Here is a 56,452-nt window from a genome sequence, read left to right on the forward strand (position 1 = left end):
GGCTTCTCGGCCATGGTCGGGGCCGTGGGCGGCGGGGGCCTCGGCGATCTCGGGATCCGCTACGGCTACCAGCGCTTCATGCCTGAGATGATGGCCGCGGTCGTGGTGGTGCTGATCGTCCTCGTGCAGGCCGTCCAGACCCTCGGCGACGTCCTCGCGCGGCGCCTCAACAAGCGCCTGCGCCAAGCCTGAGACCGGCCGGCCGACTTCCCGTTCCAACCCGGAGACCCCTGATGTTGCGGATCCTCACCGTGGTGGCGGCACTCGCCGCCACCCTGCCGGCCGCTGCCGCCGAGCGCGTGCGCATCGGCGCCACGCCCGGCCCCCACGCGCAGATCCTGGAGGCGGTGAAGCCGATCGCGGCCAAGCACGGCATCGACCTGCAGGTGATCGAGTTCTCGGACTACGTGATCCCCAACGAGGCCCTGGCGGCGGGCGAGCTGGAGGCCAATTCCTTCCAGAACCAGCCCTATCTCGACAACCAGAAGGCCGATCGCGGCTACAAGATCGACAGCGTCGCGCGGACGGTGAACTTCCCGATGGGGATCTACTCGAAGCGGCACAAATCCTGGGACGCGCTGCCGGACGGGGCGACGATCGCGATCCAGAACGACCCGACCAATGGCGGGCGCACGCTGCTGCTCCTGCAGGACAAGGGTGTCATCACCCTGAAGGAGGGCGTCGGCTTCAAGCCGAGCGTCGCCGACATCGTGAAGAACCCGAAGAAGCTGCGCTTCATCGAAGTGGACGCCGCACAGACCCCGCGCTCGCTCGACGACGTCGATGCGGCGGCGGTGAACACCAACTACGCCGAGCCGGCGGGCCTCAAGCCGACGGACGCGATCCTGCGCGAGGAGCCGAAGGGGCCCTACGTGAACGTCCTGGCGGTGCGCAGCACCGACAAGGACAAGCCCTGGGTCAAGGCGCTGGTCGAGTCCTACCGCTCGCCGGAGACCAAGGCGTTCATCGAGACGACCTTCAAGGGCGCGGTGCTGACGAGCTGGTAGGCCGGACGCAACGAACAGGCGCCCAGAGCGGACGCTGACGGTCGGAGTGAAAGCGCCGCGCGGGATCTCTCCTCCCGTGCGGCGCTTCCAGCTTCACACGGTGCTGGATGAAGCGCGGGGTCCCCTCTCCCCGCTTGCGGGAAGACCGCGTGCACACATTTTGCAGCCGGCTCATCAAATGACCGCTTCTGGGAAACACAACACTCCTCAGCATGAGGACGTGGATCTGTTGCCATGAGTCGGGTTTGAAGCTGTGGCTCACCATCGCCTGACTGGATGAAATCCACCGGTCTTCAGCTCCATAGGCGTCGATCGAACCTTGCGATGTCCCGTGGGTGCGGCTGAGCGATGACGCATCCGCCGGCCTTCGCGGCGGGATCCCGGGCGCCCCTCCCCGCTTCGCCTTCAGCCCCGCGCAAGCCTGCCGGCCTATCCCGATGCCATCGCGGCTCGGACGGAGCGGGACACGTGGGCGTTCTCATCGGCTTGGTCATCGCGCTCGGAGCGATGATCGGGGGCTTCCTGGCGGAGGGCGGTCACCTCGCGGTGATCTGGCAGCCCTGGGAATTCCTCATCATCTGCGGCATGGCGGCCGGCACCTTCGTGATCGCCAACCCCATGAAGACGGTGGTGGATTCCGGTAAGGGCCTGCTCGAGGCCATCACCGACAAGGTGCCCAAGCGCAAGGACTACCTGTCCCTGCTCGGCCTGATGCACGCCCTGATGCGCGAGCTCAAGGCCAAGCCGCGCAACGAGGTCGAGCCCCACCTGGACGACCCGGCCAACTCCGAGATCTTCAAGTCCTATCCGGACATTTTGAAGAATCTCGAACTCACGATGTTCATCTGCGATTACGCACGCTTGATCCTGATCGGGAACGCCCGGCCCCACGAGATCGAGGCGCTGATGGACGAGGAGATCGGCACCCACAAGCGCGACGCGCTCAAGCCCTACCAGTCGATCACGACGGTCGCCGAGGCGCTCCCGGCGCTCGGCATCGTGGCGGCGGTGCTCGGCATCGTGAACGCGATGGGCGCCCTCGACCAGCCGCCCCACGTGCTCGGCCACCTGATCGGCGCGGCGCTGATCGGCACGCTCGGCGGCATCACGCTCTCCTACGGCATCCTGGCGCCGCTCGCCAACAAGGTGAAGACCGTGCGCGACAAGCAGACCCGGGTCTACGTCATCGTGAAGCAGAGCCTGATCGCCTACATGAACGGCGCCCTGCCCCAGATCGCCGTGGAGCACGGCCGCAAGGGCATCTCGCTCGCCGACCGCCCGACCATCGACGAGGTCGAGACCGCCACCGTCGGCGGCGGCGCCCAGCGCGAGGCGGCCTGACCATGACCGACGTCCGCGACCGCCTCCTCGACGCCTCCGGCCTGTCCCCCGACAGGCTGCCGATGCTCAACGTCATCTTCGACCGCCTGGCCACCGCCTGCGCCGACAACCTCAAGCACCTCGCCGTCTCGCCGATCTTCTACTCGCTGATGAGCGTCGAGAGCGGGATGTTCGGGGACATGCTGGAGCCCTACGAGGCGAACGCGGTCGTCGGGATCTTCTACTCGCCGCAATGGGACGGGCACGTCCTGGTCGGGCTCGACCGCGACTTCGTCTTCACCATGGTCGAGGTGCTGCTCGGAGCCGACGGCTCGGAGCCGCCGGTCGAGGAGGCGCGCAACTTCTCCAGCATCGAGCTGCGCATCGCCCAGATGACGATGGAGCAGATCGGCAAGGCGCTCGAATCCGCCTTCTCGCTCGTCTCCGTGGCGACCCTGAAGCTGGAGCGGACGGAGACCCGCATGGACTTCGCGATCATCGGGCGGCGCTCCAACAAGGCGGTGGCGGCCAAGTTCCTGCTGCAGGCGCTCAACCGGGGCGGCGAGATGTTCCTGATCATTCCCCAATCGGTCCTCAACCCGATGCGCCAAGCCCTCTCGAAGGTGCTCACGGGCGAATCCACCTCGCGGGATCCGCGCTGGGAGCGTCAGATCTCGACCGAGGTCAAGAAGACCGAGGTCACGCTGCACGCCGTCCTGGAGGAGCGCACGCTCACCCTGGGCGAGATCGCGAACCTGAAGGTCGGGCAGGTGCTCACCCTCGACGCCACGCCCAAGAGCCGCGTGAAGCTGGAGAGCAAGGACGAGCCGCTGTTCTGGTGCCAGGTCGGGCAGGCCAACGGCACCTACGTGCTGCGGATCGAAGACGAGATCGACCAGGATAAGGAATTCATGGATGGCGTCCTCTCTCGTTGACGGGATCCTCCTCGGGGCCCTGGTGCTGACCTGCCTGTGCGTGGTGCCGATGTACCTCAAGCTCAAGCGCCTCGACCGCGTCCAGGCCGAGTACGGGCACGCCTTCGCGCAGACGAGCCACGCCCTCGCCCAGGCGGGCGAGGCGGTCCGCGGCTTCTCGGGCGAGGGCCGCGAGATCCTGGAGGCGCTCTCCGCCAAGATCGAGGAGGGCCGCCGGGTGATCGGCGAGCTCGACGCCCGGCAGCGCCGCCTCGCCGCCGGCCCGACCGGCGGTCGCCCCCAACCCTGACCCTCTGACCCCACCCCGCCCGCGCCGCGAGACCCGTTCCGATGAGCCAGAACCCGTTCGACGACGTCACCGACGTGCCCGCGAGCCACGCCGACGCCCTCTTCGCCTCCATCACCCCGGAGGCGCCGCAGCGATCCGCCGAGTCGATCGGCGCCGGCCGCAACCTCGACGCGGTGCTGCGCATCCCGGTGCTGATCCAGGTCGTGCTCGGCTCGGCCACGATGCCGGTCGCCAACCTGATGAAGCTCGGGCGCGGCGCCATCGTCCCCCTCGACCACCGGGTCGGGGAACCGGTCGACGTGATGGTGAACGGCCGCGTGATCGCCCGGGGCGAGGTGGTGGTGGTCGAGGAGGACAATTCCCGCTTCGGCGTCTCGCTGACGGAGATCGTCGGCCCGACCTCCGACAACGCGTCCTAGGACCGGAGAGGTCGGCATGACGGCGGCTCCCCTGGCGATCCGCGGCGGCCCTCCGCGGCGCCTGCGCGCGGTGGACGAGGTCGCGACCCTGCTGCTCGCCATGGGCAAGCCGGCGGCGGGACGTCTCCTCAAGTACTTCGACGAGGACGAGATCAAGCTGATCACGCGGGCGGCGGTCAGCCTCGGCCCGATCAACGCGGAGATCCTCGAAACCCTGGTGGACGCCTTCCTGGGCGAGTTCTCCAAGGGCGCCAACCTGTTCGGCACGGTGAACGAGGTCGAGAAGCTCCTCACCGGGCTGCTTCCCCCCGAGCAGATCGCCGACATCCTGGCCGAGGTGCGCGGCAACAACTCGAAGCGGTCGGTCTGGGAGCGCCTGTCGGGCGTGTCCGAGACGGTGCTGGCGAGCTACCTCGTCAAGGAGCACCCGCAGACCGCGGCGCTGATCCTGTCGAAGATCAAGCCCACCGCCGCCGCCAAGGTCATGAGCCACCTGCCCCAGCCGCTCCGGAACGGGCTGATGCGGCGGATGCTCGCCTTCAAGCCGATCGTCGACGACACGCTGCGCCAGATCGAGAAGATCATCAACGACGACCTCATGGTCAACTTCGCGCGCAACGCCGGCGCCGACACGCACGCCAAGATCGCCGACATCATCAACAAGATGGAGCGCGAGCACATGGACGATGTGCTGTCGAGCCTGTCGGAGTCGCGGCCGAAATCCGCCGAGATCCTCAAGGGCCTGCTGTTCACCTTCGAGGACATCGTCAAGCTCACGCCCCGCGCCCGCACCACCCTGTTCGACGCGGTGCCGAACGACCGCCTCGTCCTCGCCCTCAAGGGCACTCCCGCGGAGTTCCGCGAGACGGTGCTCGGCGCGCTCTCGGCCCGCGTGCGCCGCATGATCGAGCACGAGCTCAACGGCGGCGAGCCGGCGGCCCAGCGCGACGTGCTCGACGCCCGCCGCGAGATCACGGACCTCGCCCTCGACATGGCCGGGCGGGGCGAGATCGAGATCAACAGCGAGAGCGAGGACGATGCCCTCATCCGCTGATCCCGAGCACGTCGTCTTCCCGAGCGGCCGAGGACGGTGACGCCGCATGGCCGAGGATCACGACCCCGAGAGCAAAACGGAGAGCGCGACCGAGCGGCGCGTCCAGGACGCGATCGCCAAGGGCGACGTCCCGGTCTCGCGGGAAGCCTCCGTGCTGGCCTCGGTGCTCGGGCTGCTGATCGGGCTGACGCTGTTCGTCCGCGGTCAGGCCGCGACGCTCGCGAGGGACTTCGTCCCGCTGTTCGACCAGCCGCGCGGCTTCACGCTGGAGAACGGGCGGGACGCGACGCTGCTGATCCAGGCCGTGATCATGGCGGCCGGCCGGTTCCTGCTGCCCTTCGTGGCGATCTTCATCGTGTGCGGCCTCGCCGCCTCGATGTCCCAGAACCTGCCCCGCTTCGTGGGCGACCGCATCCAGCCGAAATGGTCGCGGGTCTCGCCCATGGCCGGCTGGAGCCGGATCTTCGGCCGCTCCGGCTTCGTCGAGTTCCTGAAATCGCTCTTTAAGTTCCTGACGATCAGTGTGGTCTCCCTGCTGCTGCTGCGCTCCGAGCGGCACAAAGTCGTGAACGCCATGAGTGTCGATCCCAGCCAGGTCCCCGAACTGATCCTGTCGATGGCGATCCGCCTCGTCTCGGCGGTCAGCATCGCAACGATCGTCCTCGTCGCCGCCGACCTGCTCTGGGCGCGCCTGCGCTGGCAGCGCTCGCTGCGGATGTCCCGCCAGGAGATCAAGGACGAGCACAAGCAGACCGAGGGCGATCCGATGGTCAAGGCGCGCCTGCGCTCGCTGGCGCAGGACCGCTCGCGCAAGCGCATGCTCGCCTCCGTTCCCCGGGCGACCGTGGTGATCGCCAACCCGACCCACTTCGCGGTGGCCCTGCGTTACGAGCGCGACGAAAACGCCGCGCCGCTCGTCGTCGCCAAGGGCCAGGACCTCATCGCTCTGAAGATCCGCGAAATCGCCGAGGCGAACGGGATCCCGGTCATCGAAGACAAGCCTCTGGCAAGGTCGCTGTACGATAGTGTCCAGGTCGATCAAATGATTCCGGCCGAGTTCTACCGGGCCGTGGCTCAGATCCTGTTCTATGTGTTCGCGAGGTCGCGATGATGGCCCCTGCCTCTGACATGCACCCCGGGATGCCGGCCACGACCCGCCTCCTCGAAGCCGCCGAGTGCGTCTTCGCGCACGAGATCCGCGACTTCATCGCGGAGTTCTGTCTCCTCGACGGCAGCGTGCTGATCGGGTGGGTGCGCGACGACCGCCACGGGAACATCGCCGACCTCGTCGCCTCCTCGGCCGAGCCCTTCTACAAGGAGGCGACCCTGACCTACGCCGACGCGGCCGACGTCAACTTCTCCTGGGGCCGCTCGCCGACCGTGGTCCTCGACATGGAGTTCGGCGCCGGGTCGGTGACGGTGTTCTTCAAGCTGGTGCTCGACGGCACCTACGTGGGCGTCGCCATCGACCGCATCCTGGCGGCCTCCGCGCCCGACCTCGACATCGACCGCTTCGCCCGGACGCTCGCGGACGCGCGGGTCGGGACGGCGTGACCGGGATCGCCCCGTGGCAGCGATGCCGCGGGGTGTTGCATCGCCGCCATTGACCGAATCACGTGACCCGGACATCATCGTAACGAATTGGTTGCGGTCTCCCATCGCCTCCTCGATCCCCCGTCAACGCCAGTCCTTCGCGTCTCCCCGGCCTCGGGCCGCAGGGGAAGCGTCGCGCGTGGACATCGGATGGACGGAGATGGTCCGCCGCCGAGGATGACTCATCGGGTTTCCCATCCATGTACATCTTCGTCGATGATCGGCCGACGGTAACGAGCGGCTACGCGGCGGGCTTCGAGCGCGAGGGCGTGTCGTCCCTCGGACTGGTGGGCGACGAGTTCCGGAACTGGTTCAGCGCCGCCTCGTCGGGCGACATCGAGGCGATCCAGGGTTTCCTGCTCGGCGACTTCGAGGACCGCGTCGCCTGCGCCGGGCTGATCCGCCGCCAGTCGCGCGCGCCGATCATCGCGCTGAGCGAGGTCCGTTCCCTCGAGACCACCCTGGCGCTATTCACGGCAGGCATCGACGACGTCCTCGGCAAGCCGGTCCACGTGCGCGAGATCCTGGCCCGCTCCGAGGCGATCTGGCGCCGCGTCAACGGGGAGACCAGCCCCGCCGGCGACCAGCCCGAGCGGCTGAAGGTGCATTTCGACGGCCGCGACCCGGAGGTCGACGGCGCGGTCCTGGCCCTGCCCCGGCGCGAGCGGACGATCCTCGAGTACCTCGTGCGCAACCGGGGCCGCCGGCTGACCAAGGCCCAGATCTTCAACGCGATCTACGGCGTCTACAGCAACGACGTCGAGGAGAGCGTGGTCGAGGGCCACGTGAGCAAGCTGCGCAAGAAGCTGCGGGACCGCCTGGGCTACGACCCGATCGAGGCGAAGCGCTACATCGGCTACACCTATGTCGGGTGACGCGGCCCGGACGGGCTCCGGGAGCCGTCACCCGCGATGATGGACGGCGTCGGCCTCCCGGAGGGGTCGAGGGGAGGCCGGGTTCACCCCTCCGGCAACGCCCGCGCATCCGCGTGGTAGGAGCGGTTCGGACGCAGGTCGACCGCGGAGGCCATCCGGTTCGTCATGTTGAAGAAGCTCGCCACCGCGGCGATGTCCCAGATGTCCCGGTCGGTGAAGCCCGCGTCGCGCAGGGCCTCCCGGTCCTCCTCCTCGATCGTCCAGGGCGCCTCGGTCAGCGCCGCCGCGAAGTCGAGCATCGCCCGGTGGCGCCCCGAGAGGTCGGCGGCGCGGTAGTTCATGACCAGCATCTCGCCGAGCACCGGATCGCCCGAGAGCGTCCGCACCGCCGCGCCATGCGCGGTGAGGCAGTAGTAGCAGCGGTTCACGCTCGACACCGCCACGGCGATCATCTCGCGCTCCAGCTTCGACAGGCCCGACGGCGCGAGCATCAGGTCGTTGTAGAAGGTGACGAAGGCGTCGAGCTTGGCGGCGTCGTGCGCGTAGGCGAGGAGCACGTTCGGCACGAAGCCGATCTTCTCCCGGCACTTGTCGAAATAGGCCGCGAGGTGCTCCGGCAGGTCGGGCGCCGGATCGAGGTCGAGGGCCGTAACGCCGCCATCGGTCTCCTGGGCGCGGGGGCGCTCCCCGACCTCGTCCTTCGCGCCGCGGCTCTTGTGTCTCGGCGCGCCGGCCCCGTCCCGCCTGTCCATGACTGGTCTCTCCCTGTCGCAGTCGTCGAGCTATAAACCGGCGGCAGGATGCGGACGAGACGCAAGGGTTGCGGACCATACAGGTTCGTGCGAACCCCTCGGCCGCTGACACCTCGGCGGGAGGGACGTGCCGTGGATCTGTCGACCGCGACTCCGGAAGCGCGAGCGAGCCGGACCGATCTCATCGCAGCCGCCGCCTCGGCGGCGGAGCGCCGGGGAGAGCCCGGCGACTTCGTCCGGGACCTGTTCGGCCGGGTGCCCCCCGAGGATCTCAACGCCTACGCGCCCGAGACCCTGGCCGACCTAGCGCTGGCGGCCCGCCAACACCTCGCGGCCGCCCGGCCGCCGGAGGCCGGGGCCGCGATCCGGCTCAACGACGTGGTGGTCGAGCGCGACGGGCGCCGCCGCGACGTCACCGTGCTAGAGGCGATCAACCCGAACCGGCCCTTCCTGCTCGACTCCACCCTCGCGGAACTGGTGGCGCGGGGCTACACGCCCCGCCTCGTCGCCCACCCGATCCTGGCGGTCGAGCGCGGTCCGGACGGCGCCCTCCTGCGCCTCGCGGGCGAGACCACCGCCGGCCAGGGCGGCGCGCTCAGCCGCGAGAGCTTCATTCACGTCCACCTCGACCGGATCGACGACGAGGGCGAGCGCCAAGGCCTCGTCGACGCGCTGGCTCAGGTCTACGCCGACGTCGCCGTCGCCACCGAGGACCACCCGGCCATGCTGGCGCGGCTCGACGAGGCCGCCGCGGCCTACGGTTCGGCCCCCGCGACCCTGCCGCCCGACGAGGTCGCGGAGGCGCGCGCCTTCCTGGCCTATATCCGCGCCGACGAGTTCACCTTCCTCGGCATGCGCGAGTACCGCCTGGGCGAGGGCGCCGAGTATCGCGGCGTGCGCGGGACCGGGCTCGGGATCCTGCGCGACGGCGCCGTCGAGGTGCTGCGGCGCGGCCGCACCATGGTGGCGGCGACGCCCGAGATCCGCGCCTTCCTGGAGCGCCCCGAGGCGCTGATCATCACCAAGGCGAGCCTGATCTCGCGGGTGCACCGGCGCACCCACCTGGACATGATCGGCATCAAGCTGTTCTCGGAGACCGGCCAGGTCGCGGGCGAATTGCGGGTGGTCGGCCTCTTCGCGAGCACGACCTACACCAGCCGCGCCGAGGAGGTGCCCTACCTGCGCCGGAAGGTGGCGCGGGTGGTGGCGGAGGCCGGGCTCGACCCGACCAGCCACGCGGCCCGCTCGCTGCTCCACGTGCTCGAGACCTATCCGCGCGACGACCTCTTCCAGATCGAGCCGGACCTGCTGCGCCGCTTCGCGCTCGCGATCGTGTCCCTCGCCGAGCGGCCGCGGGTGCGGGTGCTGGCGCGGCCCGACAAGTTCGGGCGCTTCGTCTCGCTCCTGGTCTACGTGCCGAAGGAGCGCACCGACGCCGCCCTCCAGAAGCGGATCAGCGCGCACCTCGCCGCCCGTCTCGGCGGCCACATCTCGGCGGTCTACCCGGATTATCCCGAGGGGCCCCTCGCCCGGTTCCACATCGTGATCGGGCGGCGCGAGGAGACCCCGCCGGAGATCGATCCGGCGGAGCTGGAAGCCGAGGTGACGGCGCTCTCGCGCACCTGGGCCGACAGCCTGCGCGAGGCGCTCGCCGACACCATGGACGGGACGCGGGCCCGGGCGCTCGGCAGCTACTACGCGGAGGCCTTTCCGCCCGGATACCGGGACGCCTATGCGAGCCGGGACGCGATCCCCGACATCGCCATCCTGGAGCGGATCTCCCCGGAGCGGCCCCGCGCGGTGGCGCTGCTGCGGCGGGCGGGCGACCCCGAGACCCGCGTCGCCCTCAAGGTGTTCTCGCAGGCGACCGCCCTGCCCCTGTCGGACCGGGTGCCGGTTCTCGAGAATCTCGGCTTTCGCGTCATCGACGAGCGCACCTTCCTGATCGGCCGGCCGGGCGCGCCGGAGGCGGACGGCATCTGGCTGCACGACATGCTGCTGGAGCGGGCCGGCGGCGGCCCGGTCGACCTCGCGCGGTTGGAGCGGCCGGTCGAGGCGACGCTGCTCGCCATCGCGCGCGACCTCGCCGAGTCCGACGCCTACAACCGCCTCGTGCTGGAGGCGGGCCTCGGATGGCGGGACGTGGCGCTGCTGCGCGCCTTCGGGCGCTACCTGCGCCAGCTGCGCATCCGCTACGGGCAGGACTACCTCGCGGCGACGCTGAGCCGCCATCCCGGCATCGCCGAGAAGCTCGTCGCCCTGTTCTACGCCCGGTTCGATCCGCGCGCCCAGGGTGACCGCGGGGCGGCGCAGGAGACCATCCGGGCCGAGATCGAGGCGGCGCTCGCCGCCGTCACCAGCCTCGACGAGGACCGTATCCTGCGGCGCTTCGTGAACCTCGTCGAGGCGGCCCAGCGCACGAACTTCTTCCAGGTCGCCGCGCACGGATTGCCGCCCGAGACCATCGCGTTCAAGTTCCGCTGCGCGCGGGTCGACGGGATGCCGCTGCCGCGGCCGCTCTTCGAGATCTTCGTCTACGCGCCGCGGGTCGAGGGCCTGCACCTGCGCTTCGGCTACATCGCCCGCGGCGGCCTGCGCTGGTCGGACCGGCCGGAGGATTTCCGCACCGAGATCCTGGGCCTCGTGAAGGCGCAGCAGGTCAAGAACGCCGTGATCGTCCCGGTGGGCGCCAAGGGCGGCTTCTTCCCCAAGCGCCTGCCGCCGGCCTCGGACCGGCAGGCGTGGCTCGCCGAGGGGACCGAGAGCTACCGGATCTTCATCCGCACGCTCCTGGCGGTCACCGACAACATCGTCGACGGCGCCATCGTGCCGCCGGCCGACACCGTCCGACACGACGGCGACGACGCCTACCTGGTGGTGGCGGCCGACAAGGGCACGGCGACCTTCTCGGACATCGCCAACGCGATCTCGATCGAGCGCGGGCACTGGCTCGGCGACGCCTTCGCGTCGGGCGGCAGCCAGGGCTACGACCATAAGGCGATGGGCATCACCGCCCGGGGCGCCTGGGAGGCCGTCAAGCGCCACTTCCGGGAGATCGACGTCGACATCCAGAGCGAGCCCGTGACGGTGGCGGGCGTCGGCGACATGTCGGGCGACGTGTTCGGGAACGGCATGCTGCTGTCGCGCTCGCTCAAGCTCGTGGCGGCCTTCGACCACCGCGACATCTTCCTCGATCCCGATCCGGACCCGGCCACCTCCTTCGCCGAGCGCCGCCGGCTGTTCGACCTGCCACGCTCCTCCTGGGCGGATTACGACCGCGCGACAATCTCGGCCGGCGGCGGCGTCTTCCCGCGCTCGGCCAAGACGGTGCCGCTCTCGCCCCAGATCCGCGCGCGTCTCGGGTTCGACCGCCCGGAGGCCACCCCCGCCGAGGTGATGCAGGCGATCCTGCGGGCACCGGTCGACCTGCTCTGGTTCGGGGGCATCGGCACCTACGTGCGGGCCTCGTCCGAGGGCGACGACGAGGCCGGCGACCGCGCCAACGACGCGATCCGGATCACCGGCGCGGAGCTCCGCGCGCGGGTCATCGGCGAGGGCGCCAATCTCGGCCTGACCCAGCGCGGGCGCATCGAGGCGGCGCGCCGGGGGGTCCGGCTCAACACCGACGCCATCGACAACTCGGCCGGGGTGAACACCTCGGACGTCGAGGTGAACATCAAGATCGCGCTCACCACGCCGGAGCGGGACGGCCGCCTCGGTCCGGAGGCGCGCAACGCGCTCCTCGCCGGCATGACCGGGCAGGTGGCCGACCTCGTGCTGCGCAACAACCAGCTCCAGACGCTCGCCCTCTCGCTCGCCCAGCGCCAGGGCGCGGGCGAGAACGGCTTCGCCACGCGACTGATGCAGATGCTGGAGGCGGAGCACCGCCTGGACCGCTCGGTGGAGTTCCTGCCCTCCGACGCGGCCCTGGCCGAGCGCGCCCAGGGCGACGAGGGGCTCACCCGCCCCGAACTCGCGGTGCTCCTCGCCTACGCCAAGCTGTCCCTGAAGGACGCGCTCCTCGACAGCCCGGTGCCGGACGACCCCTACCTGTCGCGGGAACTCGAGCGCTACTTCCCGCCAGTCCTGCTCGCCCGCTACCCCGACGCGGTGGCCCAGCACCGCCTGCGGCGCGAGATCATCGCGACGGGGCTCGCCAACGCGATCATCAACCGCGGCGGTCCGACCCTGGTCAGCCGCCTCGCGGACGAGACCGGCGCCGAGGCCCCCACCATCGCGGCGGCCTACGCGGTGACCCGCGACGCGTTTGGGCTCCTCGACCTCAACCGGGCGGTGGACGGCCTCGACGGCATCCTGTCGGGCGCCCAGCAGCTCGCCCTCTTCGCGGACCTGCAGGACCTGCTGCGCCAGCGCATGGTCTGGTTCATCCGCAACGAGGCGCTGGCGGAGGGCGAGGGCGGGATCGAGGCCGTGGTGGCGCGCTACCGCGACGGGATCGCGGCGGTGGGCGCCGCCCTGGCGGAGGTGCTGCCCGCGGGCGCCCGCGAGGCGCTGGCCAAGCGCAGCCGCGCCCTGGCGGACCAGGGCGTGCCCGAGGATCTCGCCGCCCGCCTCGCGGCGCTCGCCGAACTCGGCGCCGCCCCCGACATCGTGCGGGTCGCGGAATCCACGGGCCGGCCGCCCGCGGCGATCGCCGCGACGCATTTCGCCCTGGAGGAGCTCTTCCGGCTGAGCCCGCTCATCCGCGCGGCCCGCTCCGTGCCGGTGGCCGACACCTTCGACCGCATCGCCCTCGAGCGGGCCGTCGCCGGCATCGCGGCGGCCCACCGGGCGCTCACCGCCGAAGCCGCCGCGACCGGCGAACAGGGCCAAGCCGCGGTCGAGGCCTGGAGCGCGGCCCGGGGCGCCTCCCTGGCGCGGATCCGCACCGCCATCGCGGCCATCGGGGCTTCCGGTCTGACCGTGTCGAAGGTCTCCGTGGCGGCGAGCCTGCTCGCGGACCTGACCCGCGCGTGACCGGGCCCGGGCGCCCGGATTTCGACGCCGCCTTCCGCGACCGCCTCGCGGACCTCGTCGCGTGGCGGCGGGACGTGCGGCGCTTCCGGCCCGACCCGGTGGTCGAGGCGGACCTGCGCGCCTGCCTCGCGCTCGCCCGCCTCAGCCCCTCGGTGGGCAACAGCCAGCCCTGGCGCTTCGTCCGTGTGGGCGATCCCGCCCGGCGGGAGGCCGTCCTCGCCAATTTCTCCCGCTGCAACGAGGCCGCCGCGCGCGCCTATCCGGACGCACGGGCCGGAGCCTATCGCCGCCTGAAGCTGGAGGGCCTGCGCGAGGCGCCGGTCCACCTCGCGGTCTATTGCGACGAGGCGACGGCGGACGGCCACGGGCTCGGCCGGGCGACCATGCCGGAGATGCTGCGCTACTCGGTGGTGCTGGCGATCCACACCTTCTGGCTCGCGGCCCGCGCCCGCGGGCTCGGCGTCGGCTGGGTCTCGATCCTCGACCCCGCGCCGCTCACCCCCCTCCTCGCCGTCCCGGAGGCGTGGCGCCTCGTCGCCTACCTGTGCGTCGGCTGGCCGCAGGAGGAGCATGCCGATCCCGAACTGGCGCGGCACGGCTGGCAATCGCGGCTGCCGGACGAGGGGCTGCTGATCGAACGCTGAGCGCCCCCGCCGCCCGGAGCGCCCTCAAAAAAGAGACCGCACTCCGGAGAGGCGGTCCCAAGGAAGGGTCTCGAAACCTCTGGAGGAGGCCGGAACCGACCGGCACCGGGTGTCCGGGACGGGCGAATCCGGCCGAGAGGTCCCATCCGACATAGCCCTGCTTCGCGGCCGGCCGAAGGCTCGAATCGGGCGAAACGATGGCCGCGCGCGGGATCTGGGTCGCGTTGAGCAATTGTGTTGAAAGCCGGCAACGTGATCCGTCTCGCCGCCCTTGCGGCCGCGTGAGGCGCATCCCATCATGCCGGGGAGGGACCCGCCCGGGTGGCCCGCGGAGGCGTGGAGGAGCGATGACAGAGGGAGAGAGCGCGGATAGCCGCGCGGCGGGCGCGGAGGCCCGGATCGTCCCCTTCCCCCGGTCCACCCCGTCGCCCGTGTCCTTCCATCGCAGCGAGTTGCGCGAGATCCTCAACCTCTACGGCCGCATGGTCGCGGCGGGGGAGTGGCGCGACTACACGATGGACTTCACCCGCGAGAAGGCGGTCTTCGCGATCCACCGCCGCACCTCGGAACGCCCGCTCTACCGCATCGAGAAGGACCCGCGCCTCGCCCGCCGCCAAGGCGCCTACGCGGTGATCGCCGAGACGGGCCGCATCCTCAAGCGCGGCCACGACCTCGCGCAGGTGCTGCGGGTGCTGGAGAAGCCGCTGCGCGTCGTGTCCTGAGGCCGCCGGGCGGCAGCCGCGCGCGGCCAGCCACCCGCCAGCCCCAGGCAAGGTAGGCTGCCTAGATCTCGGAGCCATGATGGTTCCGAGGGCCCGGCAGTGAGCGGCGTCTACCTCTTCAACCTCGCGTCCCGGCAAGCGCAGTACCTCTCGGTGCGGCAGGCGACCGTCGCGGGGAACATCGCGAACGCGGATACGCCCGGCTACAAGGCGCGCGATCTCGCCCCCTTCGCGAGCGTGCTGGCGCGCACCAGCCTCGATCTCGCGGCGACGAACGGCGCCCACCTGCAGGCCGGCGGCGTCGCCGCCGCCGCCAAGAGCAAGAACGCGGACAGCTGGGATCCGATCGAGGGCGGCCACACGGTCAGCCTCGAGCAGGAGATGCTGAAGTCCAACGACATCGCCCGGGACTTCAACCTCAACACCTCGGTGGTGAAGGCCTTTCACCGGATGCTGATGTCGAGCGTGAGGAGCGGCTCGTGATCGATCCGCTCCAGGCGGCGACCCGCCTCTCCAGTTCCGGGATGGAAGTGCAGTCCATGCGGCTGCGCGTCGTGGCCGAGAACATCGCCAACGCCCAGTCGACCGGCAACGAGCCCGGCTCCGACCCCTACCAGCGCAAGACGATCTCTTTCCGCACCGAACTCGATCGCGCGGTCGGCGCGGCCAACGTCAAGGTGCGGGAGATCGGAGTCGACCGCTCGGCCTACCGCGTCGAGCACGACCCCGGCAACCCGGCGGCCGACGCGAACGGGGACGTCAAGTACCCCAACGTCAACGTGCTCGTCGAGATGACGGACATGCGCGAGGCCAACCGCTCCTACGAGGCCAACCTGCAGATGATCAAGCAGGCCCGCTCCCTCGTGGCGAGCGTCATCGATCTCCTGAAGACCTGAGGCTGCCGCCATGATCGAGGCCGTCGCATCCCTGAATGCGCTCATCGACCGGGCGGGGCCGGTCTCCGGATCGTCGTCCACCGGGCTCCTCCAGGGCGTCCTCGGGCCGGCGCCGGCCGCCGTGCCGGCGGGCCCGTCCTTCGGGGACGTCATGGCCCAGTTCGCCTCCGGCGTGCGCGACAACCTGCGCGCCGGCGAGGCCGCCTCCATTTCCGGCCTCCAGGGCAAGGCCTCGGCGCAGCAGGTCGTCGAGGCGGTGATGTCCGCCGAGCAGAGCCTGCAGACCGCGATCGCCATCCGCGACAAGGTCGTCTCCGCCTATCTCGAAATCAGTCGCATGACGATCTGAGGACAACGGCCACATGAGAGCGCTCGCGATCGCCGCCACGGGCATGAATGCCCAGCAGCTCAACCTCGAAGTCATCGCCAACAACGTTGCCAACCTGAACACGACGGGGTTCAAGGGCTCGCGCGCCGAGTTCACCGACCTGCTCTACCAGGCGGAGCGCCAGCTCGGCGTGCCGAACCAGACCGGGCAGGAAGCGGTGCCGGAGGGGGCGATGCTCGGCCTCGGCGTGCGCGCGGCCGCGATCCGCAGCCTGACCAAGCAGGGACCGCTCGCCCAGACCTCCAACAACCTCGACCTCGCGATCAACGGGCGCGGCTACTTCCAGATCACCAACCCGAACGGCGAGGTGAACTACACGCGGGCCGGCTCCTTCAACAAGAGCGCCACCGGTCAGCTCGTCACGCTCGACGGCCACCTCGTCGAGCCGGCGATCCTGTTCCCGGCCAACACCGTCGACGTCGTGGTCAACCAGTCCGGTCAGGTCTACGCCAAGGTCGACGGGCAGACCAACCCGGTGCTCCTCGGCCAGCTCTCGATCGCGAACTTCGCCAACGAGTCGGGGCTGGAGCCCCTCGGCAACGGCCTCTACCGGGAGACCGCCGCCTCCGGCGCGCCCGTGACCGGCGTCGCGGGCGACATCAGCTTCGGCAAGATCCAGCAGGGCTACCTTGAGAGTTCGAACGTGGATCCGGTCAAGGAGATCACGAACCTCATCACGGCCCAGCGCGCCTTCGAGATGAACTCGAAGGTGATCCAGGCCGCCGACGAGATGGCCGGCACGGTGTCGAAGGGGATCCGCTAGGCCGGCGCGTCGGCCCCAGCCGGAGGCGGCGGCGCGGCCCCGCCGGGGCCCTGCCGGGCCGCGGATCCTCCGCGCACCGGCCTCCTGGTCGGCCGGCGCAGCCGCCCGGACGTGTGCAGTCGAGGACGCGATCACGATGGTCATGAGCAGTCGAATCCGGCGCGCCCGCGCACTCGTCCTCGCCGCCGCGGCGTGCGTCGCGATCACGGCCGCGGCGCATGCGCAGGGCGCGCCGCCCGATCCCGCGCCCGAGCGGATGCCCGACCTCCTGCTGCCGGTGCCGAGCGTGACGATCTACCCCGGCGACGCGATCAAGGAGACGATGCTGCGCATGCAGGCCTTCCCGCCGACCTTCCAGGCCCGCACCGCGGTGATCGACGCGCCGCTCGCGATCGTCGGCCGCGTCGCCCGCCGCACGCTGCTGCCCGGCGAGCCGGTGCCGGTGAACGCCGTGGACGATCCCCGCCTGGTGAGCCGGGGCACGCCGACCACCATCGTCTTCGAGGAGCATGGGCTGGTGATCACCACGCTCGGCACGCCGCTGCAGAATGGCGGCCTCGGCGAGGTCATCCGGGTGCGCAACACCGATACCGGGCGGATCGTCGTCGGCACCGTCCTCGGCGATGGCCGCGTCCGGATCGGGGACCTGCGCTGATGGCCCGGATCCGCGCGCTCGCCGCCGCCCTGCTCCTCGCGCTCGTCGCCGCGCCGGCCCTTGCGGGCACGCGCATCAAGGACATCGCCACCCTGCAGGGCGTGCGCGACAACCAGCTCGTCGGCTACGGCCTCGTCACCGGCCTCCAGGGCAGCGGCGACACGCTCCGCAACGCCCAGTTCACCGAGCAATCCCTGCAATCCATGCTCGACCGCATGGGCGTGAACGTCCGCGACCGCAACCTGCGCACGCGCAACGTCGCGGCCGTGATGGTGACGGCCGACCTGCCGCCCTATGCGACGGTGGGCTCGCGCATCGACGTCACGGTGACCTCGCTCGGCGATGCGACCTCCCTGAAGGGCGGCACGCTGCTGATGACGGCGCTCTCGGGCGGCGACGGGCAGGTCTACGCCGCCGCGCAGGGCCCGATGGCGGTGTCGGGCTTCACGGTGCAGGGGCAGGCCGAGGCGCTCACCCAGGGCGTGCCGACCGCGGGGCGGATCCCGAACGGCGCCATGATCGAGCGACAGGTGCCGGGCGCGTTCCAGGACCTGCCGCAGCTCGTCCTCGAACTGAAGAACCCGGACTTCAAGACCGCGACGGTGGTGGCCGACGCCATCAACGCCTACGCGCTCCGGCGCTTCCGCCGCCGCGTCGCCCTGCCGCGGGACCAGCGCTCGATCGCGCTCACCCGGCCCGTGCAGATCGCCCAGACCCGCTTCATCGCGGAGATCGGCGACCTGCTGGTCGAGCCCGATACCCCCGCCCGCGTGGTCGTCGACCAGCGCACCGGCACCGTGGTCATCGGGCGCAACGTGCAGATCTCCACCGTGGCGGTCACGCACGGCAACCTGACGGTCCGCGTCACCGAGACGCCGGAGGTCTCCCAGCCGAATCCCTTCTCGCGCAACGGGGAGACCGTGGTGGTGCCCCGCACCGAGGTCGCCGCGCAGGAGCAGGAGCGCAAGGTCGCCATCATGAGCGGCTCGGATCTCCAGACCCTCGTGAAGGGCCTCAACCAGGTCGGACTGAAGCCCACCGACATCATCGCCATCCTGCAGGCGGTGAAGACCGCCGGCGCCCTCCAGGCGGAGCTCGTGGTGCAATGAGACCCGCCCACCTCCTCGCCCTCGCCGCCTGCCTCGCGGCGGCCCCGGCCGCCGCGCAGGAGGCCGGCACAGCCGCCAAGCCGTCGCCCTACTGCGCCGGGATCATCGATGCGGCGGCCGACGCCCGCTTCGCGTGGCAGAAGCAGAGCCTGGAGACGCTCCAGAAGCAGGTCGACGAGCGCATCGCGAAACTCGAAGCCAAGCGCGCCGAGTACGAGGAGTGGCTGCGCCGCCGCGACGCGTTCCTGGCCAAGGCCGACGAGACCGTGGTGGGCATCTACATGAAGATGCGCCCGGACGCCGCGGCTTTGCAGCTCGCCAACATGCCCGCCGAGGCGGCCGCCGCCATCCTCACCAAGCTCAATGCCCGCGCGGCGAGCACGATCCTGGCCGAGATGGAGGCGTCCCGCGCCGCCCAGCTCGCCCGGCTGATGACGGACGCCAGTAAGAAGCCGAAGGACGACGAGAAATCGTGATGAAGCGCCTCCTGACCTGCGTGGCCGTGGCGGCGCTCGGCGCCTGCGCGCAGCCCCTCGACCCGCTCGGCCGCCCCCCGCTCCTGACCCCGGTGGGCACCGGCCTCGCCGCCCCGCGCGAGCCGCTGCCGACGACCTTCGCGGCGAACCAGCGCCACAGCTACAACTCGACCTGGTCGACGGGCGCCGCCGACCTGTTCCAGGACCCGCGCGCCCGCACCGTCGGGGACGTGATCACGGTCGCGATCTCGATCAACGACAAGGCGCAGTTCGACAACGCCACCGACCGCTCCCGCACCCAGGCTTCGGGCGTCGGCTTCGACTTCGGCTACGGGGTCTCGGGCGTGAAGGATTCGGCGACGGCCGACGCCAAGATCCGCTCGAACACAGAGACCAAGGGCAACGGCACCATCGACCGCAAGGAGAACCTCAGCCTGTCGGTGGCGGCGGTGGTGACCGAGTGCCTGCCGAACGGCAATCTGATGATCAGCGGCTCGCAGGAGGTGCGCGTGAACAGCGAGGTGCGCGTGCTCACCGTCGCGGGCATCGTGCGGCCGCGCGACATCAGCCGCACCAACACCATCGCGTACGACAAGATCGCCGAGGCGCGGATCTCCTACGGCGGCCGCGGCCGCATCACCGACGTGCAGGATCCGGCGATCGGCGCGCGCATCTTCGAGATGGTCTCGCCGTTCTGACGCAGCGGCACGCCGGGACACCTGCCTCGCGCAAGCTCCGGCCGTCACAACGCCCGGGTCGGAGACCCCGGGCCGGAAGCCCGTCCCGGGCTCCCGGACCCGGAACCGTGCCGATGGCCGAGACACCCACCGATCCCAAGGCCGCCAAGAAGGGCAAGGGCGGCCTCGCCGCCGTCGCCCTGCTGACGCTCATCGCCGGCGGGACCGGCGGCGGCTTGGGCTACTACCTCCTCACCACCGTCGAGAAGGCGGTCGACAAGAAGCAGGCCGAGCAGCGCGACCGCGCCGAGAAGGTCCTGACCTATACGGGGGATCTCGGCACGCGCAGCGTCGGCCCGCTCGTGGTGAACCTCGCGGATTCCGGGGATTCCTGGGTCCGCTTCGAGGGCTCGATCATCTACAAGACCGGGTCGGTGCCGAACCCCGACGTGGCGGTGGCGGAGATCCGTCAGGACATCCTGGCCTATCTGCGCACCGTCTCCCTCGCCCAGATCCAGGGGGCGAGCGGCCTCCTCCACCTGCGCGAGGATCTCAACGAGCGCGTGCTCGCGCGGACGAAGGGCGCCGTGCGCGAACTCGTCGTCGAGACCCTGATCGTCCAGTGACCCGGATCCCTTCCATGCGACGCTTCCTCCCGGCCCTCCTCGGGCTCGCGCTGCCGCTCCTCTTCGCCGGCGCCGCGCTCGCCCAGCAGCAGCAGGGCGCCACCGGGCTCCCGTCCCTCGACGCGCTGCTGCCGGCCGGCAACGGGACCGCGAGCGGCCGCATCATCCAGGTCGTCGCGCTCCTCACGGTCCTCTCCGTGGCGCCGGGCCTCCTCGTGATGGTGACGAGCTTCACGCGCTTCGCCGTGGCCCTGTCCTTCCTGCGCTCCGGGCTCGGGCTGCAGAGCACGCCGGCCAACCTGTTCATGGTCAGCCTCGCGCTGTTCATGACCTTCTACGTGATGGCGCCGGTCTTCGACCGCGCGTGGCAGGACGGCGTGCGGCCGCTCACCGAGAACCGCATCAGCGAGGAGGAGGCCTTCGGCAAGGTGGCCGACCCGTTCCGCGAGTTCATGCAGTCCCATGTCCGCGAGAAGGACCTGCAGACCTTCGCCGACCTCGCCAGCCGGAACTTCCCGAAGGCGGAGGCCGGCGCGAAGGTCGATCTGCGGATCCTGATCCCGGCCTTCATGATCTCGGAACTGCGCCGCGGCTTCGAGATGGGCTTCCTGATCGCCCTGCCCTTCCTCGTCATCGACATGATCGTGGCGACCGTGGTGATGTCGATGGGCATGATGATGCTGCCGCCGACCGTGATCTCGCTTCCCTTCAAGGTGCTGTTCTTCGTGCTGATCGACGGGTGGAACCTGCTGGTGAGCGGGCTGGTGCGCTCGTATTTCTAAATCGAACGGTCTCGTAAGGCATTGTCATGGCTGCGAGATGGGAGGTGTCCCGGCCCAGATGTCATGGCGCGCGGAACCCCTCTCCCGAGTGGGCTCCCGTGCGCACACATCGTCGTGCCCGACTCATCAACTGAACGTTTCTGGAAAACACAACACTCCTCATGCTGAGGTGCTGCGCAGCAGCCTCGAAGCACCACCAACCGTCAATCCAAGAGAAGAGTACCTTGGATACGCTGTTCTGGGGTGCTTCGAGGCTTCCTTCGGTCGCACCTCAGCATGAGGAGATGGGTTTGTTGCCATGAGCCGGGTTTGATGCTGTGGTTCACCATCACCCGAGAGGATAAAATCGACCGGCCTTCAGCTCGATTGGCGTCGGTCGAGCCTTGTGATGCCCTGCGAGCGATCCGGAGCGAGGCCGACCCGTCGGATCGCCGCCGAAGCGTTGTCACGATCCAGCAATCAAGCCACGCAACATTCAAGACATATTTGAGACGAGCCCGACTTCCGGCGACATCGGACCACATCAATTCGGATTGTCAGAGCACAGCGTCCGGTCTACACGTCGTATCGATTACGAATCACGTGCGAAACTCTCAGGCCGAACGGACGCCATGCCTCAGCGTGAAACGGCTCCGCCGCTCGCGGTGCCCCTGCCCGACATCCGCCGGCATGCGTCCCTGAGAAGCGCGGTGGCGCTGACCATGCTGGCCCTCGCCCCCCCGCTGGCGACGGCCTGGATGGCCGGCTGCGCGTGGGGCGCCTACAGGCTCGTTCTCATTCTGCTGGCTTAATGCTTGAGATCCGGCGGATCAGGGATGGTGCGGCAGTTCGGGCGCCCGCTCGAACTGGTGCAGAAACCACAGGATGCCAGCCAGATAGGCGATGCCGACCCACATCATGACGTTGTCGGCCTTCACGTGATCGCGAGAACGGCCGCCTCCCTGGGTTGAATCTTAACAATAGCTGGGGGCGAAGGCGAGATCCGGAGTGAGGCTAGTTCGAGCGGCCTAACCGCACCGCCATTCGCCCTTCGTTGTCGATACCCGGCCGCACGGTTGCACCGCTCGGCGCACGCGGCCGGAGGCGTCGGCATCCCACGCGCCACGCGCGAGCCTCCACCGCCGATCCTTGGCTCACGTCACGTCCCCCCACGCGCATCGCCCCTGGCGGCCGACGGAGGCCGCGCCTCCCGGCCGCGGTCATGAGGCTCCCTTCCGCCCCGGCAGCCTCCGCAACCTCCGCGCAAGGCTGACCCGCAACATGGGCCCGGATCCGCCATCCCGCGCCACCGCTGGAGACCCGTTCACCGATGCCAGGTCGCGAGCACGCCGAGAGGCTCTGGAACAACATCGTCGAGTTGGGCGCCCGCCGCCTCGCGGCGCTCGGTGTCATCGGCCTGACCGTCTTCCTCGCGGTCGGGCTCGGCGCCTATTACCTCAGCCGGCCGGCCCAGGAGACGCTCTACACGGGGCTCAGCCGCGACGATGTCGGCCGCATCGGGTCCGTGCTCAAGGACGCCAACATCCCGTTCGACGTCAGTTCGGACGGCGCCGCCGTGCTGGTCCCCTACGGGCAGACCGCGCAGGCCCGCATGCTCCTCGCCGAGAAGGGGCTGCCGCAGAGTTCGAAATCGGGCTACGAGCTCTTCAACGACCTCGGCTCGCTCGGCCTCACCTCGTTCATGCAGGAGGTCACCCGGGTCCGCGCCCTGGAGGGCGAGATCGCCCGCACGATCCAGACCATGAAGGGCGTCAAGGCCGCCCGCGTCCACATCGTGCTCCCCGATCGGGGCTCCTTCCGCCGCGAGCAGCAGCCCGCCTCCGCCTCGGTGGTGGTGCGCACCGAGCCGGCCGACGATGCCAGCGGCGCGCAGGCCATCCGGCACCTCGTCGCTTCGGCGATCCCCGGCATGCAGCCCGACCGCGTGACCGTGATCGGCACCGACGGCACGCTGCTCCTCTCGGGCGACGACGTCACGAACGCCTCGACCGGCAAGATGGCGAGCCTGGAAAAGGTCGTGAACCGCGAGATCCAGGACAACATCCGCCGCACCCTCACGCCCTATCTCGGGGTCGGCAACTTCGAGGTCAGCGTCGCGGCCCGGCTCAACACCGACAAGACCAGCACGAACGAAACGATCTACAATCCCGATCAGCGGGTCGAGCGCTCGGTGCGGGCGACCCGCGAATCCGAGAACGCCCAGAACCGCAGCGCCCAGCCGCCGACCACCGCGCAGCAGAACATCCCCGGCCAGCAGCGCACCAGCTCGAACGGCAACGACACGTCGAGCACGGAATCGCAGAAGCGCGAGGACCTGACGAACTACGAGATCTCCCAGAAGACCATCCAGACCGTGAGCGACGGCTACGGCATCAAGTCGATGTCGGTGGCGGTGCTGGTGAACAAGTCGCGGCTGGAGACCCTCGCCGGCCCGAATGCCGGGACCAAGGGCGTCGACCAGCAGGTCACGGAGATCGAGCAGCTCGTCGCCTCGGCGGCGGGGTTCAACAAGGACCGGGGCGATCACGTGAAGGTCGCGGCCGTCGGCTTCGTGAACGACGGCGCGGCCCTCGAGCCGGTGCCGCCGCTCAGCATCAGCGAGGTGCTGATGCGCCAGTCCGCCACCCTGATCAACGCGGCCACGATCCTGGTCGTCGCCGGTCTCCTGATCTGGTTCGGCCTGCGGCCGGCCCTGCGCGCCATCCTGGAGGTGCCGGGAGCGGCGCAGGAGGAGACCGCCGCGCTCGCCGGCGAGGGCGGCGTCCCGGCGCTCCCGGGCGCCGAGGGCATGACCGGCGCCATCGGGGCGGCCGCCGCGGCCGGCCTCATCGAGGCGGGCGGGAACGCGGCCGCGCTCGCGGAGGGCGGCGCGCTGCCCGGGCAGCTCGCCCCGCCGGTGATGGCCAGCCTGATCGACGACCTCACCAACCGGATGCACGCCTCGCCGCAGAAGAAGCTGGAGCAGATGATCGAGTTCGACGAGGAGCAGGCCGCCAACATCCTCAAGCGCTGGCTGATGCGTGAGGAGGCGGCCTGATGAGCGCGGTCTTCGCCCGACACCTGCCGGATTTCTCCGCCGAGGCTTCGGCGGTGGAGGCGGAGGCCCCCCTCGCGGTGCTGCTGCGCTCCGCGCGCCGCTCGGCCGAGCCGGCGCCGCCCGCCCCGCCCCCGGAGGACCGGGAGGCCCTTCTGCGCGAGGCCGAGGAGCGCGGCCGCCGTCTCGGCCGCGCCCAGGCCGCCGCCGAGACCGCCGCCGCCCTCGAAGCGGCCCTCGCCGAGTCGCAGGCGATCGCCGACGAGCAGATGCGAGAATCCCGCCGGGACTGGGCCGAGCGCGAGGGCCGGGTCCTGGCCGAGGCGCTGGCGCGGGCCATGGACGGGCTGGAGAGCCGCCTGACCGAGCGCGTCGCCCACCTGCTCCTCCCGGTGCTGGACGAAGCCCTGCGCGCCCGCGCCGTGTCCGAGCTGCGCGAGGCGATCGCGCGCCTCCTCGCCGACTCCGCCAAGCCGGCGCTGCGCGTGAGCGGGCCGCCGGACCTTCTCGCGGCGCTCGCCGCCGCCCTCGGCCCGCTTGCCGAGGGATTGGCGCTGGCGCCGGGCGAGGGGCCGGACCTGACCGTCACGGCGGAGGACGCGGTGATCGAGACGCAGCTCGCCGCCTGGAGCGCCCTGCTCGCCACCGCCGTCCGGGAGGGCTGAGATGGCCGACGAGCACCACGAGATCATCATCGTCCACCGCCACGGCGACCACGAGGACGGACATCACGGCGGCGCCTGGAAGATCGCGCTCGCCGACTTCATGACCGCCATGATGGCGCTGTTCCTGGTGCTCTGGCTCGTCAACGCGACCAGCAAGGAGACGAAGAGCGCCATCGCCGATTACTTCAACCCGGTCCGGCTCGCCGACATGACGCCGGAGCGGAAGGGTCTGCGCGACCCGACCGGCCAGGCGAGCGACAGCGGCGAGCCGATGAAGCGCCAGGAGGGCAAGGACGAGGGCAAGAGCGGCGGCAAGGACGGCGGCAAGGACGCGCAGGCCGGCAGCAGCGGCTCGGCGAGCCGCACCAAGGAGGCCGCCCTGTTCCAGGACCCCTACGCGGTGCTGGCGAAGCTCGCCGCCGAAGCCGACGCGGAGCGCCCGGGCGACGCCTCCTCGCCGGACGCGGCCGTGGCGGTGGACGGTCAGCCCGGCGTGGCCGGCGGCGAGGCCGCGCGCGACCCCTTCGACCCGCTCTACTGGCAGGTCTCGCCCCTCGCCCAGACGCGGACCGACGCGCCCGGCCCGATCAACACCGTGACGAAGGCGCCGCGGGACGGGCGCGTCGACGCCAAGGCGCCGCGGGCCCTGCCGCGGGAGGGCAAGCCCGGCACCGAGCTGGTGCCGAAGGAGATCGCCGACCTGATCAAGCCGCCGGACCTCAAGCGCCCGGACGCCAAACCCGCCGAGACCAAGCTCGCGGAGGCCAAGCCGACCGACGCCAAGCCCGCCGATGCCAAACCCGCCGACACCAAGGCGGCGGACGCGGCCGACACCGCCGCGGCGGAGATGAAGGCCGAGATCATGAAGGCGGTCCAGCCCCTCGCCACCGGGGCACCGGCGCCCGCGATCGAGGTCCGGAAGACCGGCGAGGGCATCCTCATCAGCATCACGGACGAGCTCAACTTCAGCATGTTCGGCATCGGCTCCGCCGAGCCGCAGGCCAAGGTGGTCAAGGCGCTGGAGAAGATCGCCAAGGTGGTGGCGGGCCGGCCCGGACAGATCGTGCTGCGCGGCCACACGGATGCCCGGCCCTTCAAGTCGGAGACCTACGACAATTGGCGCCTGTCGAGCGCGCGCGCCCAGATGGCCGCCTACATGCTGATCCGCGGCGGCGTGCCGGAGGCCCGCATCGTGCGGATCGAGGGCCATGCCGACCGCCGGCCGCGCAACGCCGCCGATCCCCTGGCCGCCGAGAACCGGCGGATCGAGATCCTGCTGCGGGAGCGCCCGGAGTGACCGGGGCGCCGGCGATGCGACCGCTCCTGCTCGCCCTCCTCTGCGCGGTCTCGCTCGCTGGCCCGGCCCTCGCGGCCGAGCACGGGGCGGCCGAGCACGGCGCAGCGGAGCACGGCGCAGGCGAGCACGGGGCCGGCGGACACGAGACGGCCCCCGCCGCACCGAGCGGCGGACACGGGGCCGCGTCGGCAGCGGAGGGAGCTGAGGGCGGGCACGGCGGCGGCGGTGGAGGCCACGGCGAGAGCAAGGGGCCGCCGATCGAGCCGCTCCCGGTCGCCCCTCGCAGTGCTCCGGTCGAGCTGCTGCGCACGCTCCAGCTCCTGCAGGACCGCATCGCCCGCGGCGGGACCCAGGCCCATCTCGCCCAGCGGCAGCTCATCGCGCATATCGAGGGGCGCCTCCTCGCCCTCGGTCCCGAGACCTGGGCCGATCCGGCGAATGTGCGGGCCGCCGTGACCTTCGCCCTCGCGGGTGGCGGTCCGGCGGTGCTGCGCCGGGTGATCGAGGCCGGGACGATGCCGAACGCGGAGGCGGCGCTGCTTCAGGGCTCGCTCGCCTACCTGGAGGGCCGGGAGCGGGACGCCCGCCCCGTCCTGATGCGGATCGACGCGCAGACGATGCCGGCGAGCCTCGCCGGTCAGCTCGCGCTCGTCCAGTCGGCCCTGGTGGTTCGCGACAATCCCGAGCAGTCGCTCGTGCTCCTCGACCTCGCGCGCCTGCTCGGCACCGGCACCCTCGTGGAGGAGGGCGCCCTGCGCCGCCAGGTCTTCGTCCTGGCCCAGACCGGCGACATCGCCCGATTCGAGACGCTCTCGACGCAGTACCTGCGGCGCTTCCGGCACTCGGTCTATGCCGGCAATTTCCGCCAGCGCTTCGCGGCCGCCCTGACGCGGCTGAAATACGGCGAGGATCCCGCCCGCATCGCGCGGCTCGAAGGCATGCTGGCCGAGATCGAGCCGGAGGGCCGGCGCGACCTCTTCCTGCTCGTCGCCCGGTCGGCGATCGACCAGGGCGAGATCCGGGCGGCGATCTTCGCGGCCAAGCACGCGGCGCAGCTCGCCGAGCCCGGGAGCCTCGAGGCGATGCAGGCGCGGCTCTACGGGGCGGCCGCAACCATCGTGATCGCGCCGGAATCGTTCGACGGGGCGCTCATGGTGCTGCGCGGCATCGATCGCGCGGCGCTCCCGGCCCGGGACGTTCCCCTGCTCGACGAGGCGCTCTCGACCGCGGCCCAGATCCGCAGCGACCTGCCGCCCGCTCCCCCGGCATCCCCCGAGCCATCGACCGACAGCAAGCGGTCGGTGCCCACCCTCTCGACGATCGCGCGCGCCCAGGAGGCGATCGGGCAGATCGACGACCTGATGCGGAGACCACGCCGATGATCGGCCTCGACAGCCTGCTCGCCCGCCCGCGCACCGCCGATGCGCCGAGCGGCCGGAGTGGGGGCGATACGGTCGATCCGGCCCCCGCCGCCGGGACCGGCTTTGGGGCAGTCCTCCACCGGCTCGACGAGCGCGGCGACCCGCCCGCCAAGCCCGACCCGCGGCAAGAGCTCGGGATTGCGGAGCGCGGCCCGGCGTCGTCCCGGGCGCAAGGTTCCGAGGCGGAGGTCGTGGTGGACGACGCCGCCCCGCACGGGGCCGGCGGCACCGGCACCTCGGTGATGGCGCGCTTCGCCGCCGCGCTCACCGCGCCGCCATCGGGCGACACCGCCCCGGCCGTACCCTCCGCCACGCTGCTCCAGCAGGCCCTGGTCGCCCTCGCCGGGCAGGCCGTGCCGCCCGCGCCGGGCCCGGCCCTCGCGCAGCAGGCCGGCACGGGCGGCGGTCCCGCGGCCGGGACCGATCCGACCCCGACGCCGACCCTCCCGAGCCCGGCCCTCGGGCCGGCACCCGGCGCCACCGTGCTCGCGCAAGAAACGCATTTCGATCCGGTGCTGCCCGTCGTGCAGACGATCACCGACCAGGCCCAAGGGTTCCCCGGGATCGGGCTCCTTCCCCACCCGCCCGCGCCGTCGGAGGGGAGCGCGGCGAAGACCACCGGTCGCGCGACGACACCCCCGGGCCCCGCCGCGCCCGGCAGCGGGGCGAAACGAGCCGTGCAGGCCGATGCCGCGATCGCGGTTGCCATCGGATCTCCCATCCTCGGAGCCCCCCCTGCCGCCTCGCCAGCTCCCGGCGACGCCGTGTCGGCGCCTCCGGCGGGACCGGCTCCGCAGATCGCGCCGCAGCTGGAGTCCGCCGCGCGATCGCCGGCCGGAGCCGTTCCTCAGCCGGCAGGCTGGCAGGCGACCGCGTTCGCCGCAAGCTCCGCTCCGAGCGGAGCGCCGGCGACGAGTGACCCGGCCCCCGGGGTCGCGAGCGCGCCGAGTACCGGCGCGGCGCCCGTGAGCCCGCTCCCGGCGGCGGCGGCGCCGGTCTCGGCGTCGGTGGCGCCGGTCTCCGCGTCGGTGGCGCCGGTCTCCGCGTCGGCGGCCCCGGTCCCGGCGTCGGTGACGCCGCTCTCCGCGGCGGCCGCACAGCAGGCGGCTCCGGCAAATCCGGCGTCCGGCGGACAGGGCGCGCAAGCGGCGGCTCCCGCAGCTGCGCGACCGGCCGACCGCTCGGCCGAGACCGACGCTCCCGATCCCGCGCCGCCCGCCGTCGCGGAGTTGAACACGGCCGTCGCCCCGGCCCACGCCTCCGGGGAGCGGCGTGAGGGCGGCACCTCGGGACAGGACCAGCCGGGCTGGCGGGCCGTCACCCGCGAGGTCGGGACCGGCGCCTCCCCGTCGGCCGCAGCGCCCGCCTCGGGATTCGCCGCACCTCTTCCGAGTGCCGCCGCCCCCTTCGCCGGCCCGCCCGCTGCGGCGAGTGCCGCGCCCGCCGGGACGGTGCCGCAGCTCGCGAGCGCGCTCGCGGCGCAGCTGGGACCGCCCGACACCGCCGCGGCCGGCGGACCGCTGCGGATCCTCACGCTGCAGCTCAAGCCCGCCGAACTGGGCAGCGTGGTCGTGACCATGCGCCTGCGCGACGGGCAGCTGGAGATGAATCTCAAGACCAGCCGCGCGGAGTCCGCCGACCTGCTCCGCAAGGACGCGGACGTGCTCACCGGCCTCTTGCGCGAGGCCGGGTACCGCCCCGACGCGCTGACGATCCAATCCGCCGACGGCCAGGGGGGCGCCGCGTCCGGCTTCTCCCTCGCGGGAGGGGGCGGATCGGGGGCTGCGGGCGGGCAGGCCGCTTTCGGCGGCGCGCAGGACCAGCCGGCCCGGCGGCAATCGGAAGCGGGCGGTGACCCGCGCGGCAGCACGCGAAGGACGACGCAGGATGAGACGGTTACGCAGCCCAGCCCTGGCCGCAGCGGCGTTTATCTCTAGCGCCGGCCTCCCTGCCGCGGCGAATGTCTGCGAGCGCGAGATGGCGCAGGCCGCCTCGCGGCACGGGGTGCCGCTCGGGATGCTCTACGCGGTCGGGCTGACCGAGAGCGGCAAGCGCGGCTCGCTGCAGCCCTTCGCCATGAACATCGAGGGCAAGCCGTATTTCGGGAGCAGCGTCGCCGATGTGCGCGCCAAGTTCGACGAGGCGAAACGGCAGGGCGCCCGCCTGATCGACCTCGGCTGCATGCAGATCAACCATCACTTCCACGGCGGGAAGTTCGCGTCGCTGGAAGCGATGCTCGATCCGAAGGCCAATGTCGAGTACGCGACCCAGTTCCTCAAGGAACTCAAGGCGCGCGAAGGCAGCTGGACGCTCGCGGTGGCGCGCTACCACGCGGGGCCGAACAACAACCCGGCGCAGAAGCAGTATGTCTGCCAGGTGATCACCAACATGGTGGCGACCGGCTTCGGCACCTGGACGCCGCAGGCGCGCGCCTTCTGCCAGTGAGCCCGTCCGGGCCGCGGCGGGCCCCGGCCGACCCCAGCGCCCTCAGCCGCGCGCCGCGCCGATCGCGATGCCCGTGAAGGTGTGGTTGAGGTGGATCGCCCGGTACTGCTCGCCGACCGTCTCGAAGCCGACCACGTTGTAGCGGCTGTAGAGGTCGGACAGGCGGTGGCGCACCTGATGCGTCTCGGCATCGAGCCGACGCAGCACGCAGTCGAAGCCGATGACGAGGTCGAGCCCGCCGAGGGACGCGTCGAGGCGCGCGAGTTCGTCGTGGGTGGTCGCCACGAGGTCTCGGCGGCCCGCCAGCGTCAGCACCACGCCCTCGTCGAGGGCGCACAGGAAGGTCAGTGAACCGTCCGCGTTGAGCCGGTGGATCGAGCGGCAGAAATAATCGCCACCGACGCGCACCGCGAGGGGATTGGCCGCGAAGACGGTGGGCGTGAGCATCTCGGGCTGCAGGCCGAGCGCCCGGGCGTACTCCGCCGCCGCCGGCTCGGCGTTCAGTTCCCGCACCGTTCGATTCTCGGGATCGGTCTGCGTGACCACGAACTTCATCGCCCGCGGCTCGAGGTTGTCGGTCTTGAAGACCTCGACCGGGTGGTTGGTGGCGACGATCAGCACGATCGCCGCGCCGCGATGCACCACCCCGTCGTGGATCAGCGCGGTGTGCGCGGAGGTGAGCGCGTCGCCCGCCGAGCCGCCGACCAGCGGGATCGCGTCGAGCCCGAAGGCCAGGGCCGAGGTGACGCGCTCCTCCGCCAGGGTGAGGCCGTCGATCAACGAGATGGCGAAGCGCTGGCCGTAGGCGGCGCCGCGCTCCAGGTCGAGGCGCAGGGCGCGCACCGTGGCGACGGCGGCCTCCACGTCGAGGCGCTCCACCTCCTCCAGCACCGTCGAGACGACCCGGAAGCCCTCGCGCGGGAAGGCGACCGCGACGAGGCCGCGGTCGAAACCGCCCGCCGGGCTGATCTCGCCCGAGGAGGTGCAGCCCGCGACCGCGATCCCGGCGCAGTGGCGAGCGAGCGCCGCCGCGACGGCCTCGGCGCCGTAGGTGGGCGAGAAGAAGACGAGCAGCTGGGACACGCGGTCGAGGTCGATGGCCGCGGCCAATTCCGCCACGGCCTCCTCGGCCTCCGCCCGCTCCGACCACGCGGTCTGTACGCCGCAGAGATGCGCGCGCCCTCCCGGACCCACGGACGCCTCCCTCAACCCCGGCCCCGGATCCGGGCCGATGGAGCCCGCCGCCTCTTCGGCGCCGGACCTGTTGTCCCGCAAGCTGCGTCAGTTCGGACGGAACGGCAAGCGCGACGGCGCCGCTCCGGCCGCATCATCGGCCCTCGCGCGACGCGAAAAGCCGCCGACCCGACCGGGCGGCGGCTCGCAGGCTCGCACCGATGCGTCGGGCCGTCAGGCCGCTTCGGCGAGCTTCTTCTCGATCTCGCGCTTGAGAAGGCGCGCGTTCTGCGACAGGTCGTCCTCGCCGGCCTTGACCAGGAAGGCGTCCAGGCCGCCGCGGTGCTCGACGGAGCGCAGGGCATTCGCCGAGATGCGCAGGCGCACCGAGCGGCCGAGCGTGTCCGACAGGAGCGTGACGTTGCACAGGTTCGGCAGGAACCGGCGCTTCGTCTTGCGGTTGGAGTGGCTCACCAGGTGGCCGGTCAGCACGGCCTTGCCGGTGAGTTCGCAGCGACGCGACATCGTATCAATCCTTCACAATCCGATAGGCCACGGGCCGCTTGACGCTCACGCCGGGCGCTGGAACAGCGACCGCGGCGGCGACCGGACCGCGCGAAAGCCAGGAAGGCTCGCGCCTATAGGGGAGAGAGGCCGGTTTCGTCAAGCGTGGGCGGCGCGGCGGAGCGGCGCGGGTCGCCCCCGAGACGAAGCGTTAACCTTAAACTCGTCACGATGCCGCGCGATTCCCATGGTGGCCAGATCCCGGCCGCACCCCTCACCACGGTCTGTTGCCATGCGTGCCAAGCCCCTCCTCCCGGCCCTCCTCGCCCCGGGCCTGCTGCTCGGGCTGGGGCCGGCGGATCCCGCATCGGCAGCGCGCGCCCGTGCAGCCGGCACGGCCGTGACCGTCGATTACGGCATCACGCTGGCGGGCGTACCGATCGGGACCGCGCAGATGACCGGCTCCCTCGACGGTCCACGCTACCGCATGGACGTCACGGCCAAGCTCACCGGCCTCGTCGGCGCCATCACGGGCGGCTACGGGTCCGGGCGCGCCACCGGGGTGGCGGGCGTCGGCCGGCCCGTGCCGGGCAGCTTCGCGGTCGCCTCGCACTCGTCGAGCACGTCGATCACGGTGCGGATGGCGCTCGCCCGCGGCAACGTGGTGGCGTCGGAGATCGTGCCTCCGCTCCTCGCCGATCCGGAGCGGGTGCCGGTCGGCCCCACGGCCAAGCACGCGGTGGTGGATCCGGTGAGCGCCCTGCTGATGCCGGCGCAGGCACGCGGCGACCTGACCGACCCGGAGAATTGCAACCGGGTGATCCCGGTCTTCGACGGAGCGAGCCGGTTCGACGTCATCCTGAGCTACGGCGAGACGCGCCGGGTCGAGAAGCCCGGCTATGCCGGCCCCGTGCTGGTCTGCAACGCCCGTTACCGGCCGATCGCCGGTCACCGCCCCGACAAGCCGGGCGTGAAATTCATGGAGGAGAACACCGACATGTCGGTGTGGCTCGCCCCCGTGGCGGGCGCGCGCGTGCTCCTGCCCGTGCGCATCTCGGTGCGCACCATGCTCGGCACCAACATCATCGAGGCGACCCGCTGGAGCCAGAGCGGCCCGGCGGGCGCGGTGGAGGCCGTCTCGGCCGAGGCGGCGGCGCGGTAATCCTCGAGGCTGTCAGGGCCGCGGCTCTAGGGGACGAATCGAGCCGAGACCGGCACGCAAGGCCCCTCGCGATCCGGCCGCGCGCCACTCCGATCCCCATCGACGGTCATGGCGGGCCGCCCTCACGGGGAGAGTGTCTTGATCCATTCGAGGAGCGCCGAGACGCCGCGCTCGACCGCAACGCGGCCGGCCGCGCCCGTCGCCACGCGGCTCGGGGCGAAGCCGAACCGGCGCTTGAAAGCCCGGGTGAAAGTCTTCTCGTCCGCGAACCCCAGGGAATAGGCGAGCGTCGAGATCCGGACCGGAGCCGCGGCGCTACCCTCGGCGAGCAGCCGCATCGCGTGGAGGAGGCGGCGGTCGCGGATGTAGCTCACGACCCCGCAATCGGCTTCGAACAGCCGGTACAGGACGGATCGCGAGAGGCCGAAATGGGCGCAGATCGTCTCGGCGCCGAGATCCGGCTTGGCGAGTTCGCGCTGGATGAAGCGCCGCACGGCGATCCCGATCTCCGTCACCGCGCCTCCGCTTCCGGCGCGCCCCTTCAGGGCCGCCGCGCAGAGCCGGACGATGGCGTGGGCGAGATCCGGGGCGCGATCGGTGGCGAGGTCGTCGCCGCAGGCGACCACGTTCTGCAGGAAGGAATGGAACAGCCGGAGCAGCGGGTCCGCGTCGTGGTCGAAGGCGCGCCCGTGCAGCGCGCCGCAATCGATGCCGAGCCGTTCCAGATGGATGCGCGGGACGAGCAGGTTGGTGGCGGCGACCGGCTCGGCCGTGATCAGAACCGGCTGCGCGAGATCGAAGAGGACGAGCTCCGATTCGCCGACCGGCGTGCTGTGGTGCTCCGTCTCGACGACGCTCCGGCCAGACCGGTAGAATTGCAGCAGCAGGTGGTCGAGGCCTTGGGCGCGGATCTGCGGCACCGCGCGTTCGAGGGTGTGGGCCGGGGCCACCACGTCACCGACGATCAGGTCGCCCAGATGGTAGGTCACCATCGAGAGAGGTCCCGAGAGATCGGTCTCGGGCCGCAGGTGCACCTCGAACACGGGTGCGATGTGATCGCACCAGGCCTGGCCGGTCGCCGCCGGGTCGGCCGGCGGCTCGAAACGCAGGCGGAGAACCCGCTCCGGGGAGGCGGACGCCACCTCCCTCGGGACCAAGGCGGTCTTCACACCCCTCTGAGCTTCGGTTGGCATCATCGGAACGCCTCACCCCCGAACCGGCATCCATCCCCCGGACCGCCGCAGGCCAGGCGGTCCGGACGGGACTGCGTTACGCAGGGTGCGGCCGAACCGCCAGAGGCTGTCGAACACGATGAGGGGCCCGCGGTGAGAAAACAATCGCGCGCAGCCGACGCAACGGCCGTTCCTCCCGCTCGTCTGGCCTCGGGGTGAGGTTTCTGCTACCGCGCCCGGGTTTCGTAGCAGATGGCTGGCGCTCCACCCGGCGCTTCGCCCGTTTCCCGGACCCGTGACCCATGGCGAGCGACCTCACTCCCGTCACCCGCGCGCTGCTGTCGGTCTCCGACAAGACCGGGCTCGTCGACTTCGCGCGCGCCCTCGCGGAGCGCGGCGTCGCCCTGGTCTCGACCGGGGGCACGCACCGCACCCTCACGGAGGCCGGCCTCGCCGTCGCCGAGGTCTCCGACCTCACCGGCTATCCGGAGATGATGGACGGGCGGGTGAAGACCCTGCATCCGGGGGTCCATGGCGGGCTGCTCGCCGTGCGCGACAACCCCGAGCACCAGGCGGCGATGCTCGCCCACGGCATCCCGGCGATCGACCTGCTGGTGGTCAACCTCTACCCGTTCGAGGCGACGCTCGCGGCCGGCCGGCCCGCGGCCGACTGCATCGAGAACATCGATATCGGCGGCCCGGCGATGATCCGCGCGGCGGCCAAGAACCACGACGACGTCGCCGTGGTGGTGGACGTGGCGGATTACGGTGCGATCCTCGCCGACCTCGACGCCCATGCGGGCTCGGTCACCCGCGCGACCCGCCGCCGCCTCGCCCAGAAGGCCTTCGCGCGCACCGCCTCCTACGACGCCGCCATCGCGACCTGGCTCGAGGGCGCGTACGCGACCGAGGTTCCGGAAGCGCCGACCTTCCGGGCGCTCGGCGGCACCCTGGCGCAGGGCCTGCGCTACGGCGAGAACCCGCACCAGCGGGCCGCCTTCTACCGCACGGCCGGCGCCCCCCGCCCCGGCGTGGCGACGGCCCGCCAGCTGCAGGGCAAGGACCTCTCCTACAACAACATCAACGACACCGACGCGGCCTTCGAGTGCGTGTCCGAGTTCGACCCGGCCCGCACCGCCGCGGTGGTGATCGTCAAGCACGCCAACCCCTGCGGCGTCGCCGAGGGCGAGAGCCTGCTCGCCGCCTACGAGCGGGCACTGGCCTGCGACCCGGTGTCGGCCTTCGGTGGCATCGTGGCGCTCAACCGCACCCTCGACGCGGAGGCGGCGCACCGGATCGTCGAGATCTTCACGGAGGTGATCATCGCGCCGGACGCCACGCCGGAGGCGGTGCAGATCGTGGCGGCGAAGAAGAACCTGCGCCTCCTCGTCACCGGCGGCGTCGCCGATCCGCGCCAGCCCGGCACGGTGTGGCGGACGGTGGCGGGCGGGATCCTGGTCCAGAGCCGTGACGCGGCCGTGGTCGACGACCTCGACCTGCGCGTGGTGACGAAGCGCGCGCCGACCGAGCGGGAACTGACCGACCTGCGCTTCGCCTTCCGGGTTGCCAAGCACGTGAAGTCGAACGCGATCGTCTACGCGAAGGACGGGGCCACGGTCGGCATCGGCGCCGGGCAGATGTCGCGGGTCGATTCCTCGCGCATCGCCGCCTGGAAGGCCGCGGAGGCCGCCAGGGCCGCAGGCGCACCGGAGAGCCTCGCGCGCGGCGCGGTGGTGGCGTCGGACGCCTTCTTCCCCTTCGCGGACGGGCTGCTCGCCGCGGCCGAGGCGGGCGCCACCGCGGTGATCCAGCCGGGCGGCTCGATGCGCGACGACGCGGTGATCCAGGCGGCCGACGAGGCGGGTCTTGCCATGGTGCTCACCGGGACGCGGCACTTCCGGCATTGAGGGGTGCGGTAGCAGGGTAGAGTTCTCCCGCGCCCATCGTCGAGCAAAATGTCTCCAACCGTCGCTGGCGAGGCCACTCTCTGACCAAGAGTGAACACCGCGACACTCCTCATGCTGAGGCGCCCGCGGAGCGGGCCTCGAAGCACCCCTGAACATGCCGTCCGGGCATCTTTTCTCTTGGATAAGGCTTCCGGGGTGCTTCGAGGCCGCTGCGCGGCACCTCAGCATGAGGGATGTGGCGCGTTCCACACGCGCTCCGTCCATGGCGCGCAGGACACCATCGGCCGGTCCTGACTCCCGCGACACCTACCGCGAGGCGCTCTTCTGCGTGTCGTCCGGCGCCTCGACCTTGCTGCCGTCGCGCAGGGTCGCGGGCGGGCCGAGCACCACCCGCTCGCGCCCGTCGAGGCCGTCGCGCAGCTCGACCGTGGTGCCGTAGTCCCGCGCCACGTTCACCTTCCTGAGCTGCACCGTCTGGTCCTCATTGACCACCGCCACCTGCAGGCCGTTCTGGTTGAACATCAGCGCCTCGGCCGGCACCTTCACGTGGGGCGCGTCCCGCGGCACCGCGAAGGACACCGAGACGTAGAGACCCGGCCGCAGCACCCTATCGGGATTCGGCACGTCGACCTCGGTCACCAGCGTCCGCGAGGCGTAGCGCAGGGCCACCGAACTGCGCGCGACGCGCCCGCCGAAGCGGCGGTCGGGCATCTCCGGCACGCTCACCTGCGCGTCGATCCCCTCGCGAACCCCGAGCGCCGCGCTCTGCGGCACCTGAACGGAGACGCGCAGGACGTCGTCGCGGTCCATGCTGAAGAGCGGGGTGCCGCTGCCCTGGTCGGCATTGACGAGGTTGCCGACCTCGACGTTGCGCGCCGTCACCACGCCGTCGAAGGGGGCCGTGACCCGCTCGAAGGCGGCGAGCGCCCGCAGCCGGTCGACGGTGGCGCTCTGGGCCTTCAGGTTCGCCTCCGCCACCTTCACGCCCGCCTCCGCGGACGCGAGGCTCGCGGATTGGCTCAGCACGCTCGCCTGCGAGTTGTCGGCGGTCTGCTTGCTCGCCCAGCCCTGCACGGCGAGGGTCGAGGTCCGCGAATTGGTGACGTTGGCGAGGTTGAGGTTCGCCTTCGACTGGTCGACCTGCGCGCGAGCCTGGAGCAGCAGCGCCTGCTGCTGGCCCAGCTGGGCCTCGGCTTGGGCGAGCTGCTGGTCGAGGTCGGGCGCGGCGATGCGCAGGAGCAGGTCCCCGCTTTTCACCCGCGAGCCGATATCGGCCCGCCGCTCGGCGACGTAGCCGGTCGCGCGCGCGAAGATCGATGTGCTCTCGAAGGCCTCCGTCTGCCCCGGCAGCGTGAGCTCGACGGGCTTGTCGGCGAGCTCGGCCCGCACCGTGCGCACCTTGGGCACGAAGGCCTTGGTGCGCCGCTGGGTCTCCGCCGCCGCCGCGTCCTTCTGCCAGTGGCCGTAGGCGCCCCAGCCGAGGAGCCCGGCGAGGACGAGGGCGGCGAGGACGAAGCCGCGCAGGCGCGGCGGGGGCGGCACCTCCCGCGGCCGGTCGGGCTCCCGCGGGGCCTCGCCGGCATCCGTGTGCGTCGTCGTCATGCGTAGTCCTCGAGCGGCTTGACGGGAGCCCGCCGCAGCAGCGTGTACAGGAAGGGGACGAAGACCAGGGTCGAGACCGTCGCCACCGCGATGCCGCCGAGCACCGCGCGCGCGAGCGCCGCGTTCTGCTCGGAGCCCTCGCCGAGGCCGAGCGCCATGGGGATGAGGCCGATGAACATCGCGCCCGCCGTCATCAGGACCGGCCGCAGGCGGGTCTCGCCCGCGGCGATCGCCGCCTCGACCGCGTCGCAGCCGGTGGCCTCCCGGTGCTCGCGCGCGAAGGTCACGAGCAGGATCGAGTTCGCCGAGGCGACGCCCACCGACATGATCGCCCCGAACAGCGAGGGAATCGAGAAGGTGGTGCCGGTGATGAACAGGCTCATCACGATGCCGCAGAAGGCGAGCGGCAGGGCGGCCAGCACCACGAAGGGGTCGCCCCAGCTCTGGAAGTTTACCGCCATCAGCAGGTAGACCGCCACCAGCGCGATCGCGAGCCCGACTTCCAGGCGGAAGAAGGCCTGGTCCATCGCCTCGATCTGGCCGCGCACCGTGATCTTGTCGGGCGGCGGCAGGCCCTTCTGCTCCTCCTGCACGATGCGGTCGATCTCCCGCCGGACGGTGCCGAGGTCGCTGTCCTGCACGCTCGCGTAGACGTCGAAGGTCGGCTGCGTGTTCACGTGGTTCACCACCGTCTGCTCGGAGACCCGGTGGAAGGTGGCGACGCTGGAGAGCAGCGCCAGCACGCCGGGCTGCAGCCCGCCCCCCGTGACCAGGAGCGGCGTGTTGCGCAGGGCGGTCAGCGAGTCGTTGCGGTATTCCGGCGTCTGTACCCAGAGCTGGTAGGGGATGCCGGATTTCGGATCGGTCCAGAAGTTCGGGTTCACCTGATAGCTGCCGGCCAGCGAGACGTTCACGCTCTGGGCGATCTGCTGCTCGGTGAGGCCGATCTCGGAGGCCCGCCGCCGGTCGACGTCGACGAAGAATTGCGGCGCGTCGATGATCTGGTGGAGATGGACGTCGACCAGCCCCTTCACCTCGCGCAGCCGCCGTTCCAGGTTCTGCGCGACGGCGAGGTCCTTCTCGGCGTTGCGCCCGCTCACCTGCACGTCGATCTGAGCGAGCGTGCCGAAGTTCAGGATCTGCGTGATGATATCCGCCGGCTGGAAATAGAACATCACGTCCGGATACGCCTCGCGCAGCTTCTCGCGCAGGGCCTTCTGGTAGACGGAGATCGGCTTGTGCTCGCCCTTCAGCGAGATCAGCACCTGTCCGTCGTTGTAGGCCACGAACGACGCGTCCATGAAGGCGAAGTTGTAGTTGGTGGCGGGCAACCCGATGTTGTCGAGGATGAGCCCGAGCTCCTCCTCCGGCACGACCTCGCGCACCACCTGCTCGATGCCGGCGAAGACCTGCTCGGCGGTCTCGATCCGCATGCCGGGCCGGGTGCGGACGTGGAGCGTCATCTGGCTGGATTGGATCTGTGGGAAGTAGTCCTGCCCCACGAAGGTGAACAGGAAACCCGTCCCCACGAGGACGCCGAGCACGGTGGCCCCGGTCGCGAGCCGGTGGCCGATCACCACGTGCAGGAGCCCGACATAGCCGCGGTGGAAGCGGGCGAAGCGCGCCTCGAACCCTTCGCGGAAGCGGCCGGCGAGGCGCATGATCGGCCGGCCGAGACCCGCGAGGGGCCGCCCGACGAAGGTCAGCGCCCGGCCGATCCGGGTGCGGCGCGGCGGTCTCTCCTCGCCGCCGTGCTCTCCTCCCCCGTGGCGCTGCGCGTATTCGCGGGCGACCAGGACGTCGATCAGGATCGGCACCAGGGTGCGCGACAGGAGGTAGGAGGTCAGCATGGCGAAGACCACGGCCTCCGCCTGCGGGGTGAACAGGTACCGCGGCGTCTCGGTGAGGAAGAACACCGACACGAAGGCCGAGCAGATCGACAGCGTGGAGATCAGGGCCGGCTTGGCGATGCCGGCCGCGCCCTCCACCACCGACTTGCGGAAGGGCTCGCCCTCCTCGAACAGCCGGTAGGTGTTCTCGATCGCCACCGTCGCGTCGTCGACAAGGATGCCGACCGCGAGCGCGAGGCCGCCCAGCGTCATGATGTTGATGGTCTCGCCGAGGGCGGCGAGGACCGCGAGCGCGGTCAAGATCGCCAGCGGGATCGACACCAGCACCACCAGCGTCGAGCGCCAGGACCCCAGGAAGAGCAGGATCGTCAGGCCGGTGAGGCCCGCGGCGATCACCGCCTCGCGCACCACGTCCTTGATTGCGTCGGAGACGAAGACCGACTGGTCGAACAGGGTCTCGACCGAGAGCCCCTCCGGCGCGGCGGCGCGGATGTCGGGCAGCGCCTTCTTGACGTTGTTGACCACGTCGAGGGTCGAGGCGGTGCCGTTCTTCAGGATCTGCATCAGCACGGCCGGGTGTCCGTCCGAGCGCACGATGTTGATCTGCGGCGGCGCGCCGTCCCGGACCTGGGCGACGTCGCGCACCAGCACCGGCTGACCGGCGACCACCCGGATCGGGATCTGGTTGAGGGAATCCACCACCTCGGGCGTGGCATTGAGGCGGATCGGGTATTGCTGCTCGCCGATCTTGGCGAGGCCAGAGGGCACGGTGAGGTTCTGGGCCGTGATCGCGTTCGTCACGTCGAGGGGCGTGAGCCCCGTGGCTTGGAGCGCATGCAGGTCGAGGTCGACCATGACCTGCCGGGGCGCGCCGCCATAGGGTGAGGGCAGGGTCGACCCCGGAACCTGGGTGAGGCGCTGGCGGATGCGGTACTGGCCGTAATCGAAGACCTTGGTCAGGCTGTCCTTCGCGGAGGAGAGCGCGAGCTGGATGACCGGCACCGCCGATGCGGAGAAGCGCATGATCACCGGCGGCTGCACGCCCGGCGGCATCACCGCGCGAATCGAGTTCATCGCCGACACGACCTGCGTGATGGCGAGGTCGATGCTCACCGACTTGTCGAAGTAGATGCGCTCGGTGGCGACGCCCTGCAGCGTCGTGCTCTCCATGCGCTGGATGTTGTTCACGTTGTTGGACAGCGAGAACTCGCTGTAAGTGGTGATGCGCTGGGCCATCTCGGTGGTGTCGAGGCCGGTATAGGTCCAGACCACGACCACGACCGGAATGTCGACGGTCGGCAGCACGTCCTTGGGAGCAACGATGATGGCGCCTGCCCCGCCGAGCACCATCAGCACGGCGAGGACGTAGAAACTGATCCGAAACTTTAGGGCGTACTGGACGAGTCCCATGCACTCTCCCCCGACGCGTGAGAACGGCTGAGTCACGCTCACGTTGCACGCCGGGCGACGGCGCAGCGTCGCAGGCCTTCGCCCGCCAGCGGCGCGTGGCAAGGCCCGGGCCGATCGGCACCCCACCCCAAAGCACGATCGCGCGAACGCAGCGCTCGAACCCGGGCCGGCGACTGGCGTTGGTGGCGGAACGGAGTTCGCCATGCTGCCCCTGCGCACCGCCCTCGTTGTCCTGGCGGCGATGTCCACCGCCACCCTTGCCCAGGCTCAGACGGATCGCACCGGAACGGGGAGCGGCCCCCTGTCGACGCAGCGCGCGCCGAACACCACGGCGGTCGGGCGGACCAAGCCGCCGAGCCGCGCCGCGAGCCCGGCGACGACCGGAACCGTCAAGCACCGCACCCGGATCGAGCGTCAGGACGACGCGATCTCGCGGGGCATCTGCGTCGGGTGCGACTGAGCCCTCTGGCGGCGATCCCCGCGCTGCAGCGCGCGGCGCCGGACGAGCGCCGCGGACAGGATTGGCCGTCCTTTTCGGACGAACGCGTGTTCCGATCGGCGGCGAAAACCCTCGATCCTTGAGACCGTCACGTCAGGACGGGCGCGGGCGTCCCGTCTCCCGGCGCGACCCGCTCAATGCGCGTCGGCGGACGGTCCCTTCGGCGGCGCCACCTTCCGCATCAACGGCACCAGGGCGGTGGCGAGGACGAAGCAGGCCGTGATGGCCACGAAGGCGTCGGCGAAGGTCATGGTCTGCGCCTCGCGATAGGCGAGCGACCAGAGCTGGCGCAGGGACGCCGCCTCGCCCCGGACCGGATCGCCCAGCACCGCGCCGGCCCGCAGGCTCATCCGCCCGAGCGCGTCGGTCATCGCCGTGTTGGCGGGCGTCAGGTGCTCGGCGAGGCGCAGGAAGTGCAGGTTGGTGCGGTCGTTCAGGATCGTGCCGCAGGCCGCGATGCCGATCGCGCCGCCCAGGTTGCGCATCAGGTTGAAGAGCCCCGAAGCGAGTTTCAGCTTCGCCGGCGGCAGGCCGCCGAGAGTCAGGGATACGGTCGGGGCGACGGCGAATTGCTGGGCGAAGCCGCGCAGCGCCTGCGGCAGCAGCAATTCGCGCCAGCCCCACTCGTGAGTGATCGGCGTGAAGAACCACATGCTCAGGCCGAAGAGGCCAAGGCCGAACATCATCAGCCAGCGCAGGTCGAAGCGCCGGGCGCAGAGGGTGTAGACCGGGATCGCCATGACCTGGAACACGCCGGTCGAGAACACCGCGAGGCCGATCTGCAGGGCGGAGAAGCCGCGCACGCGCCCGAGGAAGAGCGGCGTCAGGTAGATGGTGGCGAAGATCCCGATGCCGGTGATGAAGGAGAAGAGGCACCCGAGCGCGAAGTTGCGGCTCCGGAGCGCCGTCAGGTCCACGATCGGGTTCGCCACCGTGAGGGTGCGCCACACGAAGGCGACGCCGGTGACGAGGGCGGTGATGGCGCAGAGGCGGACCGCCTGGTCGTCGAGCCACTCCCAGCGCGGCCCCTCCTCCAGGGCGTATTCGAGGGTGCCGAGGAACACGGCCATCAGCAGGATGCCGAGGTAATCCGCCCGCTTGAGGAGCGAGGGGTCGGCCTCGTCGATCCGCACCAGCAGCGGCACGACGACCGCCACGAACACGCCCGGCACGAGGTTGACGAAGAACAGCCAGTGCCAGGAGAAATTGTCGGTGATCCAGCCACCGACCGTCGGCCCGAGCGTCGGGGCGAGGGAGGACAGGGCGCCGATCGTCGCCGCGGCGACCACGATCCGCTTGCCCGGGAAGAACGCGAAGGCGGTGGTGAACACGGTCGGGATCATCGAGCCGCCGAGGAAGCCCTGCAGCGCCCGGAAGGCGATCATGCTGCCGATGTCCCAGGCCCAGCCGCAGAGCAGGCTGGTGAGCGTGAAGCCCGCGGCCGAGACGCAGAACAGCCAGCGGGTCGACATCACCCGGGCGAGGAAGCCCGAGAGCGGGATCACGATGATCTCGGCGATGAGATAGCTCGTCTGCACCCAGGCGACCTCGTCGGGGCTGGCCGAGAGCCCGCCGCCGATATCCTTGAGCGAGGCCGAGACGATCTGGATGTCGAGGAGGGCGATGAAGAAGCCGACGCACATCACCGCGAAGGCGAAGATCTTCTGGCCCTCCGTGAGCTGGCGCGGCGCCGCGCGCTCGCCCGCGGCGGCATGGCCCGGCCGCAGGGCGAGGGCGGCGCTCACCGGGCCGCCTCCCCGACCACGATCCGCGGCGCGCCCGAGCGCTCCTCCTCCGGCTCCGTCCCGCCGCGCCGGTCGACGGTGGCGGTGACCGAGAGGCCGGGCCGCAGCTTGCCGAGGCGCGCGCCCTCCCCGTCGAGGCGGATGCGCACGGGCACCCGCTGGACGATCTTGGTGAAGTTGCCGGTGGCGTTCTCCGCCGGCAGGATGCTGAACTGCGCGCCGGTGGCCGGGGCGAGGCTCTCGACGTGGCCCGCGAAGGTCTCGTCCGGCCGCACGTCGGCGACGACCGACACGGACTGGCCGGGCCGCATCCGGGCGAGCTGGCTCTCCTTGAAGTTCGCGTCGACCCAGAGCCCGTCGCTCGGGACCAGCGAGACGAGGCTCGCGCCCGCCGTCGCGTAGGACCCGGTCCGGGCGCTGCGGTTGCCGATGACCCCGTCGACGGGCGCGCGCAGCTCCGTGTAGCCGAGGTTGAGCCGGGCGATGTCGCGCTCGGCGACCGCCTGCTCCCGCGCCGCCTGGGCTTGGCGCGCCTGCGTGTCGATGACGGCGATCCGGCGCTCGGCGGCGTCGAGGGTGGCGCGCGCCTTCTCGACGGCGGCGTCCGCCTTCTTGTGGTCGGCCTCGGCCTGCTGGAAGCGCTGCTCGGAGGCGTACTGGGCCGCCGAGAGCTGGCGGTAGCGGGTGAAGTCGAAGGCGGTGCGCGCCGCCTCGGCCTGCGCGGCGGCGAGGTCGGCCCTCGCCTGCCCGATCACCGCCTGCTGCAGGGCGCGGGTAGCCTCCAGATTCGCGAGCGCGGCGTCCTGGCCGGCCACCGAGGCCTCGGCCCGGGAGAGGGCCGCCCGATAGTCGCGGTCGTCGATCCGCAGGATCAGGTCTCCAGCCCGCACCCGCTGGTTGTCCGCCACCAGCACCGCGGCGACGAAGCCCGGCACCTTGCTGGCGATGACCGTGACGTCGCCGCCCACATAGGCGTCGTCGGTGCTCTCCAGGAACCGCCCGGTCTCCCACCAGGAGCGGCCGTAGAGCCCCGCTCCGGTCAGGGCGGCCAGGATGGCGAGAGGAACGAGCCGCCGCTTCCAGCCGCGCCGTCCCGCGGCCTTCGCCTGCACCGCCTCCCCCGCCGTGAATGTCCCGACCGTCGCGGTGCCGCTCATGGCTGTTCCCTCCTAGAGGCCGATGCCGTCGCCGAAGCGGCGGCGGAGCTTGGCGTCGGCGGCCGGGCCCGCCACGACCCGGACGCCGTCCGCGAGGGGCCGGCCGGTATGCCGGTCGACCACGACGGGATCGACCGGGGCGCCGGTCTCCGGCTCGACCAGGGCGACGCTAACGCCCTCCGGCGCGAGGTGCCGGTTGCCCCAGGCGAGCAGGGTCCAGAGCACCGGCCGGAAGTCGCGGCCCTTCTCGGTCAGCACGTATTCGTGGCGGGGCGGACGCTCCTGGTAGAGCCGCCGCTCCAGCAGCCCCGCCTCGACCAGCGCCTTCAGGCGCCGGGTCAGCATGTTGGGGGCGATGCCGAGGCTCGCCTGGAACTGCTCGAAGCGGGTGTGGCCGTAGAAGGCGTCCCGCAGGATCAGAATGCTCCACCACTCGCCGACCCGCTCGAGGCTGCGGGCGATGGGGCACTGCATGTGGCCGAAGGATGCGCGTTGCATGACGCATCAGATAGCGCAGTCACTATCATCATGCAAGTGACCGGGCCGAGAAACGCGGCCCGGCCGGGGACCGGGCCGCGTCTCGGGGAGCGGTCAGATCACGCGTTGTCGCCCCGGATCGCCGCCACGACGGCGTCGGTGACCTGCCGGGTCGTGGCGGTGCCGCCGAGATCCGGCGTGTGCAGGCGCGGATCGGCGGTGACGCGCTCGATCGCCCGCATCAGGCGGCCGGCCGCCGCCGCCTCGCCGAGATGCTCCAGCATCTGCACGGCGGTCCAGAAGGTGCCGATCGGGTTGGCGATGCCCTTGCCGGTGATGTCGAAGGCCGAGCCGTGGATCGGCTCGAACATCGACGGGAAGCGCCGCTCCGGGTTGATGTTGGCGGTCGGCGCGATGCCGAGCGAGCCGGCCAGCGCCGCGGCGAGGTCGGAGAGGATGTCCGCGTGCAGGTTCGTCGCCACGATCGTGTCGAGGGAAGCGGGCTTCATCACCATGCGCATGGTCATGGCGTCGACCAGCATCTTGTCCCAGGTCACGTCCGCGAAGTCCCTCGCCACCGCGGCGGCGATCTCGTCCCACATCACCATGGCGTGGCGCTGCGCGTTCGACTTCGTCACCACGGTGAGGAGCTTGCGCGGACGCGACTGGGCGAGCCGGAAAGCGTAGCGGATGATCCGGTCGACGCCCGCCCGGGTCATCATCGAGACGTCGGTGGCGACCTCCTCGGGATGGCCGCGATGCACCCTCCCGCCGACGCCCGCGTACTCGCCCTCGGAATTCTCGCGCACGATCACCCAGTCGAGCTCCGGGCCTGTGACGTGGCGCAGGGGGCTGGTGATGCCCGGCAGGATCCGGGTCGGGCGCACGTTGGCGTATTGGTCGAAGGGCTGGCAGATCGCGAGGCGCAGGCCCCAGAGCGTGATGTGGTCCGGCACGTCCGGCGCGCCGACAGCGCCGAAATAGATCGCGTCGTGGTCCTTGATCCGCTCGCGCCCGTCCTCGGGCATCATGGCGCCGTGCCGCTTGTAGTAGTCGGAGCCCCAGTCGAAATGGTCGAAGGCGAGGCCGAAGCCGCCGTCGCGCTCGGCGAGGGCGTCCAGCACCTCGATGCCGGCGGCGATCACCTCCTGGCCGATGCCGTCCCCTGGGATCGCGGCGATGCGGTACTGCTTCATGGCGGCATTCCTCGTGGCAACGGTCGGCGGACGGAGAGCGCGAGGCGGCGGACCGGGTGGTCCGCCGGAGCGAGAGTGGGAAGCCGGCCGATACGGTGAGCGTCGCGGACGCGAGCATCAGGCCGAGGGTCATGCTGCCGGTGACGCCGCGGGGCCAGCCGATCCGCGAGGGACCCCTGAAGCCCCCCGAGATCGCCGATCGCGATGGTCGCCGCGGCCTTCGTGCCCGACCGGAAGACGGTCGGCAACTGCCGGGAGAGCGAGCGCGCCGCCATCCCGCCGGCGACGGCGAGGAGAACCGGGGTGGCGCTCATGACGCTGACCGCGACGGCCGTGTGGCCGAGGGCCGTCACGATCCGCGGCAGTCGCGGCGTGATCCCGACGAGGCCGGTCGTCAGTCCCCTTGATCCGGCCCCCCGACGCATCGGGCTGACGGATTCACAGAATGCGAAAAATACAAACAGATCAGATACTTATCTCGACACACGAGGTTCCCGGGTTTGGCGCGGGGACCCCTCTCCCGTGCGGGCCAGCGTGTTCACACTTCGCCCATCGGCATGAAAAAGCCTTTCTTTCGCAATCGCTTGAACTGAACCGAGGAGACCCGCGGGATCCCCTCTCCCGTGCGGGAGAGGGGTAGGGGTGAGGGTCCCGGACCGTGCCGTCATCACGCGAAGACGGTCGTGCTGGCAGCGGGACAGGTCAGAATTCTTGCTGAACCACCTGGACCCTCACCCCTGCCCCTCTCCCGCACGGGAGAGGGGTTCCCCACGCCACATCCGGGAACCATCGTGTGTCGACGCAAGTATCTGACCTACTTTTATTTTTCGCGTTCCGTAAATCCGCTAGCCCGCACGGGACAGGGGATCCGGCGGGTCTCCTCGGTTGCGTTCAAGCAACTGCGAAAGAAGAGCTTTTTCATGCGGATAGGCAAAGCGTGAACACGCTGGCGCGTCGGGAGAGTGGATCCCCGACAGTCCCGAAGCGCCAACACCGATGATCAACTGTCTTTCCCGCAATTCAGACCAGTTATCCGTCCGCCAGGGCCGGAGAGGCCGATCACGAACCGATCCGGCTCGGCCACGCCCGCGGGTGCGAGGGCAACCGTCGGCCGCCCTCGCGTCGGGGCGCGCGGCGCGGCCCCGGTGGCACGCACGGCCCGCCCTCCGGGGAAGGCCGCGCGGCGATCGGAGAGACGCCGTGCCGGCGATGGCGGCCGGCCCGGCGCACGGTGGGGCGACGCGGCGGGAACCACCCCGCGGAAACGGGGCGGCGCGGCGCCGCGCTACGAACAGGTTGTTGCGAAGAATGCCCGCCGGGATCGCGAGCCGATCGTCGTCCGGTCGGAGGTGGCTCTGGCTCCCCTCGCCGCTCCGGTCCGCCCCTTACGGGTCGGCCGGGGGCACGCCATGCCTCCCGAACGGCGCCGCCCGATGACCGGCGGCCTGGACGTCTAGTGGACGACCCGCGTGGAGCTCGTGCGCAGGCGGTTGATCTCGTCCTTGAGGTGCAGCTTGCGTCGCTTGAGTTCGACGAGACGCAGGTCGTCCGTCGAGGGGTGGGAGATCGCTTCCTGGATTTCGCGCTCGAGCGCTTCGTGCTTGCGCTCGAGCTCGGACAGATGCGTCTGAAGCGACATCGGCCGATTCCTCCTGTCATGGTTGCGACACACTGAGCTTGCCACAGGCCGATGCGGCTGTCGAAGGCATTCTTCGCTGCGGCGCACGATGACGATGGCACGACCGAATCGCGACAAATGCTCTATATCCCGCCTGCCGGGACCGGCATGGGGGACGGAGGAACAACGGTAGTCGCGCGGTCGACGTTAATTCGACGCCGCGGCGGCGTTCCCCTCCCCAGATCACCCTAGCTTCCGCTGCGAGAGACGGCGATGTCGCGCCGCAGCGTCGGCGCGCCGTCCTGGCAACCTGCGCCTTGCTGGAATCGGCCGGCTGGCGCATTCTTGGGGCAGGTCGTCGGGATGGACGAGATGGCGTTCGAGTTGAGTGCGGAATCGGCGGCCGAGTACGAGGCGGAGCTGGCGCGCTTGCGCGAGGAACATCGTGATCTCGACGACGCGATCGAGGCGCTGATGCAGCTCGCGGGGGGAGACCGGCTGCAGATCCAGCGGCTCAAGAAGCGCAAGCTCACCCTGCGCGACCGCATCACCTTCCTGGAAGACCAGCTCACCCCGGACATCATCGCCTGAACCATCGCCCGGTTGCGGCCCGCGTCCCGGGCCGCTAGTGCGAGCGGATCGGGCGCCGGTCCCACGGCGCGCAGCGATCAGGAAAGCGTCACGAGCATGACGGCATCGCCCGCGGTCGCGGTCATCATGGGCAGCCAGTCCGACTGGGCCACGATGCGGCACGCGGCCGAGACCCTCGACGCGCTCGGCATCGCCTACGACGCGCGCATCGTCTCCGCCCACCGCACCCCCGACCGGATGGTCGCCTTCGCCAAGGGGGCGCGGGCGGCCGGATTCCGGGTGGTGATCGCGGGCGCCGGCGGCGCCGCGCATCTGCCCGGCATGGTCGCGGCGCTGACCCCGCTCCCGGTGCTCGGCGTGCCCGTGGAATCGAAGGCGCTGTCGGGCCAGGACAGCCTGCTGTCGATCGTGCAGATGCCGGCCGGCATCCCGGTCGGCACGTTGGCGATCGGACGCGCGGGGGCGGTGAACGCCGCCCTCCTGGCGGCCGCGATCCTGGCCGGCACCGACCCGGACCTCGCCGCACGGCTCGACGCGTGGCGCGCCCGCCAGAGCGAGGCCGTCGCCGAGCGTCCCGATTCCTCCGCCCCGTGATCGCCGGACCATGACGTCAGCCCCCCCGCGTCCTCCCCTCGCCCCCGGCGCCACGATCGGCATCCTCGGCGGCGGCCAGCTCGGCCGAATGATCGCCCTGGCGGCCGCGCCCTACGGGTTGAGGACCCATGTCTACGCGCCCGACGCGGACAGCCCGGCCTTCGCGGTCGCCGGCACCCACACCGTCGCGGCCTACGACGACGAGGCGGCGCTCGCGCGCTTCGCGGCCTCGGTCGACGTGATCACCTACGAGTTCGAGAACATCCCGCGCCGCACGGCCGAGATCCTCTCGGCGGCCAAGCCGCTGCACCCGAGCGCCGACGCGCTCGCCACCACGCAGGACCGGCTCTCCGAGAAGAGCTTCGTGGCCGGGCTCGGGATCGCGACCGCGCCGTTCCGCGCCGTGGACGACGCGGCGGGGCTGCGGGCCGCCCTCCAGGATTTGGGGCTGCCGGCGGTGATCAAGACCCGCCGTTTCGGCTACGACGGCAAGGGCCAGCGCATGCTGCGTCCCGACCTTCCCGTCGATGCGGAGGAGGTGATGGCCTCCCTCGGCCACCAGCCCTGCATCCTCGAAGGCTTCGTCCCCTTCGAGAGCGAGGTCTCGGTCGTCGCCGCCCGGAGCGCGGACGGCGCCTTCTCGGCCTTCGATCCCTGTGGGAACGAGCACCGGGACCACATCCTCGCCTTCACCCGGGTGCCGGCGCCCGGCATGGATGCGCGCAGCCGCGAGGAGGCGCTCGCCGTGACGCGCCGGATCGCCGACGCCCTGCAATATGTCGGGGTGCTCGCCGTCGAGATGTTCCTGGTCCGGGAGCCGGACGGCGCCAGCCGCGTGATCGTGAACGAGATCGCCCCGCGCGTTCATAATTCCGGGCACTGGACCATCGAGGGGGCGCTGACCTCGCAATTCGCCCAGCACCTGCGGGCGATCTGCGGCTGGCCGCTCGGGTCCGTCGACCGGACCGGTCAGGCGCGAATCGAGATGCGTAACCTCGTCGGCGAGGAAGCCCATGCCTGGCGGGCGATCCTCGCGGAGGCCGGGGCCCATCTCCACCTCTACGGCAAGGGCCGGGCCCGGCCCGGCCGCAAGATGGGGCACGTCACCCGCCTGCTGCCCCCGGCGTGAGGATCCGCCGCCACAGACCGCGACCACCGGCGGCCTGACCGTCGGGCAGCCACACCTTCGCCACATCGGCCCTGTGAACGGGAGCGAGGTGGATGCTTAAGGCGACGTTCATCCCGATCCGTGACGGTCCCTCGACCGGTGCGGCGGGCCGGCGCTCCGCGGCACCCGATGATGTGGACGGGACGCGCGGCCGGCGACGCCGCCGTTGGGGGATGGGGTGATGAAGCCAGTGATCGTGCCGCGCCGGACCAAGCCGGCCGCCGTGCTGCTCGGGGCGAGTGCGCTCGCGGCGCTGCTGCTCGCCGGCTGCGACACTGTCGGCCGCGCGACGGCGACGAAGCAGTTCGCCGTGCTGGAGACGGACAAGAGCGGTGCCGCCGACGTGAACATCGCGTCGCTGAGCGACGTGGTTCAGCGCAACCCGAACGATCCGGCCGCCTACAACACCCGCGGGGCCGCCTACGCCCGGGCGGGCAATTACGGCGACGCGATCGCGGATTTCACGAAGGCGATCCAGCTCGATCCGAACTCGGCCTCCGCCTACTGCAACCGGGCGCTCGCCTACCGCCAGTCCGGCCGCAACGACGCGGCCCTGCAGGACTTCTCCAAGGCGATCCAGGCCGATCCGAACTACAGCGCCGCCTTCATCGGCCGCGCCAACCTGCAGCGGGCGCAGGGCAATTACGAGGCCGCCTATGCGGACCTCAGCCAGGCGATCCGCCTAACGCCGGAATCGGCGGAGGCCTACCATGCCCGCGGCCTGGTGCGGCAGGCGCAGGGCCAGCACCGGGCGGCCATCGGCGACTTCGATTCCGCCATCGACCGCAACCCCTTCGTGGCGGCCCCCTACGCCGCCCGCGGCCAGAGCCTGATCGCCACGAACCAGTACGACAAGGCGATCGAGGACTTCAACGCGGCCCTGAACGTGAACAACAAGGACGCGGATTCCTGGGCCTACCGGGGCGTCGCCTACGAGAAGTCGGGCCGCCGCCAGGAGGCCATCGAGAGCTTCCAGCGCGCCTCGGCCATCGATCCGAACAACCCGGTTGCCCGCCAGGGGCTCGGGCGGGTTCAGGGCGGAATGGCGACGCTGTTCCGCTAGAGAATCCTCCCTCTGCGCAGGCACGGTCACACGTCGCCGGATGATGCGCGGGTTCCTCCTCTCCCCGCGTGCGGCACCCGTGCGCAAAGATCTTGCGTGGAACCAGAAAAGCGTTCAACCGCAGCAGATTACAGGTGATCGAAGGCGGATCGCGGGATCCCCTCTCCCGTGCGGGCTTACCCATTCACACTTTGCCGGATGAGGCGCGGGTTTCTCCTCTCCCCGCGTGCGGGGAGAGGGCTCTGCCGACCTTGTTGTCGGCAGAGCGAGCCCGAAGGGCGAGGGTGAGGGGGCGGTTCCGGGTGTGCTCTGTCCTGACGCGCCCTCTCACCCTCGGCTGCCGCCTCGTCTCGCCCCCAACATGGGGGGCTCGACCCTCTCCCCGCACGCGGGGAGAGGGCATGCGCACGACCCGAAATGTGAATCCGCAAGCCCGCACGGGAGAGGGGTTCCCCGCGCCGGACTCACCGCGCTATGCCTTTGAATAAACGATTGTCTCGTAAAAGTTTCTCGATCGCTGCGTGCATACGGCAGCGATGTGCGGGCAGTGGGCTGCGTCCTCCCTGCCGGGGACACCGCGAGCCCGAAGGGTGAGGGTTGACGGGCCGGGCGCTCCCGGTCTCGTTCAGCTCCACCACGCCCCGGGACCACGCTGCAGCGGCGCGACCCACCGTCAGACCTGGTAGCGATCCGCCAACGCCAGCAGCTCGCGCGCCAGTTCAGATAGGTTCGCGGCGGCCATCTCGACCTGCCGGGTACCGGCGGCGGTCTGCTGGCTGGCCTGCCGGATGTTCTGCAGCGCCCCCATCACCTGCTCGATACCGAGCTGCTGCTGGTTCGTCGAGGCCACGATCTGCTGGAAGGTCTGCGCGCCCTCCTCCGCCCGCGCCGCCATCTCCTCGATGGTGCGCACCGTCGCGTCCGTGCGCTCCTTGCCGGCGCCCGCCCGCTTGACCGCCTCCTCGGTCAGCATCACCGAGGTGTTCACGCCCCTCTGGATCTCGCCGAGCAGCGCGCGCACCTGCCCGGTCGCCTCCTTGGCCTGGTCGGCGAGCCCTTTCATCTCGGCGGCCACCACCGCGAAGCTGCGCCCCGCCTCCCCTGCCGCCGCGGCCTCGATCGCGGCGTTGAGCGCGAGCAGATGCGTGCGCTCCGAGATGTCGTTCACGGTGGCGATGATCTCGCCGATGGCCTGGGTCTTCTCGCTTAAGGACACGATGTTGCCGGCCACCGCCTCGCCCTGCTCGCGGATCCCGTCCATGGCCTCGGCGGTGTCGGCCGCCGCCTGCAGCCCGGCCCGGGCGGTCTGGGCGGTGGCCTGGGCGGTGGCGATCACCTCCTGCGCGCGCTTCGTGATCTGCACGCCCGAATGGGCGATCTCGTCGACGGTGGCGGCAGTCTCCTGGACGGCGGCGAACTGCTCCTCGACGCTCGCGGCCTGCTGCTGGGCGGAGGCGCGGATCTCCGCGGCGGCGGCGTTCAGGTTGTTCGTCGCGGAGCGGTTCGTCCGGGCGAGATCGGCGAGCCCCGCCACCATGGCGTTGAGGGTGGTGCCGAGGCGGCCGACCTCGTTGCGGCCGGCCGTCGCGACGCGGCCCGTCAGGTCGCCGGTCCCGACGCGCTCGACGAACCGCACCACGCCCCCGATCGGACGCACGATGATTCGGTTGATGGCGATGCCGATCGCGAGGCAGATCAGCAGCGTCAGCAGCGTGCCGCCCCAGAGCGCGAGGGTCGCGTTGCGCTGCGCCAGCGCCAGGCGATCGTTCTGCGTCGCCCGGATCTGCTCCTGCAGCCCCTCGATGGCGGCGAGCCTGTCGCGGAAGGTGTCGAACAGCTCCTTGCCGGATCCGTCGGCCTCGATGCGGACGGCCTCGGGGCGCGTGGCGGGATCGGCCGCGCGCCGCACCGCCTCCTCGCCGATGCCGGTCTGCCAGGCACGGGCCGCCGCCACGGCATCGGCGAGCAGGCGCGCGGTCTGCGCGTCGCTCCCGACGAGGCCTCTCAGGCGCTCGATCGCCCCGTCGAGGGCGGGCCGCCCCTCCCGGTAGGGATCGAGGCTCGCCGCGCGACCGGTGATGAGGTAGCCGCGCAGGCCGGTCTCCTGGTTGAGCATCGCGGCCCGGAAGGCGTCGAGCCCGCGGATCACCTGGTTCGAGCGGGTGAGCGCCTCCGTCGCCGCGTTCTGCTGGTCGAGGGTGACGAGGACCACCGCACCGCTGAGGACCGTCACCACCGCGATGGCGGCGATGGCGCCGCCGAGCGAGCGGTTGAGGCCAAAGGAATTCGGCATGCGGCGGCGCTCCTGAGCGGATCTGCGGACGAGACCGGACGGCCCGGGCGAGCGCCCGAGGCGGCGCGCTTGGGCCGCGCGGTGCCTTAGCCGGACAGCGGCCCGATGGGCAATCGCCGTGCGGCGGCAGACCCGGTCCGGCGGAGCGGACCCATGGAAACGGAGCCTTGGGAGCGGAGCCATGGGAGTTGAGGCCCCGCGCGGGGGCGGGGCGCCTCGTCGATCGGTCCGCCCGCCGCGTCAGGCCGGGAGGGTTTCCCGCGGCGGGCGGATCACGCCCGCTGTCCCTGGGGCGACCCGGGCACCGGGATGGGCCCGGCCCCGGATGAGGCGGCGCGCGCACCGCCCATCACCGCGCTCTGGGCGGCGTAGCTGGCGCGGTCGGCGATGCCCCGCGGGCTGCGATCGAGGAGCGAGACGATCACGCAGGTCGCGAAGGTGAGCGGCAGGGTGATCAGCGTCGGCGGATCGAGGGGGAAGAGCGGCGCCGCGTTGCCCAGCACCTTCACCCAGATCGGCGGCCCGATCACCGTGAGAACCAGAGCCCCGACCAGCCCGACCCAGCCGCCGGCCACGGCCCCGCGGGTCGTCAGGCCCGGCCAGTACAGGGCGAGGATCAGGACCGGGAAGTTGGAACTCGCGCTGATCGAGTAGGCGAGACCGACCATGTAGGCGATGTTCTGCCGCTCGAACGCGATGCCCAGGCCGATCGCCGCGAGGCCGACCGCCAGGGTGGCGAACCGCGCCACCCGCACCTCGTCCCGGTCGGCGACGGCACTGTCCTTGATCACGTGGGCGTAGAGGTCGTGGGCGATCGCGGAGGCGGCGGCGAGGGTCAGTCCCGACACCACGGCGAGGATCGTGGCGAAGCCGATGGCCGAGTTGAGGCCGAGCAGGACGTCGCCGCCCAGCGCATGCGAGAGGTGGATGGCGACCATGTTGCCGCCGCCGATCGGCGCGCCCGACGCCGTCAGGTACTGGGGCGAGGCGCCGACGAGCGCCAGGCCGCCGAACCCGATCACGAAGATCAGGGAGAAGAAGTAGGCCACCATCGTGCAGCCCCAGAACACCGAGACGCGGGCCGAGCGCGCATCCGGGACCGTGAACACGCGCATCAGGAGGTGAGGCAGGCCGGCGGCCCCGAAGAACAGGGCGATCCCGAGGGACAGGGTCGACACGGGCGCGGCCGCGAAGGTCTGCGGCTGCAGGATCGCGGCATGCTTGGCGTGGACCTCCACCGCCTTGGCGATGATCCGGTCGTAGCTGAAGCCGAAGGCGGACAGGACCAGCAGGGCCGTGAAGGTGGCCGTCAGCAGCAGGATGGCCGCCTTGATGATCTGCACCCAGGTCGTGGCGACCATGCCGCCGAACATCACGTAGCAGATCATCAGGACGCCGACGATGACCACGGCGTAGAGATAGGGCAGGCCGAACAGCAGCTGGATCAGCTGGCCGGCCCCGACCAACTGGGCGATCAGGTAGAACGCCACGATCGAGAGGGACGAGAACGCGGCCAGCATCCGCACCGGACGCTGGGCGAGCCGGTAGGCGAGGACGTCCGAGTAGGTGTAGCGCCCGAGGCGGCGCAGCTTGTCGGCCAGGAAGAACACGATGAGCGGGTAGCCCATCGTGTAGCCGACCGCGTAGACGAGGCCGTCGAAGCCGGTCGCGAAGATCAGCCCCGACAATCCCAGGAAGGCGCCGGCGGAGATCAGGTCCCCGGCGAGGGCGAAGCCGTTCTGCAGGCTCGTGATCTGGCCGTTGGCGGCGTAGTAGTCCGCGGCCGAGCGGGTCCGGCCCGACGCCCAGTAGGTGATCGCGAGCGTGATCGCGACGAAGAACACGAAGAGGGCGATCGCCGTGAGATTCAGCCCGCTCTCGGGGCGCGCCGCGGCCTGCGCGAGGGCGGGGCCGCCCATCGCTCCGAGAGCGCCGGCAGCCAGGATGCTCCGCCTCATCGGCCGCGCTCCTCGGCGTTGGCGAGCAGCACGTAGAGGCCGGTCGCCAGAACCACGCTCCAGATCAGGCAGAAGCCGTACAGGAACCAGTAGGACGCCGTTCCGCCCGCCACGACGGGCCCCGCCAGCGCCCCGGGCGCGAAGGCTGCCGCGATCATGAAGACCGTGTACAGCAGCCCCAGGATGAGCAGGAGCACGAGACCCACGATTGTGGATCGTTGCCAAGGCGTCTGCATCATCGCTCCCGGTCCACCGCGTTGCCGCCCGCACGCTCCGGCGAGCTTAGTCTTCGCGTCAGCGTCGTTACAAGCTCGCTGATGCGGCGGTCTGCATCAAGATCGAACACCATGCCGTTTTCGTGCGCGGGCCGGGGCAGCCTCGACTTGGCTGCACTTTCCTCGTTGTCGGGCGCGAAGAAAGCGGCCTAGGATCGACGCCCATGCCGAGCCGCGAGAGGGAAGCATGTACCGCCTGATCAGCGCCACTCCGAGCCCCTACGCCCGCAAGGTCCGCATCCAGCTCGCCGAGAAGGGGATCCCCTTCGCGCTGGTCACCGAGGTTCCCTGGGACAACGACACCCAGACCCCGCACTACAATCCCCTGGAGAAGCTTCCCGTCCTGATCTGCGAGGACGGGGAGACGGTCTACGAGTCGCGCTTCATCAACGAGTGGGTGGAGATCAAGCATCCCGACCCGCGCCTGACGCCGACGGATCCGGACGGGATCCTCCTGACCAAGCGCTTCGAGGTGCTGAGCGACGGGGTCTGCGACGCCTGCGTGCTGATGTTCTGGGAGCGGGCGCGGCCCGAGGCAGCCCAGAGCGCCGAGTGGACGGCCCGCCAGATGCGCAAGTGCGAGGGCGGCCTGCGCGAGATCTCCCGCCTTCTCGGCGACGGGCGGTTCTGCGTCGGCGACCGGTTCGGCCTCGCCGACATCGCGGTCGGGAGCCTGCTCGGCTGGCTGAACGTGCGCTTCCCCGACCTGCCGTGGCGGACGCGGCATCCCAACCTCGCCGCTCTCCAGGATCGCCTGGAGGAGCGCCCGTCGTTCCGGGATACCGTGCCCTACGCGCAGACGATCCGCGACAAGGTCGTGTGAGGGTTGACCGGCGGTGCCGGCCCAGGGGATGCCGGCATGCGCCCCGACGGGGCGCGTGTGACGTCCCGCCGGCGCGCCATCGGACTCTTCAGGGATCCGGTTTCGATCGCGCAGACGGGGGTCAACCCGCCTCGCGCGTTGCATGGGTGTCCGAGGAGAAAGCGAGGCACTTCCCCCTCTCCCGTGCGGGCTTGCCTGTTCACACAATCCGGTTTTCGGCGCGTCGGCCGGACGTGGCCGGGTGTCGCGACACTCCTCATGCTGAGGTGCCGCGGCGATCGAAGATCGCAGCGGCCTCGAAGCACCCCGGAACGGTCGATCCCAAGCGGCCTTGGCTTGGATCTGTGGTCCGGCGTGCTTCGAGGCCGCTTCCACGGCACCTCAGCATGAGGAA

52 protein-coding genes (1 of these 52 running past the window's edge) are annotated in these 56,452 nt (G+C 71.1%); 38 read left to right on the top strand and 14 right to left on the bottom strand.

Annotation, left to right across the window (positions count from 1 at the left end; genetic code table 11):
• The 10 genes from ACW9J6_RS05850 to ACW9J6_RS05895 all read left to right on the top strand — a co-directional run.
• On the top strand, nt 1–192 hold the 3' portion of the coding sequence (locus tag ACW9J6_RS05850) for a methionine ABC transporter permease (protein WP_457115506.1). Its footprint begins 474 nt before the window's first position; the window shows 192 of its 666 coding nt (coding positions 475–666); its start codon lies off the left edge, out of view; the stop codon is at nt 190–192.
• A gap of 41 nt (nt 193–233) precedes the next feature.
• Nucleotides 234–1,007: a MetQ/NlpA family ABC transporter substrate-binding protein gene (locus ACW9J6_RS05855; protein ID WP_457115507.1), complete on the top strand. Its 774-nt coding sequence runs from the start codon at nt 234–236 to the stop codon at nt 1,005–1,007.
• A 468-nt stretch (nt 1,008–1,475) separates the two neighbouring features.
• Nucleotides 1,476–2,348 carry a flagellar motor stator protein MotA gene (gene motA / locus ACW9J6_RS05860; RefSeq protein ID WP_457115508.1) on the top strand — a complete coding sequence of 291 codons (873 nt, stop codon included), beginning with the start codon at nt 1,476–1,478 and terminating at the stop codon, nt 2,346–2,348.
• 2 nt (nt 2,349–2,350) lie between these two features.
• Nucleotides 2,351–3,262: a flagellar motor switch protein FliM gene (locus ACW9J6_RS05865; RefSeq protein ID WP_457115509.1), complete on the top strand. Its 912-nt coding sequence runs from the start codon at nt 2,351–2,353 to the stop codon at nt 3,260–3,262.
• Complete coding sequence (locus ACW9J6_RS05870) at nt 3,243–3,551, top strand: hypothetical protein (RefSeq protein WP_457115510.1); 309 nt, start codon at nt 3,243–3,245, stop codon at nt 3,549–3,551. The genes ACW9J6_RS05865 and ACW9J6_RS05870 overlap by 20 nt, the downstream gene beginning before the upstream one ends.
• Nucleotides 3,552–3,592: 41 nt before the next feature.
• The gene (gene fliN / locus ACW9J6_RS05875) at nt 3,593–3,970 is read left to right on the top strand and encodes a flagellar motor switch protein FliN (protein ID WP_457115511.1); all 378 of its coding nucleotides are present in this window, start codon (nt 3,593–3,595) and stop codon (nt 3,968–3,970) included.
• 16 nt (nt 3,971–3,986) lie between these two features.
• Nucleotides 3,987–5,024, top strand: coding sequence for a flagellar motor switch protein FliG (locus ACW9J6_RS05880; RefSeq protein WP_457115512.1), 1,038 nt, complete (start codon nt 3,987–3,989; stop codon nt 5,022–5,024).
• A 46-nt stretch (nt 5,025–5,070) separates the two neighbouring features.
• Nucleotides 5,071–6,135: a flagellar biosynthesis protein FlhB gene (gene flhB / locus ACW9J6_RS05885; RefSeq protein WP_457115513.1), complete on the top strand. Its 1,065-nt coding sequence runs from the start codon at nt 5,071–5,073 to the stop codon at nt 6,133–6,135.
• Complete coding sequence (locus ACW9J6_RS05890; RefSeq protein WP_457115514.1) at nt 6,135–6,578, top strand: hypothetical protein; 444 nt, start codon at nt 6,135–6,137, stop codon at nt 6,576–6,578. Before flhB ends, ACW9J6_RS05890 begins: the two co-directional genes overlap by 1 nt.
• Before the next feature lie 239 nt (nt 6,579–6,817).
• Nucleotides 6,818–7,492 (top strand): winged helix-turn-helix domain-containing protein, encoded by a 675-nt coding sequence (locus ACW9J6_RS05895; RefSeq protein ID WP_457115515.1) that lies wholly within the window; start codon nt 6,818–6,820, stop codon nt 7,490–7,492.
• Nucleotides 7,493–7,575: 83 nt separating this feature from the next.
• Here ACW9J6_RS05895 and ACW9J6_RS05900 read toward each other — a convergent pair whose 3' ends face one another.
• Complete coding sequence (locus ACW9J6_RS05900; protein WP_457115516.1) at nt 7,576–8,244, bottom strand: peroxidase-related enzyme; 669 nt, start codon at nt 8,242–8,244, stop codon at nt 7,576–7,578.
• A gap of 132 nt (nt 8,245–8,376) precedes the next feature.
• Here ACW9J6_RS05900 and ACW9J6_RS05905 point away from each other — a divergent pair, with 132 nt between their 5' ends.
• The 20 genes from ACW9J6_RS05905 (at nt 8,377) to ACW9J6_RS06000 (ending at nt 29,821) form a co-directional block, all read left to right on the top strand.
• Entirely contained in the window at nt 8,377–13,221 is a 4,845-nt protein-coding gene (locus ACW9J6_RS05905; RefSeq protein WP_457115517.1) for an NAD-glutamate dehydrogenase, read from the top strand.
• Entirely contained in the window at nt 13,218–13,865 is a 648-nt protein-coding gene (bluB, locus tag ACW9J6_RS05910; protein ID WP_457115518.1) for a 5,6-dimethylbenzimidazole synthase, read from the top strand. Before ACW9J6_RS05905 ends, bluB begins: the two co-directional genes overlap by 4 nt.
• Nucleotides 13,866–14,212: 347 nt before the next feature.
• The gene (locus tag ACW9J6_RS05915; protein WP_457115519.1) at nt 14,213–14,587 is read left to right on the top strand and encodes a DUF2794 domain-containing protein; all 375 of its coding nucleotides are present in this window, start codon (nt 14,213–14,215) and stop codon (nt 14,585–14,587) included.
• A 99-nt stretch (nt 14,588–14,686) separates the two neighbouring features.
• A complete protein-coding gene (gene flgB, locus ACW9J6_RS05920) occupies nt 14,687–15,070 on the top strand; it encodes a flagellar basal body rod protein FlgB (protein ID WP_457115520.1) in 384 nt (127 codons plus the stop codon).
• Complete coding sequence (flgC, locus tag ACW9J6_RS05925) at nt 15,070–15,483, top strand: flagellar basal body rod protein FlgC (RefSeq protein ID WP_457115763.1); 414 nt, start codon at nt 15,070–15,072, stop codon at nt 15,481–15,483. The genes flgB and flgC overlap by 1 nt, the downstream gene beginning before the upstream one ends.
• A gap of 10 nt (nt 15,484–15,493) precedes the next feature.
• Complete coding sequence (locus tag ACW9J6_RS05930) at nt 15,494–15,832, top strand: flagellar hook-basal body complex protein FliE (RefSeq protein WP_457115521.1); 339 nt, start codon at nt 15,494–15,496, stop codon at nt 15,830–15,832.
• 13 nt (nt 15,833–15,845) lie between these two features.
• Complete coding sequence (gene flgG, locus ACW9J6_RS05935; protein ID WP_457115522.1) at nt 15,846–16,634, top strand: flagellar basal-body rod protein FlgG; 789 nt, start codon at nt 15,846–15,848, stop codon at nt 16,632–16,634.
• A 136-nt stretch (nt 16,635–16,770) separates the two neighbouring features.
• A complete protein-coding gene (flgA, locus tag ACW9J6_RS05940) occupies nt 16,771–17,289 on the top strand; it encodes a flagellar basal body P-ring formation chaperone FlgA (protein WP_457115523.1) in 519 nt (172 codons plus the stop codon).
• The gene (gene flgI, locus ACW9J6_RS05945) at nt 17,289–18,398 is read left to right on the top strand and encodes a flagellar basal body P-ring protein FlgI (RefSeq protein WP_457115524.1); all 1,110 of its coding nucleotides are present in this window, start codon (nt 17,289–17,291) and stop codon (nt 18,396–18,398) included. The genes flgA and flgI overlap by 1 nt, the downstream gene beginning before the upstream one ends.
• A complete protein-coding gene (locus tag ACW9J6_RS05950) occupies nt 18,395–18,874 on the top strand; it encodes a MotE family protein (protein WP_457115525.1) in 480 nt (159 codons plus the stop codon). Before flgI ends, ACW9J6_RS05950 begins: the two co-directional genes overlap by 4 nt.
• Nucleotides 18,874–19,572: a flagellar basal body L-ring protein FlgH gene (gene flgH / locus ACW9J6_RS05955; protein ID WP_457115526.1), complete on the top strand. Its 699-nt coding sequence runs from the start codon at nt 18,874–18,876 to the stop codon at nt 19,570–19,572. The genes ACW9J6_RS05950 and flgH overlap by 1 nt, the downstream gene beginning before the upstream one ends.
• A 113-nt stretch (nt 19,573–19,685) precedes the next feature.
• Nucleotides 19,686–20,177 (top strand): flagellar basal body-associated FliL family protein, encoded by a 492-nt coding sequence (locus ACW9J6_RS05960; protein WP_457115527.1) that lies wholly within the window; start codon nt 19,686–19,688, stop codon nt 20,175–20,177.
• A gap of 14 nt (nt 20,178–20,191) precedes the next feature.
• Entirely contained in the window at nt 20,192–20,959 is a 768-nt protein-coding gene (gene fliP / locus ACW9J6_RS05965) for a flagellar type III secretion system pore protein FliP (protein ID WP_457115528.1), read from the top strand.
• A gap of 611 nt (nt 20,960–21,570) precedes the next feature.
• Nucleotides 21,571–21,750, top strand: a complete 180-nt coding sequence (locus ACW9J6_RS05970; protein WP_457115529.1) for a hypothetical protein — start codon at nt 21,571–21,573, stop codon at nt 21,748–21,750.
• 518 nt (nt 21,751–22,268) lie between these two features.
• On the top strand, nt 22,269–23,996 hold the full coding sequence (gene fliF, locus ACW9J6_RS05975) for a flagellar basal-body MS-ring/collar protein FliF (RefSeq protein WP_457115530.1): 1,728 nt from the start codon (nt 22,269–22,271) through the stop codon (nt 23,994–23,996).
• Nucleotides 23,996–24,658, top strand: coding sequence for a hypothetical protein (locus ACW9J6_RS05980; protein ID WP_457115531.1), 663 nt, complete (start codon nt 23,996–23,998; stop codon nt 24,656–24,658). The genes fliF and ACW9J6_RS05980 overlap by 1 nt, the downstream gene beginning before the upstream one ends.
• Before the next feature lies 1 nt (nt 24,659).
• Complete coding sequence (locus ACW9J6_RS05985; RefSeq protein ID WP_457115532.1) at nt 24,660–25,955, top strand: MotB family protein; 1,296 nt, start codon at nt 24,660–24,662, stop codon at nt 25,953–25,955.
• 14 nt (nt 25,956–25,969) lie between these two features.
• Nucleotides 25,970–27,337, top strand: a complete 1,368-nt coding sequence (locus tag ACW9J6_RS05990) for a chemotaxis protein MotC (RefSeq protein WP_457115533.1) — start codon at nt 25,970–25,972, stop codon at nt 27,335–27,337.
• Nucleotides 27,334–29,313: a flagellar hook-length control protein FliK gene (locus tag ACW9J6_RS05995; RefSeq protein WP_457115534.1), complete on the top strand. Its 1,980-nt coding sequence runs from the start codon at nt 27,334–27,336 to the stop codon at nt 29,311–29,313. Before ACW9J6_RS05990 ends, ACW9J6_RS05995 begins: the two co-directional genes overlap by 4 nt.
• Nucleotides 29,264–29,821, top strand: coding sequence for a transglycosylase SLT domain-containing protein (locus ACW9J6_RS06000; RefSeq protein ID WP_457115535.1), 558 nt, complete (start codon nt 29,264–29,266; stop codon nt 29,819–29,821). Before ACW9J6_RS05995 ends, ACW9J6_RS06000 begins: the two co-directional genes overlap by 50 nt.
• Nucleotides 29,822–29,863: 42 nt before the next feature.
• On the opposite strand, the gene ACW9J6_RS06005 is transcribed toward ACW9J6_RS06000, so the two are convergent.
• Complete coding sequence (locus tag ACW9J6_RS06005; protein ID WP_457115536.1) at nt 29,864–31,015, bottom strand: FIST signal transduction protein; 1,152 nt, start codon at nt 31,013–31,015, stop codon at nt 29,864–29,866.
• Between the two features lie 213 nt (nt 31,016–31,228).
• Nucleotides 31,229–31,519 (bottom strand): 50S ribosomal protein L28, encoded by a 291-nt coding sequence (rpmB, locus tag ACW9J6_RS06010; protein WP_457115537.1) that lies wholly within the window; start codon nt 31,517–31,519, stop codon nt 31,229–31,231.
• A 271-nt stretch (nt 31,520–31,790) separates the two neighbouring features.
• Here rpmB and ACW9J6_RS06015 point away from each other — a divergent pair, with 271 nt between their 5' ends.
• Nucleotides 31,791–32,660 (top strand): DUF3108 domain-containing protein, encoded by an 870-nt coding sequence (locus tag ACW9J6_RS06015; RefSeq protein WP_457115538.1) that lies wholly within the window; start codon nt 31,791–31,793, stop codon nt 32,658–32,660.
• A 122-nt stretch (nt 32,661–32,782) separates the two neighbouring features.
• Here the strand turns inward: ACW9J6_RS06015 and ACW9J6_RS06020 are convergent, their stop codons facing one another.
• Nucleotides 32,783–33,802: an AraC family transcriptional regulator gene (locus ACW9J6_RS06020; RefSeq protein ID WP_457115539.1), complete on the bottom strand. Its 1,020-nt coding sequence runs from the start codon at nt 33,800–33,802 to the stop codon at nt 32,783–32,785.
• Nucleotides 33,803–34,134: 332 nt separating this feature from the next.
• Here ACW9J6_RS06020 and purH point away from each other — a divergent pair, with 332 nt between their 5' ends.
• Nucleotides 34,135–35,739, top strand: a complete 1,605-nt coding sequence (purH, locus tag ACW9J6_RS06025; protein ID WP_457115540.1) for a bifunctional phosphoribosylaminoimidazolecarboxamide formyltransferase/IMP cyclohydrolase — start codon at nt 34,135–34,137, stop codon at nt 35,737–35,739.
• A gap of 306 nt (nt 35,740–36,045) precedes the next feature.
• Here the strand turns inward: purH and ACW9J6_RS06030 are convergent, their stop codons facing one another.
• Both ACW9J6_RS06030 and ACW9J6_RS06035 read right to left on the bottom strand, forming a co-directional pair.
• On the bottom strand, nt 36,046–37,341 hold the full coding sequence (locus tag ACW9J6_RS06030; protein WP_457115541.1) for an efflux RND transporter periplasmic adaptor subunit: 1,296 nt from the start codon (nt 37,339–37,341) through the stop codon (nt 36,046–36,048).
• Nucleotides 37,338–40,601 carry an efflux RND transporter permease subunit gene (locus ACW9J6_RS06035; RefSeq protein WP_457115542.1) on the bottom strand — a complete coding sequence of 1,088 codons (3,264 nt, stop codon included), beginning with the start codon at nt 40,599–40,601 and terminating at the stop codon, nt 37,338–37,340. The genes ACW9J6_RS06030 and ACW9J6_RS06035 overlap by 4 nt, the downstream gene beginning before the upstream one ends.
• Before the next feature lie 202 nt (nt 40,602–40,803).
• Here ACW9J6_RS06035 and ACW9J6_RS06040 point away from each other — a divergent pair, with 202 nt between their 5' ends.
• Nucleotides 40,804–41,061, top strand: coding sequence for a hypothetical protein (locus tag ACW9J6_RS06040; protein ID WP_457115543.1), 258 nt, complete (start codon nt 40,804–40,806; stop codon nt 41,059–41,061).
• A gap of 173 nt (nt 41,062–41,234) precedes the next feature.
• Here the strand turns inward: ACW9J6_RS06040 and ACW9J6_RS06045 are convergent, their stop codons facing one another.
• From ACW9J6_RS06045 to ACW9J6_RS06065, 5 genes are all read right to left on the bottom strand, one after another.
• Nucleotides 41,235–42,845 carry a DHA2 family efflux MFS transporter permease subunit gene (locus ACW9J6_RS06045; RefSeq protein WP_457115544.1) on the bottom strand — a complete coding sequence of 537 codons (1,611 nt, stop codon included), beginning with the start codon at nt 42,843–42,845 and terminating at the stop codon, nt 41,235–41,237.
• The gene (locus tag ACW9J6_RS06050; protein ID WP_457115545.1) at nt 42,842–44,002 is read right to left on the bottom strand and encodes an HlyD family secretion protein; all 1,161 of its coding nucleotides are present in this window, start codon (nt 44,000–44,002) and stop codon (nt 42,842–42,844) included. The genes ACW9J6_RS06045 and ACW9J6_RS06050 overlap by 4 nt, the downstream gene beginning before the upstream one ends.
• 12 nt (nt 44,003–44,014) lie before the next feature.
• Nucleotides 44,015–44,500, bottom strand: coding sequence for a winged helix-turn-helix transcriptional regulator (locus ACW9J6_RS06055; protein WP_457115546.1), 486 nt, complete (start codon nt 44,498–44,500; stop codon nt 44,015–44,017).
• 98 nt (nt 44,501–44,598) lie between these two features.
• On the bottom strand, nt 44,599–45,675 hold the full coding sequence (locus ACW9J6_RS06060; RefSeq protein ID WP_457115547.1) for a tartrate dehydrogenase: 1,077 nt from the start codon (nt 45,673–45,675) through the stop codon (nt 44,599–44,601).
• Between the two features lie 1,453 nt (nt 45,676–47,128).
• Nucleotides 47,129–47,314, bottom strand: coding sequence for a YdcH family protein (locus tag ACW9J6_RS06065; protein ID WP_457115548.1), 186 nt, complete (start codon nt 47,312–47,314; stop codon nt 47,129–47,131).
• Nucleotides 47,315–47,665: 351 nt separating this feature from the next.
• Here ACW9J6_RS06065 and ACW9J6_RS06070 point away from each other — a divergent pair, with 351 nt between their 5' ends.
• The 4 genes from ACW9J6_RS06070 (at nt 47,666) to ACW9J6_RS06085 (ending at nt 50,709) form a co-directional block, all read left to right on the top strand.
• Entirely contained in the window at nt 47,666–47,884 is a 219-nt protein-coding gene (locus ACW9J6_RS06070; protein WP_457115764.1) for a YdcH family protein, read from the top strand.
• Between the two features lie 96 nt (nt 47,885–47,980).
• Complete coding sequence (gene purE, locus ACW9J6_RS06075) at nt 47,981–48,478, top strand: 5-(carboxyamino)imidazole ribonucleotide mutase (RefSeq protein ID WP_457115549.1); 498 nt, start codon at nt 47,981–47,983, stop codon at nt 48,476–48,478.
• A 10-nt stretch (nt 48,479–48,488) separates the two neighbouring features.
• Nucleotides 48,489–49,607, top strand: coding sequence for a 5-(carboxyamino)imidazole ribonucleotide synthase (locus ACW9J6_RS06080; protein WP_457115550.1), 1,119 nt, complete (start codon nt 48,489–48,491; stop codon nt 49,605–49,607).
• Nucleotides 49,608–49,827: 220 nt separating this feature from the next.
• Nucleotides 49,828–50,709 carry a tetratricopeptide repeat protein gene (locus ACW9J6_RS06085; RefSeq protein ID WP_457115551.1) on the top strand — a complete coding sequence of 294 codons (882 nt, stop codon included), beginning with the start codon at nt 49,828–49,830 and terminating at the stop codon, nt 50,707–50,709.
• Nucleotides 50,710–51,382: 673 nt separating this feature from the next.
• Here the strand turns inward: ACW9J6_RS06085 and ACW9J6_RS06090 are convergent.
• The 3 genes from ACW9J6_RS06090 to ACW9J6_RS06100 form a co-directional block, all read right to left on the bottom strand.
• Nucleotides 51,383–53,002: a methyl-accepting chemotaxis protein gene (locus ACW9J6_RS06090; RefSeq protein ID WP_457115552.1), complete on the bottom strand. Its 1,620-nt coding sequence runs from the start codon at nt 53,000–53,002 to the stop codon at nt 51,383–51,385.
• 272 nt (nt 53,003–53,274) lie between these two features.
• The gene (locus ACW9J6_RS06095) at nt 53,275–54,960 is read right to left on the bottom strand and encodes a sodium:solute symporter family transporter (RefSeq protein WP_457115553.1); all 1,686 of its coding nucleotides are present in this window, start codon (nt 54,958–54,960) and stop codon (nt 53,275–53,277) included.
• On the bottom strand, nt 54,957–55,166 hold the full coding sequence (locus ACW9J6_RS06100) for a DUF485 domain-containing protein (protein ID WP_457115554.1): 210 nt from the start codon (nt 55,164–55,166) through the stop codon (nt 54,957–54,959). The genes ACW9J6_RS06095 and ACW9J6_RS06100 overlap by 4 nt, the downstream gene beginning before the upstream one ends.
• Nucleotides 55,167–55,422: 256 nt before the next feature.
• On the opposite strand from ACW9J6_RS06100, the gene ACW9J6_RS06105 reads away from it, so the two are divergent.
• Nucleotides 55,423–56,058 (top strand): glutathione S-transferase C-terminal domain-containing protein, encoded by a 636-nt coding sequence (locus tag ACW9J6_RS06105; protein WP_457115555.1) that lies wholly within the window; start codon nt 55,423–55,425, stop codon nt 56,056–56,058.
• Nucleotides 56,059–56,452: the final 394 nt, after the last annotated feature.

It is taken from the genome of Methylobacterium sp. JK268 (genome assembly GCF_054052225.1).

Bases quoted from the DNA above. Each gene is read 5' to 3' on its own strand.
- ACW9J6_RS06035 (WP_457115542.1), bottom strand. From the start codon at position 40,601: ATGGGACTCGTCCAGTACGCCCTAAAGTTTCGGATCAGTTTCTACGTC.
- ACW9J6_RS06030 (WP_457115541.1), bottom strand. From the start codon at position 37,341: ATGACGACGACGCACACGGATGCCGGCGAGGCCCCGCGGGAGCCCGAC.
- ACW9J6_RS05900 (WP_457115516.1), bottom strand. From the start codon at position 8,244: ATGGACAGGCGGGACGGGGCCGGCGCGCCGAGACACAAGAGCCGCGGC.
- ACW9J6_RS05880 (WP_457115512.1), top strand. From the start codon at position 3,987: ATGACGGCGGCTCCCCTGGCGATCCGCGGCGGCCCTCCGCGGCGCCTG.
- ACW9J6_RS06070 (WP_457115764.1), top strand. From the start codon at position 47,666: ATGGCGTTCGAGTTGAGTGCGGAATCGGCGGCCGAGTACGAGGCGGAG.
- rpmB (WP_457115537.1), bottom strand. From the start codon at position 31,519: ATGTCGCGTCGCTGCGAACTCACCGGCAAGGCCGTGCTGACCGGCCAC.
- ACW9J6_RS05990 (WP_457115533.1), top strand. From the start codon at position 25,970: ATGCGACCGCTCCTGCTCGCCCTCCTCTGCGCGGTCTCGCTCGCTGGC.
- fliF (WP_457115530.1), top strand. From the start codon at position 22,269: ATGCCAGGTCGCGAGCACGCCGAGAGGCTCTGGAACAACATCGTCGAG.
- ACW9J6_RS05970 (WP_457115529.1), top strand. From the start codon at position 21,571: ATGCCTCAGCGTGAAACGGCTCCGCCGCTCGCGGTGCCCCTGCCCGAC.
- ACW9J6_RS05950 (WP_457115525.1), top strand. From the start codon at position 18,395: ATGAGACCCGCCCACCTCCTCGCCCTCGCCGCCTGCCTCGCGGCGGCC.
- ACW9J6_RS05995 (WP_457115534.1), top strand. From the start codon at position 27,334: ATGATCGGCCTCGACAGCCTGCTCGCCCGCCCGCGCACCGCCGATGCG.
- ACW9J6_RS06040 (WP_457115543.1), top strand. From the start codon at position 40,804: ATGCTGCCCCTGCGCACCGCCCTCGTTGTCCTGGCGGCGATGTCCACC.
- flgH (WP_457115526.1), top strand. From the start codon at position 18,874: ATGAAGCGCCTCCTGACCTGCGTGGCCGTGGCGGCGCTCGGCGCCTGC.
- ACW9J6_RS05855 (WP_457115507.1), top strand. From the start codon at position 234: ATGTTGCGGATCCTCACCGTGGTGGCGGCACTCGCCGCCACCCTGCCG.
- ACW9J6_RS06065 (WP_457115548.1), bottom strand. From the start codon at position 47,314: ATGTCGCTTCAGACGCATCTGTCCGAGCTCGAGCGCAAGCACGAAGCG.
- ACW9J6_RS06015 (WP_457115538.1), top strand. From the start codon at position 31,791: ATGCGTGCCAAGCCCCTCCTCCCGGCCCTCCTCGCCCCGGGCCTGCTG.
- ACW9J6_RS06055 (WP_457115546.1), bottom strand. From the start codon at position 44,500: ATGCAACGCGCATCCTTCGGCCACATGCAGTGCCCCATCGCCCGCAGC.
- ACW9J6_RS05980 (WP_457115531.1), top strand. From the start codon at position 23,996: ATGAGCGCGGTCTTCGCCCGACACCTGCCGGATTTCTCCGCCGAGGCT.
- fliN (WP_457115511.1), top strand. From the start codon at position 3,593: ATGAGCCAGAACCCGTTCGACGACGTCACCGACGTGCCCGCGAGCCAC.
- ACW9J6_RS05915 (WP_457115519.1), top strand. From the start codon at position 14,213: ATGACAGAGGGAGAGAGCGCGGATAGCCGCGCGGCGGGCGCGGAGGCC.
- ACW9J6_RS06050 (WP_457115545.1), bottom strand. From the start codon at position 44,002: ATGAGCGGCACCGCGACGGTCGGGACATTCACGGCGGGGGAGGCGGTG.
- ACW9J6_RS06085 (WP_457115551.1), top strand. From the start codon at position 49,828: ATGAAGCCAGTGATCGTGCCGCGCCGGACCAAGCCGGCCGCCGTGCTG.
- ACW9J6_RS05890 (WP_457115514.1), top strand. From the start codon at position 6,135: ATGGCCCCTGCCTCTGACATGCACCCCGGGATGCCGGCCACGACCCGC.
- ACW9J6_RS06090 (WP_457115552.1), bottom strand. From the start codon at position 53,002: ATGCCGAATTCCTTTGGCCTCAACCGCTCGCTCGGCGGCGCCATCGCC.
- purH (WP_457115540.1), top strand. From the start codon at position 34,135: ATGGCGAGCGACCTCACTCCCGTCACCCGCGCGCTGCTGTCGGTCTCC.
- flgA (WP_457115523.1), top strand. From the start codon at position 16,771: ATGGTCATGAGCAGTCGAATCCGGCGCGCCCGCGCACTCGTCCTCGCC.
- ACW9J6_RS05930 (WP_457115521.1), top strand. From the start codon at position 15,494: ATGATCGAGGCCGTCGCATCCCTGAATGCGCTCATCGACCGGGCGGGG.
- ACW9J6_RS05870 (WP_457115510.1), top strand. From the start codon at position 3,243: ATGGCGTCCTCTCTCGTTGACGGGATCCTCCTCGGGGCCCTGGTGCTG.
- ACW9J6_RS06095 (WP_457115553.1), bottom strand. From the start codon at position 54,960: ATGAGGCGGAGCATCCTGGCTGCCGGCGCTCTCGGAGCGATGGGCGGC.
- ACW9J6_RS06105 (WP_457115555.1), top strand. From the start codon at position 55,423: ATGTACCGCCTGATCAGCGCCACTCCGAGCCCCTACGCCCGCAAGGTC.
- ACW9J6_RS06080 (WP_457115550.1), top strand. From the start codon at position 48,489: ATGACGTCAGCCCCCCCGCGTCCTCCCCTCGCCCCCGGCGCCACGATC.
- flgG (WP_457115522.1), top strand. From the start codon at position 15,846: ATGAGAGCGCTCGCGATCGCCGCCACGGGCATGAATGCCCAGCAGCTC.
- ACW9J6_RS05960 (WP_457115527.1), top strand. From the start codon at position 19,686: ATGGCCGAGACACCCACCGATCCCAAGGCCGCCAAGAAGGGCAAGGGC.
- fliP (WP_457115528.1), top strand. From the start codon at position 20,192: ATGCGACGCTTCCTCCCGGCCCTCCTCGGGCTCGCGCTGCCGCTCCTC.
- ACW9J6_RS05865 (WP_457115509.1), top strand. From the start codon at position 2,351: ATGACCGACGTCCGCGACCGCCTCCTCGACGCCTCCGGCCTGTCCCCC.
- flhB (WP_457115513.1), top strand. From the start codon at position 5,071: ATGGCCGAGGATCACGACCCCGAGAGCAAAACGGAGAGCGCGACCGAG.
- flgI (WP_457115524.1), top strand. From the start codon at position 17,289: ATGGCCCGGATCCGCGCGCTCGCCGCCGCCCTGCTCCTCGCGCTCGTC.
- ACW9J6_RS06000 (WP_457115535.1), top strand. From the start codon at position 29,264: ATGAGACGGTTACGCAGCCCAGCCCTGGCCGCAGCGGCGTTTATCTCT.
- ACW9J6_RS06060 (WP_457115547.1), bottom strand. From the start codon at position 45,675: ATGAAGCAGTACCGCATCGCCGCGATCCCAGGGGACGGCATCGGCCAG.
- ACW9J6_RS05985 (WP_457115532.1), top strand. From the start codon at position 24,660: ATGGCCGACGAGCACCACGAGATCATCATCGTCCACCGCCACGGCGAC.
- purE (WP_457115549.1), top strand. From the start codon at position 47,981: ATGACGGCATCGCCCGCGGTCGCGGTCATCATGGGCAGCCAGTCCGAC.
- ACW9J6_RS05895 (WP_457115515.1), top strand. From the start codon at position 6,818: ATGTACATCTTCGTCGATGATCGGCCGACGGTAACGAGCGGCTACGCG.